A 52,686-nucleotide genomic window follows, 5' to 3' on the forward strand; every position below is an offset into this window, starting at 1 on the left:
ACCCGGCCGGCGGCGGCCGCGTATCAGGGTCTGACCCTTGGGTCTGACCCTGGTTTACCGGGTTCAAGGCGCCACCACCACCGGCGCCCCACCCTGCTCCGTCACAATCTCCGACAGCGCCGCGAACAGTTCCGTACCGCGGCGCGTATCGACCCACTTGCCCTCCACCTGGCGGTAATGGAAGCCGCCCGAACGCGCCGCCACCCACAGTTCCTGCATCGGCGCCTGCGAATTGATGATGACTTTCGAGCCGTTGTGCACGAATTCCACCTCCAGCACGTTACCACTACGGCTGCACTCCACATCCACCATATCCTGCTCGCACAGACGGTCCAGCGCGGCCTCGATCGCGTCCAGGGTGGCGTCAGCCAGGTCCAAAAATTCCGATTCGGTCATGCTACACTCCAAGATTCTTATCAAGCCCCTATTTTAATCGTGAAGTCCCCAATCGCACTTGCTGCCATTGCAACGGCAGCCCTGCTGGCTGGCTGCGGCCAAACCGGCCCGCTGTACCTGCCCAAGCCCCCCGCCAAGCCTGTTACCGCAGGCAAGCCCGGGGTGGCGCCACCGGCGGCTCCGGTTCCGTCCACTCCACCTGCATCCCAACAGTAAGCTCCCATGTCCCACTTCGACTACCAGAATGGCGTGCTGCACGCCGAAGGCGTTGCGCTCGACTCCATCGCAGAACAGTATGGCACCCCGGCCTATGTCTATTCCAAAGCGCAGCTGACCGATAACTTCGACTCATACGCCAACGCCTGCGCCGGCCGCGACGCACTGGTGTGCTACGCGATGAAAGCCAACTCCAACCTGGCCATCCTGGACCTGCTGGCGCGCCGCGGCGCCGGCTTCGACATCGTCTCGGGCGGCGAGCTGCTGCGCGTGATCGCCGCCGGCGGCGACCCGAAGAAAGTAATCTTCTCCGGCGTCGGCAAGAGCGTGGAAGAAATGCGCCTGGCGCTGTCGCACGACATCCTGTGCTTCAACGTGGAATCGATCCCCGAACTGCACCGCCTGAACGAAGTGGCAGGCAGCATGGGCATGAAAGCGCGCATCTCGCTGCGCGTGAACCCGAACGTGGACGCCAAGACCCATCCCTACATCGCCACCGGCCTGAAAGCCAACAAGTTCGGCGTGGCCTTCGACGACGCGCTGGACACCTACCGCACCGCCGCCAAGCTGCCGCACCTGGAAGTCTGCGGCATCGACTGCCATATCGGTTCGCAGCTGCTGGACGACGCGCCGCTGCTGGAAGCGCTGGACAAGCTGATTGAACTGATCGACGCGCTGGGCGCGGAAGGCATCCACCTGCACCACCTGGACATCGGCGGCGGCCTCGGCATCGACTACGGCGACGGCGCGCCGGTGCCGGTGGGCGACTACCTGGGCCGCCTGTTCAAGCGCATCGACGCCTGGCGCGCCGAGAAACACGGCGGCGCCCCGATCAAGGTGATCTTCGAGCCGGGCCGCTCCATCGTCGGCAATGCCGGCGTGCTGCTGACCCGCGTGGAATTCATCAAGCACGGCGAGGAAAAGAATTTCTGCATCGTCGACGCGGCCATGAACGATATGGCGCGTCCGGCCATGTACCAGGCCTGGATGGATATGCAGCCGGTGCGCCGCACCGACGCCGCCAAGGCCATGTTCGACGTGGTGGGCCCGATCTGCGAATCCGGCGACTGGCTGGCGCGCGACCGCGAGCTGAACGTCGCGCCGGGCGACCTGCTGGTGATGAAGACTGCCGGCGCCTACGGCATGACCATGGCCTCCAACTACAACACCCGCGGCCGCGCGGTGGAGCTGATGGTCGATGGCGGCGCGGTACACGTGGTGCGCCAGCGTGAAAAACCGGCCGACCTGTTCGCGCTGGAATCGGTGATCAAGTAAATCGCACCGGGGCGGCGCGGATCGCCGCCCCTATTCGTCTTCGGCCGGGTCCGGCTCAAACACTTCGACGATGGTTTTCGCATCCAGGATGCGGTCGGCGTAGACCTTGAAGTCCTTGTCGATAGCGATGCTCAGGCGGCTTGCATACTCGTCCGGAATGGCGCCGAACTTCTTGCGCAATTGCTGGGCCAGCACGTCCTCCATCCCGTTCATCGTGGTGTTATAGCGCCGCACCTCGTCCATCGTATCGAAGTCTGGCGTACGCAAGCGCATGATCAGCATTTGACGCTCCTCCTCCGTCCCCAGGTTCACAATACTTCCCATCTCCTCGCCTGGCAAGCTGTACTGCACCCAAGCGAGTATGGTGCGCCGTAACTCCTCGCACTCCACACTGCGCAGCCAATCGCCGATCAAGCCAAGCGCTCCCTGGCCGCTGCGCCGCCCATCCATGAAACGCAGGCTGAGCAATGCCGCCAGGGGCTGTGAAAGAAGCTGCGGCTGCTCGCTGAACAGTTTCGGGAAATCCAGCAGCAAATATTCGTCTTCACTTGAAGGCGGCGCCACGCCATTCACGCCGGCCATGACCAGGCCACTCATGTTGCGGCTCGCCCGCCACGGCCGCAACCCGCTGTACATCACAACGGGCAACACCGGGGGCAAGCGCCCGCTTGCCGGCAACTCATGCCGCTTGACCAAATCCTGCTGCAACAAGCCGACTTACACCCGCATCCGCAATGCCATGTAAGGATCCGGCGTCGACTGGAATTCCATCAGCACATACAGGTATAGCCAGCGCCCGGCTACCTGGACGCGCCACACCATATCGCCATGCCGCTGGCTGCCGCCGTCGCTGGCGTAGCTGCCATTGACGCGTTCAAGCGTAGCGAGGTCCAGCTGCGCCGCCACCTCCGCAGGGAAGAATGTAGTCAGCAATTCGCACATGCATTGCCGGTGCGCGAAGAGTTGACGAAACGCAGTGTCATGTAGCACGCCCATTCCAGCAGCATATCGCTGCCGCGAACGGGCGTTTTGAGATGGCGCAGGTCAGCGCGTGGTGTCGGGCGCACGCGTGGGCTGGGCGGCGGCTGCCTTGCGCGCCCACCAGACGCGCGCGCCAAGCAATACCAGCACGATCAGCCCGAACAGGATGGGCTTATCGAAGTCGCTCTTGCCCGCCCGCATCCACCAGAAATGCAGGATGCCGAGCGGCGCGATCACATACACCAGCTTATGCAGCAGCTGCCAGCGTTTGCCGCCCAGGCGGCGCACCATGCCGTTGGTGCTGGTCACCGCCAGCGGCACCAGCAGCACAAAGGCGATGAAGCCGACCGTGATGAACGGCCGCTTGACCACGTCCTTCAGCATCTCCTGCACCTCGAAGAAGTGGTCGAACCAGAGGAAGGTGGTGAAATGCAGCAGCGCGTAGAAGAAGGCATACAAGCCCATCATGCGGCGCAGCTTAAGCAGCCAGTTCCAGCCCGAAAGGCGGCGCAGCGGCGTGACTGCCAGCGTGATGCACAGGAAGTACAAAGTCCACGACCCCGTATTACGCGTGATGTACTGCAGCGGCTCAACCAGCTGGTCGGTCGCCACCAGGTAGACCAGCGCAAAGAACGGCAGCAGCGCCAGCACAAAGGCGACACACTTGATCGCGCTGAGCTGGCGCGTAGTCGGAGCGAACGCCATCAGTAGAACTTCTTCAAGTCCATGCCGGAGTACAGCGAGGCCACTTCGTTATACCCGTTGAACATCAAGGTCTTGCGCTTGCGGGTGAAGAAGCCGTCCTCCCCGATGCGGCGCTCGCTGGCCTGCGACCAGCGCGGGTGGTCGACGTTCGGATTCACATTGGAATAGAAGCCGTACTCATTCGGCGCCGACAGGTTCCACGAGGTGCGCGGCATATCGCGCACGAAGCGGATCTTCACGATCGACTTGGCCGACTTGAAGCCGTACTTCCACGGCAGCACCATGCGCACCGGCGCGCCGTTCTGGTTCGGCAGCACTTCGCCATACATGCCGAAGGTGAGCAGCGCCAGCGGATGGTTCGCCTCGTCGATGCGCAAGCCCTCGACATACGGCCAATCCAGCACACGGCTGCCGATGCCCGGCATTTGCTTGCGGTCGGCCAGGGTGACGAACTCCACGAACTTCGCATTGCCGGTGGGCTCGACCTTCTTGATCAATTCGGAGAACGAGTAGCCGATCCACGGGATTACCATCGACCAGCCCTCCACGCAGCGCAGGCGGTAGATACGCTCCTCGAGCGGCGCCAGCTTGAGCAGGCTGTCGATATCGAGCGTCATCGGCTTTTTCACCTCGCCCTCTACCTGCACCGTCCAGGGCCGCGTGCGCAGCGTATGCGCGTGCTCGGCCGGGTCGGACTTGTCGGTCCCGAATTCGTAGAAGTTGTTGTAGCTGGTCGCGTCCTTATACTCCGTCTGCTTCTCCATGACGGCATAGGCCGGGTTGCGTTTGGCCGCCAGTTTGGCGCCAGCGCCGCCCTGCGCCAATGCCAGCTCGGGCCCGAGGATGGCGCCCGCCGCCGCCAGCTTGATGAATTTACGGCGCGACTCGTAGACGTCGCGCGGCGTGATTTCGGAAGGAAGGATCAGCATGGTCAGCTCCAGACTGGTGCAAGGTAATAGCTAAACCTTACACCAGTTTGCTGAAGCTGTTATTAAAGCTTGCCGTAGGAATGCAAGCCGGAGAGGAACATGTTCACGCCGAGGAAGGCGAAGGTGGTGACCAGCAGGCCGACCACGGCCCACCAGGCGGCAGCCTTGCCGCGCAGGCCGGACATCAGGCGCATGTGCAGCCAGGCGGCGTAGTTCAGCCAGACGATCAGGGCCCAGGTCTCTTTCGGGTCCCACGACCAGTAGCCGCCCCAGGCTTCGGCCGCCCACAGGGCGCCAAGGATGGTGGCGATGGTGAAGAAGGCGAAGCCGATCGAAATCGCCTTGTACATCACGTCTTCCAGCACCTCGCCGCCCGGCAGGCGCTCGACGAATTTGCCGCGTGCCAGGTTGGTGAGGGCAAACAGCACCACCAGGCCGCCCACCATCTGCGTGGTTTTCGCCAGCGCGGCGGTAGTGCCTTCCTGCGCGCCGCCGATGAAGGCGATCAGCCAGCACAGGGCGACAATGCCGATCGGCGCCACCACCAGCGACAGCCACAGGGTGCGCGTATCTTCATATTTGAGCAGGTAGGCCCAGGCCACCATCGAGGCCAGGGCAAAAGTGCCGTAGCCGATGAAGTTGGCCGGCACGTGGATCTTCATCCACCAGCTTTGCAAGGCCGGCACCAGCGGCTGGATTTCGGACGCGCCGCGCGCCACGGTGTACCACAGCAGGAAGCCGACCGCCGCCGAAATCACCAGCAGCACGAAGGGGCCCAGCGCGCGCGTGGCGTAGTGTTCTTCGTAGTACAGGTAGAACATGGCCGTGATCAGCGCGAACAGGATGAACACTTCATACAGGTTGGAGATCGGGATGTGGCCGACGTCGGTGCCGATCAGGTAGGACTCGTACCAGCGCACCAGCATGCCGGTCGTGCCCAGCACCACGGCCGCCCAGCACAGCTTGGAGCCCAGCGCGCCGCCCAGCGTGGAGCGGGTGAACAGGCCGCCCCAGTAGAACAGCGTGGAAAGGAAGAACAAGGTGCTCATCCACAGGATGGCCGACTGGCTCGACAGCATGTACTTGAGGAAGAAGCGCGAGTCGGCGGCTGCCAGCTGGCCCTGGTACAGGCTGATGCCGGCCAGCGCCAGCGCGAAGGACAGCGGCATCAGCCAGCGCAGCGGCTTCCAGTACCAGCCCAGGGCGGCGAAGCATGGCGCCGATGCCAGCAGGATCACCTTCTCGTAGATGTCCATATAGGCGCCGAAACGGTTGAAGGCGTACAGTGCGCCCGCGCACAGGACCAGGGCGAACAGCCAGTCGAAGGCCCCCAGTCGCTTGAAGTAGCCCGGCTGCTGGGCGTAGATTTGTGTTGCTTCCATTTGCTTTCTCCAAAAACCTGGCCACAGCTTACGCTTGTTGCGGCAGTTTTTCCTTCAATTCCGTAAATTCCTTCTCGAAGTCCAGCGTCTTGCGCTGGGTGCTCATGGCCATCAGCGCCTCGCTGCCGGTGGCGCCCGGCTTGATCCAGACCCAGACGCGGCGTTCGCGGATATAGAACATGGCGAACACGCCCAGCACCAGCAACAGGCAGCCAATGTACACGATGGTCTTGCCCGGCGAACGCGTCACCTGGAATACCGATGCTTTGATTTGCGTGAACTCATCGAGCTGCAGGTAGACCGGCGCGCCGTAGAAGAAGCTGTCCGACAGCGCATTGGTCGCCAGCTGCAGGAAGCGGCCATGGGTTTCGTCGGCCGCGACCGGGGCCAGGCCGGCCTGCTCGCGCGCGGCCTGCCACAGTTCCCACATGCTGCCATTCAGGATCTTCAGGAAAATCTCGGCGGCCTTGGTCTGCTCGGCTTGCGGCACTTTTTCCAGGAAGCGGCTGATGGCGAAGAAACCGGCGCCGCTGGCGTCGCCGGCGAAGATTTCCAGCCCCTTGAGCGAAGATTGCTCCAGCTGCACGCGCAGCGTATCGCCGGCCTTGGCCTGCGGCATGGCGCGCGCGGCATAGCGCTCGGCCGCCTTCTTGCGCAGGGCCGGGTCCTGCAGGGCGGCGCGCAGGCGCATCCACTCGCGCACACTGTGCTCATCGTCCGCCGGAATGCGCAGGAAGCTGAACGGGTCGGACGGGTTGGCGCGCACGCCGGCCAGGAAGACGGTATCGCCCTCGATGGTCACCGGCTGCATATAGTTCTGGTACTCGCGCGCCTGGCCGTTCTTGTCGCGCAGCTTGTACGAGACGGATGGGCCGACATTCTTCAGATCCTTGTTGTGGGCCGTCTTGGCGGCCGAGCCAAGCTGTTTGTCCAGGCTGCGCGCGAACGATTCATTCAGGTTTTCGCCCTTGGCCACGGCGCGCGCATCCTGGCTGCCGATGTTTTCCACGTTGAAGGGGCGGAAATCGCTCCACTCCACGGTGTAGTCCTCGCCCAGCTTATTGGAGCCGTTGACTTCGCCCTCCATGGCGAAGGTGGTGGTGGAGCTGCCCTTCATCGGGTGGCCCACCAGTTTCAGCTTGCTGCCGCCATCCTCAAAGCTGGACTGGTAGATGGCCACGCCCTCGAAGATCAGCGGCTTGTTGACCTCAATCACCGCATCAACTGTCTTGCCGCTGTCGTTGGAACGCACCGTCACATGGCTGGCGAACAGCTTGGGCATGCCGGTGCTGTAGAAGTCGATATCGAACTTCTTCAGCTGGATGGTGAACGGCAAGTCCTGCAGCAGGAAGCCATCCGGGCGCGGCAGCAGCGCGGTATTGCCGGCCGTGCCTTCCGGCAGCGCAATGCTGCCGCGGTAGGTCGGGTTGTGGATGCTCAGGCGGTGCTGGGCCGGGATATCGGCAATCACGCCCGTGCCGCCGAACGCGGTCTTGCCGAACAGCCACTGCTGGAAGCGCACCGGCAGGTCGGAGTCGAGCATGCCGCCCACCAGGATGATGACGATCGCGCTGTGCGCGAAAATATAGCCGAACTTGTTGCCCGCGCCGCGCTTGGCCGACACCAGGATGGCGCCATCCTTGGCAATGATCCTGGTGGCATAGCCGGCATGGCCCAGGCGCTGCGCGGTCTGGCTGGCCAGCGCCTCGCCCGTCTGCGGCGACTGCCAGTGGGTCTTATGGTGGAAGTTGTTGAGCGAAGCCTCGCGCACCTTCTCACGCCAGCTGCGCATATCCTTCAGCATCTTCGGCGTATTGTGCACAATGCACAGCGTGGTCGAAATCACCAGCAAGGCGCACATGGCGACGAACCACCACGAGGAGTAAATCGCATACAGGCCGAGCTTATTGAACACTTCGAACCAGAACGGGCCAAACTGGTTGATGTAGTTCGGCATTGGCTGGCTTTGCTGCACGATGGTGCCGATGATCGAGGCGAAGATGATCACGACAAACAGCGCGATCGCGAAGCGCATCGAGGACAGCAGCTCGACGGTCTCAGCCAGGGGGCCGCGCCGGTTGCGCAGCTGGATTCCGGAAGTGCTGGGGGCGTTGCTCATTGCTCAGGGATAAAATCAGGAGGATAACAACAAAAAGGGCAGCCAACTTGCGCGGCCGCCCTTTTCATGTCCAGAACCGCCCGTCACGGGGCGATGCATTGCAATTACTTCAAGCCGGCCATGTAGTCGGCGACCGCTTCGATTTCCTTATCGGACATGCGGTAAGCGATGGCGTGCATTTCAGCGCTGGTCTTGCGGGTGTCAGCCTTGAAGGCCTTCAGGGTGGCCACGGTGTAGTCCTGGTGCTGGCCAGCCACGCGCGGATAAGCCGCTGGCATGCCGGCGCCGGCCGGGCCGTGGCAGGACGCACAGGCTGGCACGCGGTTTTCAGCGATGCCGCCGCGGTAGATTTTCTTGCCCAGCTCGATGGTGTCTTTGTTCTTGGCAGCGCCGGCCTTGGTTGGCTCGGTAGCCAGGTAGGCCGCGATGTTTTTCTTTTCTTCGTCAGTCAGGGCCTTGGCGAAGGCGGTCATCACGGTGCCGGCACGTGCTGGCTCGGTGAACGCCACCAGCTGTTTGTAGATGTAGGCTTCGCCCTGGCCGCCCAGTTTCGGGTTCACGGTGATGGTGGATGCGCCCTTGGCGCCGTGGCAGGAGACGCAAGCCGCGATGCCGCGCGCATTGTCGCCTTCAGCGTACAGGGTCGCGCCTTTGGCTGGGTCAGCCTTGGCAGCAGGAGCCGGGGCGGATGCCGACGCGGCACCCGAAACAGCCAGCATGGCAACGAACAAGGATTTTACAAATGGCGAAAACGCTCGATTCATTCAGACACCCTGAGACTAGTTATTAATTAGTGTGAATCGCTTTCTTGCGGTGCCTCATAAACAGGCAACATGGCGCATGACAACAATTCGTAACCCCTTATTGTACAATAGCTTTCCTGCCTTATTACCTTCTTTTTGTTGCTCTTCCATGTCCAAACTCTGGCAAGCCCGCTTTTTTACCACTGTTAACCACCTGCGCGACCTGCCGCGCACGACGGTGCCAGAGATCGCCTTCGCTGGCCGCTCGAATGCCGGCAAATCGACCGCGATTAACATTCTTTGCAACCAGAAGGGCCTGGCTTTCGCGTCCAAAACCCCGGGCCGCACCCAGCATATCAACTTCTTCTCGGTGGGCGGCGCCCACGTGGCCATGCACCGCCACGACCCGGTGAAGATGGATGAAATCCAGTGCCTGATCGCCGACTTGCCGGGCTACGGCTACGCCGAAGTGTCGGGCGACGCCAAGAACCACTGGCAGCGCCTGCTGGGCGATTACGTGCAGCAGCGCGACCAGCTGGCCGCCCTGGTGCTGATGATGGACTCGCGCCGACCGTTCACCGACCTGGACCAGCAGATGATCGAATGGTTCGCCCCGACCGGCAAGCCGATCCACTGCATCCTGACCAAGGCAGACAAGCTGAACCGCAATGAATCGATCAACGTGCTGCGCCAGGCGAAAGCCAAGCTGGACAGCTACGTCGATGAAGACGGCGAAGGCTTCCCCTTCACCGTGCAATTGTTCTCCGCGCTGAAGCGCATCGGCATCGAGGAAGCGACCGCCAAGATTGAAGAGCTGGCCGGCCTCACCGGTGGCGCCGAAGCGTCCACTCCTGATGAAAGCGAAGCATGATCACTCCTGATTTCCCAGCCATCCGCATGCGCCGCATGCGCCGCGACCCGTTCTCGCGCGCGCTGATGCGCGAGAACACCGTCACCGTCGATGACCTGATCTACCCGGTCTTCGTGGTGGAAGGCACGAACCGGCGCGACCCGGTGGCCACCATGCCGGGCGTGGACCGCATCTCGATCGACAACCTGCTGAAGGTGGCGGAAGAGTGCGTCAAGCTGGGCATCCCGGTGCTGTCGCTGTTCCCGAATATCGACCCGTCGCTGAAGACCAACGACGGCGTGGAAGCCACCAACCCGGAAGGCCTGATCCCGCGCGCGGTGCGCGCGCTGAAGCAGAACTTCCCCGGGCTCGGCATCATGACCGACGTCGCGCTCGACCCGTACACCAGCCACGGCCAGGACGGCACGGTCGATGACAAAGGCTCGATCCTGAACGATGAGACCACCGAAATGCTGGTGCGCCAGGCGCTGTGCCAGGCCGAAGCCGGCGTCGACATCGTCGGCCCCTCCGACATGATGGATGGCCGCATCGGCGTGATGCGCAAGGCACTGGAAGAGAAAGGCCTGATCCACACCCGCATCATGGCCTACTCCGCCAAGTACGCCTCGGCCTTCTACGGCCCGTTCCGCGACGCGGTTGGCTCGGCCGCCGCGCTGGGCAAAGCCGACAAGTTCACCTACCAGATGGACCCTGCCAATACCGACGAGGCATTGCGCGAAGTGGCGCTGGACATCGCCGAGGGTGCCGACATGGTGATGGTGAAACCAGGCATGCCCTACCTCGACATCGTGCGCCGCGTGAAGGATGAGTTCAAAGTGCCGACCTATGCCTACCAGGTGTCCGGCGAATACGCCATGCTGAAAGCCGCCGCGCAGAACGGCTGGCTGGACCATGACAAGGTGATGATGGAATCGATGATGGCCTTCAAGCGCGCCGGCGCCGACGGCGTGCTGACCTACTTCGCCCTCGACATCGCTCGCAAGCTGAAAGCGTAAAAAAAAATGGGGACGTACCCCATTTAATGCAAAAAGGGGCCGATGGCCCCTTTTTCATTAAATGGGGTACGTCCCCATTTTTTACTCCTTGCGGTCGCGCAACACCTGGGGTGCCAGGGAGCCGATGAACATGCCGAGGAATGCTGCCAGCAGGCCGGCCAGCTGGCCCGGGAACGCTTCGCCCCATGACGACAGCTGCGGGAAGAATGCTACCCAGGTGGCGATGCCAAACGCGGCCGACAGGATCGCGCCTTGCGTCGTGGCGCGCTTCCAGTACAAGCCCATCAGCAGGGGCACGAAAGCCGCCACCAGGGTCACCTGGTAGGCGCTGGACACCAGTTCATAAATCGATGTGCCTTTCATGGCAATCGCGTACGCCAGCACGGTCGCTGCGAACACCACGATGGTGGCGCGCATGGCGAACAGCTGCTGCTTGTCGGTCATGCCCGGGCGCAGGTTCTTCAGGATGTTCTCAGTGAAGCTGGTGGACGGCGCCAGCAGGGTGGCCGAGGAGGTCGACTTGATCGCCGACAGCAGCGCGCCGAAGAACAGGATCTGCATAATCAGCGGCATCTTGGTCAGCACGAAGGTGGGCAGCAGGCGCTGGTAATCGTTCTTGGCCATTTCCAGGCCGCTCTGGCCCATCACGATCACCGCGCAGGCCACGATGAACATCGGCACCGCGGCGAAGACGATATAGCTGGCGCCGCCGATCACCGCGCCGGTACGGGCGGTCGGCGCATCCTTGGCCGACATCACGCGCTGGAATACGTCCTGCTGCGGAATCGAACCCAGCATCATGGTCACCGCGGCGCCGACAAAGAAGGCGATATCGGTAAAGTTGGCGGCCGGCAGGAAGGTCCACAGTTTCTCTTCGCTGATCATGGTCAGCACCTTGTCGGAACCGCCGGCCAGGTCGGCCGAGAACATGGCGATGATGGACAGGCCCACCACCAGCACGATCATCTGGATAAAGTCGGTCCAGGCCACGGCCAGGAAGCCGCCGATCACCACATACACCAGCACCGCCAGGGTGCCAACGATCATGCCGGTAGTCTCGGACATGGCGCCGTTGGTCAGCACGGTGAACACCAGGCCCAGCGCGGTGATCTGCGCCGCCACCCAGCCCAGGTAGGAAATGATGATGGCGATCGAGCAGAACACTTCGATGCCCTTGCCGTAGCGCTGGCGGTAGAAGTCGCCGATGGTCAGCAGATTAAGCTTGTACAGGCGGGCTGCGAAGAACATGCCGACCAGGATCAGGCAGGTGCCGGCGCCGAACGGGTCTTCCACGATGGCGTTCATGCCGCCCTGGACGAACTTGGCCGGGATACCCATCACGGTTTCCGCGCCGAACCAGGTCGCAAAAGTTGTGGTTACCACCATGATCAGCGGCAGGCTGCGGCCAGCCACTGCGAAGTCGGTCGTATTCTTGATGCGGGTGCCAGCCCAGGCACCAAGGGCCAGGGTGCCCAGCAGGTACAGGACGACAAAGGAAATCAGGGTGATGTTCATCGCAACTTAAACTCCGGCTCCAATCGGCAAATTTCGCGATTATAGCGGCAAGATGCCAGCCGGTTTTAAGAAATTTTTTGCTATTGCTGCGAAACCAACAAAACCGGGAAACCAGGGTCTGACCCTGAGGGTCAGACCCTGGTTTCGCGGTTTCTGCGGTTTTAACGGACTTTCCCGTAGTTCGGGAAGAACTCCAGCAGCAGGAAGGCTTCCAGCTCCTTCTCATGCTCCTTGCGCGCGCTCATGGGGACGTTGCGGCCCAGGCGGTGCGATTCCCAGATGAAGTCGCCCGGCTTTTCCTTGCGGATCATCTCGATCATGCGCTTGACGATTGCCGTTTCGATATCTTTTTCCGTGCCCTGCTCCACCCGGACCTGCTGCAGCCACTGGCGCTTGAAGTTGGTGCTGAAGCCGCGGAACTTGATTTCCGCGCTATTGAAGGTCTGGTTGACGATCTGGAACACCCCGCCCGTGTCGTTGCGCTCGCCATTCGCACTGCGCCCCTGGGCACCCATGATATTGGCGATGGCGCGCGCCTTGGCCACTGCCGCCGGGTCCTGTTCCTGCTCCGGTTGCGGCGCCACGCCGCGTGCGCGGCGGCGCATTTCGATCAGGGTGGCCATGTCCGGCGCATCGGGCGGCGGCGGGGTCAGCTTGGCCTCTTCCGGCGGCACGATACGCTCCTGCGGTTTGACGACCTCGGTAATCGCTGTCTTGCTCGGCGGCAGGTAGGCGCGCGAGGACAGCTGCGGCGCCTTGCTGGCCTTGGTCTCGGCCTTGGGCAGCGGCTTGGGTTTGGGGGTCGGCTTGGCAGGCGGCGTCAGATAGACCATCTCACCTTCCTTGGCCGGGGGCGTCAGGACGATCTTGTCGGCAGGCTTGAACAGGTAAATCGCCACCACCAGCAAGTGCAGGCCGACGGTAAACGCAATGCCCCAGCGGCTCGGCTTGTTGTTGCCATACTCGAGCACCTTTTGCTCCGGCCACGGCTGGCCGCAGGTCGGGCAATGCCCGTCATGGGCCGCAAGTTCGGCGTGGGAATGCGTGTACTGATGCAAGATAATGGCTTTTTACTGGAGATACTGGGGAGGCAGCTTACCGACTTTCGTCCTTGACGAATGTTACAACTTGTAAGCGCCGCCCCGCATCTTATCAGTGTTTGGCGGCCTTGAACGCCCGGAGTTCGACCGGCTGCGCTGCATCTGTTGCAGATTCGTCAACCAGCTCCTCGTCCTTCATCGGCCCGCTACCCGAGTATTTATCCAGGAACAGGTAAATCACCGGCGTGATGTACAGGGTGATCACCTGCGAGAAGATCAGGCCGCCGATCACGGCCAGGCCCAGCGGCTGGCGCAGCTCGGCGCCGGCGCCCAGGCCGAGCGCGATCGGCAATGCCCCCATCAGCGCCGCCAGCGTGGTCATCATGATCGGGCGGAAGCGCAGGATACAGGCCTCGCGGATCGCCTCCATCGGCGCCTTGCCCTCCTCGCGCTGCGCCACCAGGGCGAAGTCGATCATCATGATGGCGTTCTTCTTCACGATACCGATCAGCATCAGGATGCCGATGATGGCGATCATGGTCAGGTCCATCTTGAAGATCCACAGGGTCAGCAGCGCACCGACGGCGGCGGACGGCAGGCCGGCCAGGATGGTCAGCGGGTGGATATAGCTCTCATACAGTACGCCCAGCAGCACATAGATCACGCCCAGCGCGGCCACGATCAGGATCAGCTGGCTGCTCTGGGAGTCCTGGAACACCGCCGCATCGCCGCCATAGCTGGTGATGATCGAAGCCGGCAGGCCCATCTGCTGGCCCATCTTCTCGATCTTGGCGGTGGCATTGCCGAGCGGGACATCCGGCGCCAGGTTGAAGGAAATCGTGATCGCCTGCAGCTGGCCCTGGTGGTTGACCGAGGTCGGGCCGACAGTGCGCTCGACGCTGGCAAAGCTGGACAGCTGCACCAGCTGGCCGGCGCTGTTGCGCACCGACAGCTTGGTCAGCGAATCGTCAAACTGGCGGTCTTCGGTGGCCGCTTCCAGGATCACGTAATAGCTGGCCGCCGAGGAGTAGATGGTCGACACCTGGCGCTCGCCGAACGCCAGGTACAGCGCGGTGCGCACGTCGGACAGCTTCACGCCCAGCATATTCGCCTTGTCGCGGTCGATTTTGAGCGAGGCCTGCAAGCCCTTGTTCTGCGAATCGCTGGTCACGTCGCGGAAGTCCTGGTCGGCGCGCATCGCCTCCTGGAACTTGGTGGCCCAGTCGTTCAGCGCATCCGGGCTGACCGACTGCAAGGTGTACTGGTAACGGCTCTTCGAGGGACGGCCGCCCAGCTGCAGGTTTTGCACCGGGCTCAGGTAGACCTGGATGCCGGCGATCTTCTTGGTTTCCTTGCGCAGGCTGTCCAGCACCTGCGGCATCTTCTGGCGCTCGCCGCGCGGCTTCAGCACCAGGAACATGCGGCCGGTATTGCCGCCGCCAGTGAATGAGGTCACATCCTTCACGTTCGGGTTGGCCTGGATCACGGCGGCCACCTTTTCCTGCAGCTCCAGCATGGCGGAGGTGGAAATGTCTTCCGAGGCTTCCGTATTGACGCGGATCTGGCCCAGGTCCTCCTCCGGGAAGAAGCCTTTCGGGATGGCGATATACAGCCAGGCCGTCAGCGCGAACGTACCGAAGGCGATCGCCAGCACCACGTAACGGTGGTGCAGCGCCAGGTCCAGCGTGCGCGCATAGCCGTTGCGCACGGCATTGAAGCCGCGCTCGAAGTGGCGGCCGATGAAGCTGTCGTCGCCCGAAGTCTCGTGCGAGTCGGCCGGCATGAAGCGCGCCGCCAGCATCGGCACCAGCGTCAGCGAGACGATGGCCGACACCAGCACCGACAAGCCCACCACCACGGCGAATTCATGGAACATCAGGCCCATCACGCCGGGCATGAAGAAGATCGGAATGAACACGGCCACCAGCGAAACCGAAATCGAGACGATGGTGAAGCCCATTTCCTTCGAGCCGACCAGGGCCGCCTGCAAAGGCTTCTTGCCCAGCTCGATATGCCGCACGATGTTCTCCAGCACCACGATGGCATCGTCCACCACCAGCCCCACCGCCAGCGTGATGCCGAGCAGGGACACGTTGTCCAGGCTGTAGCCCAGGGCATACAGCAGCGACAGCGCACCAAGCAGCGAGATCGGCATGGTGACCGCCGGGATGAAGGTGGCGGCCAGGCGGCGCAGGAACAGGAAGATCACCAGCACCACCAGCACCACAGTCAGCGCCAGGGTCAGGTTCACGTCGTGGATCGCTTCGCGGATCGACACCGAGCGGTCGTTCACCAGGTTGATCGAGACCGACTCCGGCAGCTGGGCGCGGAAGCGCGGCAGCAGCTTGCGCACACCGTCCACCACCTGCACCGTGTTGGCGTCCGGCTGGCGTTGCACCAGCAGCACGATGGAGCGCTCGCCGTTATAGCTGCCGGCCGCCTTGATCGACTGGAAGCTGTCTTCCACCGTCGCCACTTCCTTCAGGCGCACCGGCTGGCCATTGCGGGTGGCGATGATCAGGTCGGCGAAGTCGGCGGCGCGCATCAGCTGCGCGTTGCCCTGGATGGTCAGGGTCTGGCTCGGGCCGTCGATGGTACCGAGCGGGGTATTCGCATTGGCGGCGCGGATCGCCTGCTGCAGCTCGTCCAGCGTCATGTTGCGCGAGTTCAGCAGGTCCGGTTTGGCGCGCACGCGCACGGCGAAACGCTTCTGGCCGTTGACCGACACTTGCGCAACGCCTGGCAAGGTGGAGAGCGAAGGCGCCACCAGGTTTTCCGCGTAATCGTTGAGCTCGGACAGGCTCAACGAAGGCGAGGTCATGGCCATGAACAGCACCGGCGCGTCGGCCGGGTTGACCTTGCGGTAGGACGGCAGGTCCGTCATTTCCTGCGGCAGCGAACGCTGGGCGCGCAACAGCGCAGCTTGCACGTCGACCGCCGCTTCATTGACGTTGATGGACGGGTCGAATTCCAGCGTCAGCGAGGTGTTGCCCAGCGTGCTGGTGGAGGTGATCATCGACAGGCCGCCGATGGTCGAGAACTGCTTTTCCAGCGGCAGCGCCACGGAGGACGCCATGGTTTCCGGCGAGGCGCCCGGCAAATCGGCGCTGACGTTGATGACCGGGGTGTTATAGCTCGGCAGTGCTGCCACCGGGATATGGGCGTAGGCCAGGATACCGGCCAGGATCAGGCTCAGCGAGAGCAGCACCACCATCACGGGGCGCCGGATACTCAGCTCGGAAAGGTTCATTCTTGTTTACCCTTCTTCTGGCCTTTGCCGCTCTGCGCGACAGCCGGTTCGGCGATGCGCACCTTGCCGCCCGGACGCAGGTTCTGCTTGCCCTCGACGATGATTTTTTCATCGCCATTCAGGCCGGTGACCACCGCCAGGGCGCCAAAGCCATGCACGCGCTTGACGTTGTTCATCTTGGCGGTCTGGTCGGGCGCCACGGTGTAGACGAACGTACCCTTGGTATTGGTAATAATAGCGTTCTGCGGCACAACGAGCGCATCTTTCAGCGTGTTGACCGTCAGCTTGGTGTTGACGTACTGGCCCGGCCACAGGCGGGTGTCGGCATTGTCGAACTGGGCCTTGACGCGGATCACGCCGGCCACCGGGTCGACCGTGTTGTCGACAAAGCTGAGCTGGCCATGGATGGGCTTGTCCGAATTATTCTGGAACGCCTGCACCGGCACCTTGCCGGCGCGCTGCGCGTCCAGCAGGGCCGCCAGGCTCGACTCCGGCACGGTGAAGGCGACGTTGATCGGGTTGAGCTGGGTCACGGTGGTGAGCGAAGTGCTCAGCTGCACCAGGCTGCCCGGGTAGACATTGATGGCGCCCACGCGGCCGGTGAGCGGCGCGCGGATCTGGGTATAGCTCTGGTCCACCTTGCTGGCGCGCGCGGCCGCGATATCGGCTTCCAGCACGGCGCGCGCCGATTCCACCTGGCTCTTCAGGGTATCGACTGCGCTCTGCGCCAGGAAATTCTGGGCGCGCAATTCCTGCGCGCGCTTGTACTGGCGCTCCAGGTCGGCCAGGGTGGCGCGGTCCTTCGCCACTTGCGCATCGGCCTTCTCGACATTGGCGGCCTCGGTGCGCGCATCGAGCGAGAACATCAGCTCGCCCTGCTTCACGAACTGGCCTTCCTTCACATGCACTTTGACGATGGTGCTGGTGGTTTGCGGGTGCAGGTCGACAGTGGAAATCGGGCTCACCGTGCCGTTGGCCGACAGCTCAACCGGCACGTCCTGGCGCAGCGGCGCCACCACATTGACCGTGGTCGGGCCCTGCTCGCCTTTGCCCTTGCCGCCGCCCTGGCCCGGCGCACCTTGCGCCTGGCCAGCACCCTGCTCGGCCGGACCCTTGCTTGCATACCAGGCGCCGGCGCCGATGAGGACGGCCAGGCCCACCACTACTGCCACAGTTTTCTTCTTCATTTGGGATGACTACTTTCCTGCATAAAATTCAGGGAACACGAGGGTGGCTTCCAGGCCGCCGCTCGCGTGGTTCGCCAGGCTCAGGCTGGCGCCGTGCTGTTCTGCGATATTGCGCGCAATCGTCAGGCCGAGGCCGGTGCCACCGGAGGCGCGGTTGCGCGACGTCTCCAGGCGGTAAAACGGTTCGAACACTTGCGCAAGCTGGCCGGGCGGGATGCCCGGGCCCTCGTCGCGGATGCGGATGCGCGAGGCCCCGGCCAGGCGCTCGACGCTCACATGGGCGCGCTGGCCGTATTTGACGGCATTGTCGATCAGGTTGACCAGGCAGCGCCGGATGTCCAGCGGGCGGCCCATCATGTCCATGGCGGCGCGCCCTTTCAGGTCGACTTCCTGGCCGGCATCGGCGGCATCGGCGCACACGCTGTCGAGCAAGGCATCGAGGTCGACGCGCTGCATCGCTTCCGTGGTATCCATGCTGCGTGCCAGGTCCAGCCCTTCCTTCACCATCTGCTGCATGGCCGACAAGTCTTCCAGCAGCTTGCCCTGCAGCTCGGCGTCCTGCACTTTTTCCAGGCGCAGGCGCATGCGGGTCAGCGGGGTCTGCAAGTCATGGGTGATGGCCGCCAGCATTTCCGTGCGCTGCGCGATGTGCTGGCGGATGCGCGCCTGCATCGCATTGAAGGCGGCCGAGGCGGTACGGATTTCGGTGGCGCCGCGCAGCTTGATCGGCGCGTGGTTGATGTCGTTGCCCAGGTTCTTGGCCGCGACGGCCAGCTTTTTCAGCGGGCCCATGGTCATGCGTGCCACCAGGTAAGCCAGAACGGCAATGCTGAGCAGGAAGGGAACGAAGGTTGCATACTCGTTATGGCCGGTCGGCGCCGGCTGGCGCGGCGGCAGGATCGACAGTTTCAGCTGCTGGCCGTCGGGCATGGTAACCGCCAGCGACTCGCAGGTGCCGCGCCAGGTGCCGGTGCCGGCGCCAAACACCGAAAAGGCCGAATACACCGAGGTTGGGCGCTCGCAGGCGGCGGGACGCTCGAGCAGCGACTGCAGCTTGTATTCATTGCCCAGGCGGTTGGCCAGGGTGGCGCCGAACTCGCTCAGCTGCGGGGTCACGCTTGGCAGGCGGTTCAGCACTTCCAGCTTGATGGCGCCCATGCTGGCCACCTTCAGGTATTGCATGCGCGACTCCGGCAGCACCACGTCGGCGGTGGAAATGATCTGCTCGGAACGCTCAAGCGCGTGGAAGTCGCGGTAGCGCTGCAGGGTGCGCTGGCGTTCATTGATCGCCAGGTACTGCGTCAGGGCGGCCGAAGCGATGATGCCCAGCATCAGGACCAGGAAAATCCGGCCCGTCATGCCCTGGAAGAAAGATTTCATCAGTCCGGCTCCACGGCGACCGTGCCGGCCAGCACATAGCCGCCATTGCGCACGGTCTTGATGATTTGCGGCAGGCGCGCATCTTCGCCCAGCTTCTGGCGCAGGCGGCTGATCTGGATATCAATCGAACGGTCGAACGGATCGGCGTCGCGGCCCTGGGTCAGGTTCAGCAACTGGTCGCGGTTCAGCACGCGGTTCGGGTGCTCGAGGAAAACCTTGAGCAGGCGGAACTCGGCGCCCGACAGCATGATGACCGTGCCTTCCGGATTGACCAGGTGGCGCGCGGTCAGGTCCAGCACCCAGTTCGAGAAACGGATACGGCTTGCCTTTTCGACATTGTTGGCGGCGCTGTTCGTGCTGCGGCGCAGCACGCTGCGGATGCGCGCCAGCAGCTCGCGCGGTTCGAAGGGCTTGGGCAGGTAATCGTCCGCGCCCATCTCCAGGCCCAGGATGCGGTCCAGCGGCTCGCTGCGGGCGGTCAGCATGATCACCGGCAGGGTCGAATGGGCACGCAGCTTGCGGCACAGGGTCAGGCCATCCTCACCCGGCAGGTTGAGGTCGAGGACGATCAGGTCGGGTTTCGCATTGTCGAGCAGCTTCCACATGGCGGCGCCATCGGCCGCGCCATGGGTGCGGTAACCGTTAGTCTCCAGGTAATCCTGCAGCAGGGTGCGGATATCGCGGTCGTCGTCGACGATAAGGATAGTGGCGGCATTTTCCATACCTACAATTATCCCTTGCTACGCCGACGACGGGTAGACAGTTTGTATCGCCATGTTTAGAAAAAGCTTGTCGAAACATGGCGTTACAAAACTATGGCGTGAGGGTCAATGACGGCTCAGGGCCAGCGTGCCGCCGCTGGCGCCAGGCATGGTATAGCTGCCACTGCCGCCGAGCGGGGTCTCGAGCTTGCCCGTGAACGTCAAGCCCGGTTTGCCGGCCGCCGGTTTGAACGAAATGGCACCGTCAACGGCCACATTGCCGCTGACCGCGCCGCCGCAATTGCCCTCCACCGCACCGTCCTTCGCCACGCTGATGGTGCACGTTTCAGCCGCACCGCCGGCCGCCGTATAGGGCGCAGTCCAGCGGCCCTCGAAGCGATACAAGCTGTCGACACGGCGCTTGGCGCCAGCCTTGGCATAGCCGACCAACTCGTATTCTATGGTCACCTTGAAATTCAGCTTGCCAGCGTAGGACTCGCTTTCGATAACCTGGCATTTCACATTGATCCGCATCGCAGTGTCCATCCAGCAAGTCCGCTCAGTGGCACGCAGGTACTGGCCCACCTCCTGGGTATATTTGGCCTGGAACTTGAGCGCATTAAAGCTGCCAATGCCAACGGTGACCGGTTCGGTTGCATAAGAAACAATACTGCCACTGTATTTCTCGCCGCCGCCGCCGCAGTAGAATGCCTGGGCCGGATCGATCAGGGTGGTCGTCGAACTGATGTTCCAGTTCATGCCGGCCTGACCCGAGCGCGGCAAATCGGTAAAGAGTGCGGGCGCATGGGTGTACTGGCAGCGGCCGACACCCGATTGGAACAAGCCACCGTTCGCATCAAAATGCTTATCGCTGCGGTTGGTCCGCTGCTCTACCTCGGCCGCCACAAAGGCGCCGCCGGCCAGAACCTTATCGACCGCTTCCGTTTCATAAAACACAACGCCGGTAGCGATCCCGGTTGGTCCCTCGACATTGGTGATGATGCGCTTGTATGTCGTGTAGTCACCAGCAACCGGGGCTGCCGGGTTACCAGCACCAGTTTCCCCCGACGTGTGCGAGCCGCTGCCATTGCCACTCGCGCCCCCGCCCCCGCCGCACCCCGCCAGGGCCGCCGCGACCGCAATGAGGGTCATGCCAATCTTTAACATTATTTTCCCTTGTGAAAATTGCTATTTTAGCACGATCACAGCATCACATCTCGATACAAATTGCTGGCCCCAAGACATTTAAGAGAAACAGTTGGCTGGGAAGATGCCTCCATGTGCAGTGCGAGTGCACATTTTCATAAATTGTTTCTGAAGGGATTAATGATGAAAGCCTTGCATAAAGCATTTATTATCGGCGCAACCATTATTGGTTTTGGCTCGGCAGCGTTGCCCGCCTTAGCGGAAGAATCGCCGCACCATCAATATGCCGCCACCAAATTCGATCCTGCCAAAATGCAGGAGCATATGGATCAGCGTGCGAAACGCATGCATGATTTACTGAAAATCACGCCAGCCCAGGAAGGTGCATGGCAGGCTTATTTATCGGCACTGAAATCGAATATGCCGCAGCGCGGCCAATTCGACCGCGCCGCATTTAAACAAATGCCCGCGCCGGAACGTATGGAGAAAAGGATTGAAATGTCCCGCAACCATATTTCGCGCATGGAAGCCAACCTGGCCGCCACAAAAACCTTTTATGCCCAGCTGACGCCGGAACAGCAAAAACTGTTTGATGAGAAAGCTGGTCGTTTCGGTCATCACCGCCACCATCGCCACGGCCACATGAAGGCGCAGCAGCAATAGCGCCAGACCGCTTCAAGCAGCCGAGATGGGCCAGCCCATCTCGGCTTTTTTTCGCCCGCAAATTGCCAAATCAAGCCAGACCTTAGCATGATCTAGCCAGAACTGAGTTTGTTGCACCGCGCCAGCCCGCATTCCTGCGTCGCGCCCACGAAACACTGGCGGTGACGGTCCGCCGGGACGAATGCACTGCGGCGGGCGGGTGCGGACGACGGCGCCTGGCTTGGAGAGGGGAAACGGTGGGGATGGTGGGAGCGCTACGGTTGCCGAGGACGCAAAAAGAAAGGGCGCCGTCTGGCGCCCTTGGAGGTTTATTTCAGTTTTTCCAGCGACCGGAGGAATTTTTCGGCATTCTGGAATCCGATAACCCGCGAATCCGGAATTTCCTGGCCGGCTGCATTAAACATGATAATGCCCGGGGGACCAAATAAACCAAATCGCTGCAGCATGGCTTTATCCGCCTCGTCATTTGCGGTGACGTCCACCTGCAGCAAAATGGTATTTGCCAGTTTTTGCTGGACAGCAGGATTAACGAATGTCAGCTTTTCCATTTCCTTGCACGACACGCACCAATCGGCATAAAAATCGAGCATGACGGTTTTACCGCCGGTTTGCGCCAATACCGCATCCAGATCGGTCACTGTTTTAATGCGCTTGAATTCCAGGTGGCGATCGGCACGGCCCAGCAGTTTCTCGACCGGATGCAATGGATCAGCGCTGCCCGTCGCCAGGCCGGCGATTTGCAGCAAGCCGAATACCGCAAATACCGCAGCAATGACTTTTGGCATCCATTTACCGCTTTCATGGGTCAGCAGGAAAAATGCATAAGCAACACCCAGGATTGCCCAGCCAATCATCTGCACCTTACCCGGCAATACCGGCGACACCAGCCACCACGCCATCACCAGCATCAGGACGCCAAAGAAACGTTTCACCGCCTGCATCCAGATGCCCGCGCGCGGCAACAGCGCACCGGCCGACACGCCCACCAGCAGCAGCGGAATGCTCATGCCGACCGCCATCGAAAACAGGGCGCTGCCACCCACCACCACGTCGCGCGTCTGGCTGATATAGACCAGGGCGCCGGCCAGCGGCGCGGCCACGCAGGGGCCGACGATCAGGGCCGAAATCGCGCCCATGGCAAACACGCCGGCCAGTTTGCCGCCCGATTGGCGGTTGGAGGCGCTGGCCAGGCGCGATTGCAGCGCGGCTGGAACTTGCAATTCATATACGCCAAACATGGACAGGGACATGCCCGCCATGAGCAATGCCACCACGCCGAGGACCCAGGGATTTTGCAGTGCAGCAGAGAGGCCCTGACCAATCAGGCCAGCGGCGATACCGAGCGCGGTGTACACAATGGCCATGCCGAGCGAATAGCTGAGCGACAGCACGAAGCCACGCGAGCGGTTGCCGGCCGCGCCATCGCCAACGATGATCGAGGACAGGATCGGCACCATCGGCAGCACGCAGGGCGTAAAGGACAGGCCCAGGCCGAGCAGGATGAAGAGCGGCGCAATGACCAGGATGCTGCCACCCTTCAGGGCCGATTCGATGCGGCCCATTTCGCTCTCCGCGCCAGCAGGCGCCGCCCCGGCAGCCACCGGCGCCGCGCCGCTATCGGCGCCCGCCAGCGCAGGAACACCCGCCGGGTCCGCGTTCACGCCGGCAGCACCCGCGGGCGCCGGCATATCGACCTGCCCAGCCGCGCCGGGAATGCTTTGCGCGCCGCCCGCCGCGCCCTGCCCTGCGCCCAGGGCCAGCAAGCCGCCGGCCGGTGCACTGGCGGCGCCGCCGACCACCATCAGCCGTGCCGACGACTCCATTGGCGAATAGCACAGGCCTTTGTCGGAACACCCCTGGCTGGTCACTTTCAGCGTGAAGGGGCCGGGCGCTTCCACCGGGATCGTGACAACCACCTGACGGCGATAGGTCTCCACCTCCTTGGCAAAGGTCTCATCGTATTTCACCTTGCCGGCGGGGAGCTGCGGCGTCCCCAACGTGGCGCCTTCTGCCGCGAACTTGAAGCGTTCGCGGTACATATAGTAGCCATCTGCGATATCAAAGGTGACCGCCACCGCTTTGCCGTCCACCACCTTCGCGGAAAATTTGAACGCGACCAGCGGATCGAGGAACTCCTCGTCGGCCCGCGCGGCGCCGGCAAACAGGAAAGCAAAGAGCGAAAGCGCGGCCAGCAGCCACGCGCGGAAAGGAGACGCGATGCGGAACATAGGGAACTTTTTGGTGTAACTTGCAGACGGCCAAATAGTACACCGGGCGATGCTTTTCTACCGGGAATATGCGAGACTTTGGCGGTCAATTTCTTGGAGTCAATGATGTCAAATAAGATCCTGGCTTGCGTGCTGGCTGGCGCATGTGCCCTGCCTGTATTGGCCGCCGAGCGCGCGCCGCAGGCCATTAGCGAGAAGGGCCTGCTGGCCAGCATCAAAATCCTGGCATCGGACGAATTTGAAGGGCGCGCGCCCGGCTCGCCCGGTGAGGAAAAGACGGTAGCCTGGCTCACCGCCCAGTTCAAAGCACTCGGCCTGAAGCCCGGCAATCCGGACGGCAGCTGTGTGCAGAAAGTGCCTATGCGCAGCCAGACGCCGACCCCGCGCCTGAGCTGGAGCGTGGGCGGCAAAACCGCCACGCTCAACTTCCCGGACGACTTCGTCGCCTCCTCCACTGGCCCCGATACCACAGTGCGCATCAAGGATTCCGAAATCGTCTTCGTCGGCTACGGCGCCGTCGCGCCTGAGTACGGCTGGGACGACTTCAAGGGCGTGGACGTGCGCGGCAAGACCATCGTCATGCTGATCAACGACCCCGCCATTCCCGACCCGCGCGATCCGTCGCGCCTGGACCCGTCCATGTTCAAGGGCGCCGAGATGACTTACTACGGGCGCTGGACGTACAAGTATGAAATCGCCGCCAAAATGGGTGCGGCAGCGGCCCTGATCGTGCATGAAACCAAGCCCGCCGCTTACCCCTACGCGGTGGTGCGCCAGGGTGGCGTCGGCGAGCAGTTCTCGCTTGCGAACGGCGGCAAGGATGCTCCGGAAATCCCGGGCTGGATCCATGAGGACAAGGCACGCGAACTGTTTGCCGCCGCCGGCCTCGACTTTGCGCAACTGAAGCAGGCGGCGCTGCGGAAAGACTTCCAGCCGGTCAGCCTGAAAGGCGTGGCCAACTGGGAGATCGACAATGAGCGCCGCTTCCTCGATTCGCACAATGTGGTGGCGATGCTGCCTGGCGCCGATCCCAAGCTGAAGAACGAGTTCGTGATCTACTCGGCGCACTGGGACCACCTGGGCAAGCACGGCGACAAAATCTTCTACGGCGCGCTCGACAACGCGTCCGGCACCGCCGCCCTGCTGGAGCTGGCCAAGGCCTACAAGGCCCTGCCCAAGGCCCCCAAGCGCTCCATCCTGTTCATCGCCACCACGGCGGAAGAACGCGGCCTGCTCGGCGCCAAATACTACGCGCAGCAACCGCTGTATCCGATTGCGCGCACGCTGGCCAATATCAACATCGACGGCATCAATGCCTGGGGCCGCACCGCGCAGATCGAACACGTGACTTCCGGCCATTCATCGCTGGACGGACTGCTGGCCAAATACGCCGCCGCGCAAGGGCGCAAGGTCGTGCCGAACTCGCGCCCCGAGACCGGCACCTTCTACCGCGCCGACCAGCTCGAGTTCGCACGTGTCGGCGTGCCGGTGCTGTACACCAAGGCGCGCTCGAACTATGTGGGCAAGCCAGAATCGTACGCGCGCGAAGTGGTGGACCACTACACGGCGCACGACTACCACCAGCCGACCGATTCCGTGCGCGCCGATTGGGATTTCAGTGGCGGTGTGCAGGATATCCAGCTGCTGTTCCAGGTCGGCCTCGATGTCGCCAACGGCAAGCAGTGGCCGCAATGGAACGACAGCTCCGAGTTCTCCGCCCTGCGCCGCTGATCCAATGTCCACTTCGGGGTCAGGAAGAAAAGTGGACATTTCTCCAAGAAAATGTCCACTTTTCTTCCTGACCCCGAAGTGGACATGCGAAAAAAAAGCCGGGCAATGCCCGGCTTTTTAATGAACCTGACTGAGATTACTCAGCGGTTGGTGCCTCTTCAGCGGAGGTGACTTCTGGACGGTCCACCAGCTCGATGAAAGCCATTGGAGCGTTGTCGCCATGACGGAAACCCATTTTCAGGATACGCAGGTAGCCGCCGTTGCGGTTGGCGTAGCGTGGGCCGAGTTCAGCGAACAGCTTCAGAACCATCTCGCGGTCGCGCAGACGGGAGAAAGCCAGGCGCTTGTTGGCCAGGGTGTCGGTCTTGCCCAGGGTCAGGATCGGTTCCACAACGCGACGCAGTTCCTTTGCCTTTGGCAGGGTGGTCTTGATCGCTTCGTGACGCAGCAGCGAAACAGTCATGTTGCGCAGCATTGCCAGACGGTGGGACGAGGTACGGTTCAGTTTACGGAGGCCGTGACGGTGACGCATGGTACTTCCTTTCAATAATGTTTAAATCCGAGATCTTCGATCGCCTAAGCCAGGCAAAGGCGCGGTCCGGTTATCAAGTTAAAACGCCCGCGGCAAAACGCCGCGGGCGGTACAGCAAAAATTACTTCTCCAGACCAGCCGGCGGCCAGTTCTCGAGTTTCATGCCCAAGGTCAGGCCGCGCGATGCCAGCACTTCCTTGATTTCGTTCAGCGACTTGCGGCCCAGGTTCGGGGTCTTCAGCAGCTCGTTTTCGGTGCGCTGGATCAGGTCGCCGATGTAGTAGATGTTTTCTGCTTTCAGGCAGTTGGCCGAACGCACGGTCAGCTCCAGGTCGTCCACTGGACGCAGCAGGATCGGATCAACCATTGGAGCACGCGAAGGCGCTTCAGCGGTGGTCTCGGTGCCTTCCAGGGCAGCGAACACGTTCAGCTGGTCGACCAGCACGCGGGCCGATTGACGGATCGCTTCTTCCGGGGTGATCACGCCATTGGTTTCAATGTTGATGATCAGCTTGTCCAGGTCGGTACGCTGTTCCACACGCGCCGATTCGACGGCGTAGGAAACACGGCGCACTGGCGAGAACGATGCGTCCAGGATGATGCGGCCGATGGTCTTGTTGGCGTCTTCCGACAGGCGACGCACGTTGCCAGGCACATAGCCGCGGCCTTTTTCGACCTTGATCTGCATGTCCAGCTTGCCGCCAGCGGTCAGGTTGGCGATCACGTGTTCCGGGTTGATCAGCTCGACGTCGTGCGGCAGGTCGATGTCCGACGCCAGCACTGGGCCTTCGCCTTCCTTCTTCAGGGTCAGGGTCACGGAGTCACGGTTGTGCACCTTGAACACGACACCTTTCAGGTTCAGCAGCAGGTCGACCACGTCTTCCTGCACGCCGTCCAGCGAGGAGTACTCGTGAACGACACCGGCAATGGTGACTTCGGTCGGCGCAAAGCCGGTCATCGAAGACAGCAGCACGCGGCGCAGCGCGTTGCCCAGAGTGTGGCCGTAGCCGCGCTCGAATGGCTCCATCACGACTTTGGCGTGACCGTGGCCCAGGGCTTCAACATCGATAATACGTGGTTTCAACAAGCTATTTTGCATGTAAATGTCCTTTTCATTACCCTCGGCTCGTTACACCGATAAGGCTGATGGCATTAAATGGAAAAGGCGGGACCGAGTCCCGCCTTGGTACAGCACCCGCGATTAACGGGAATACAGTTCGACGATCAGCGATTCGTTGACGTCAGCAGCGATTTCGTTGCGCTCTGGCAGGGACTTGAAGGTACCTTCCATTTTCTTGGCGTCAACCGACACCCAAGCTGGCATGCCAACTTGTTCAGCCAGCGACAGCGCTTCGATGATACGGGTCTGCTTCTTCGACTTTTCGCGCACAGCGATCACGTCGCCGGTCTTCACGTTGTACGAAGGGATGTTCACCACGTTGCCGTTCACGGTGAAGGCTTTGTGGGACACCAGCTGACGCGCTTCAGCGCGGGTCGAGCCGAAGCCCATGCGGTAAGCAACGTTGTCCAGGCGGGATTCCAGCAGGGACAGCAGGGTTTCGCCGGTTGGGCCCTTGCGGCGCTCAGCTTCAGCGAAGTAGCGGCGGAACTGGCGTTCCAGCACGCCGTACATACGCTTGACCTTCTGCTTTTCGCGCAGCTGGTTGCCGTAGTCGGAGGTGCGGGCGCCGGATTTCACGCCGTGCTGGCCTGGCTTGACGTCCAGTTTGCACTTGGAATCCAGGGAGCGGCGGGCGCTCTTCAGGAACAGGTCGGTGCCTTCACGGCGGGACAGTTTTGCTTTTGGTCCGATATAACGTGCCACGGTAATTTCCTTTGAATGATAAATGACGCCCCAGCCGCATCGGAATGCGGTTAGGCGCTAGCCTGGCTCACTTTCAGCGCAGGCGGTGGCTCAACATTGCCAGCCCGGCCACAAAAGCGGCGCGAGAAGGCAAAAATAGCCGGACAGTATAACCGTTTCCGGTTCACTGTTCCAGCAATTTTGAATTCAGAAGACGGTGGCCGGCACACACCATGCCGGCCAATGTCGGACTGACTATTAGATACGACGACGCTTTGGAGGACGGCAGCCGTTGTGCGGCACTGGGGTCACGTCCTGGATCTCGGTGATCTTGATGCCCAGGTTGTTCAGTGCGCGAACAGCGGATTCGCGGCCAGGACCAGGGCCCTTGATGCGAACTTCCAGGTTCTTCACGCCGCATTCCTGTGCAACTTTACCAGCGGCTTCAGCAGCAACCTGCGCTGCGAACGGGGTCGATTTACGCGAACCCTTGAAGCCAGCACCACCGGAGGTCGCCCACGACAGAGCGTTGCCCTGGCGGTCGGTGATGGTGATGATGGTGTTGTTGAAGGAAGCGTGAACGTGTGCGATACCTTCGGCGACGTTCTTCTTGACTTTCTTGCGTACGCGAGCGGCTGCCGCGGAGCTTTGTTGCTTAGCCATAATAGTTCCCTAGATTATTTCTTCAGCGATTGAGCGGCTTTGCGCGGGCCCTTACGGGTACGTGCATTGGTGCGGGTGCGCTGACCGCGGACCGGCAGGCCCTTACGGTGACGCAGACCACGGTAGCAGCCCAGGTCCATCAGACGCTTGATGTTCATCGACAGTTCGCGGCGCAGGTCACCCTCTACCACGAATTTGCCGATTTCTTCACGCAGCTTCTCGAGTTCGCTGTCGTCCAGGTCCTTGACCTTCTTGTTGGTTGCAACGCCGGCTTGTGCGCAGATGAACTGCGAACGTGGACGGCCGATACCGTAGATCTCGGTCAGGCCGATAACGGTGTGCTTGTGATTTGGGATGTTAACCCCTGCAATACGTGCCATTCGTTATTCCCTCGATTAACCTTGACGCTGCTTGTGACGAGCTTCCACGCAGATTACGCGGACCACGCCCTTGCGCTTGATGATCTTGCAGTTGCGGCAGATGCGCTTAACTGAAGCGTTAACTTTCATGATTGCACTCTCTTATGTTCGAAATTGCTTAATTAATTACTTTGTCCGGAACACAATACGGGCCCGGCTCAGGTCGTACGGCGTCAATTCAACCGTGACCTTGTCGCCAGGGAGAATGCGGATGTAGTTCATGCGCATTTTACCCGAAATGTGGCCAAGTACCACGTGTCCGTTTTCCAGCTTTACTCTAAAAGTTGCATTGGGCAAGTTCTCCAGGATCTCGCCCTGCATCTGAATTACGTCGTCTTTTGCCATTTATCGTGTCGGAATCCCGCCCTTGAAGTTAGCTTTGCGCAGCAGCGATTCATATTGCTGCGACATCACATAGTTTTGTACTTGAGCCATGAAGTCCATGGTCACAACCACAATAATCAACAGCGAAGTACCGCCAAAATAGAACGACACCTTCCATTGCGCCTGCATGAATTCCGGCAGCAAGCACACGGCGGTGATGTACACGGCGCCCGCCAGGGTCAAACGCATCAGGATCTTGTCGATGTAACGGGCTGTCTGCTCACCGGGACGAATCCCTGGCACAAAGGCCCCGCTCTTCTTCAAGTTCTCTGCAGTCTCCTTGCTGTTGAACACCAGTGCGGTGTAGAAGAAGCAGAAGAATACGATTGCCACAGCGTACAGCAGTGCATGGATTGGCTCACCAGGAGCCATCGACGCAGCCAGATCTTTCAGGAAGCGGACCACCGGATTGGTAGTGTCCGCACCTTTCGAAAACCAGTCCACGATGGTAGCTGGGAACAAGATAATCGACGAAGCGAAGATCGGCGGAATGACGCCTGCCATGTTGAGCTTGAGCGGCAGGTGGCTGGTCTGCCCACCGTAGATCTTGTTACCGACCTGACGTTTGGCGTAGTTGACCAGGATCTTGCGCTGACCACGTTCCACGAACACCACAGCGTAGGTGACAGCCGCCACCAGAGCCACGATGAGCAGGGCCGACAGTGCATTGATCTGGTTGCTCGACACCTGGGAGAACAAGCCACCCAGAGCGCTCGGCAGACCAGCTGCAATACCGGCGAAGATGATGATCGAGATGCCGTTACCAAGACCACGCTCGGTAATCTGCTCGCCCAACCACATCACGAACATGGTGCCGGTCAGCAGCGTCACCACGGTGACGAAGCGGAAGCCCATGCCAGGGTCGATCACCAGGCCAGGCTGGGATTCCAGCGCGACCGCGATGCCGAACGCCTGGAACAGTGCCAGACCGACAGTTGCATAACGGGTGTATTGGGTAATCTTGCGACGACCCGCCTCACCTTCTTTCTTCAGCGCCTCCATCGTCGGGGACACGATCGACACCAGCTGCATGATGATCGAGGCCGAGATGTATGGAGTAATGCCCAGGGCAAAGATGGTGAAACGCGACAGCGCGCCACCCGAGAACATGTTGAACATGCCCAGGATGCCGTTCTGCTGCGATTCAAACAACCGTGCCAGCTCTACCGGGTTAACACCCGGAACAGGGATGTGTGCACCGATACGGTACACCACCAGAGCGCCCAGCAAAAACCACAGCCGGTTCCACGGGAAGCCGGCGGCGGCGGATTTAGCAAGCTGTTGGTTCGTTGCCAATTTTCGCTCCGATTAAGCTAGCTAGCTCAGGCTACCGAGCCGCCAGCTGCTTCGATGGCTGCTTTCGCGCCAGCGGTCACCTTCAGGCCTTTTACGGTCACTGCTTTGGTGATTTCGCCGGAAGCGATCACACGTACGTCGCGTGCCAGAACATTCAGCACGCCGGCCTGTTTCAGCACCAGGATGTCGACTTCGCCGACAGCCAGGGCGTTCAGGTCGGACAGACGCACTTCAGCCTTGAAAGTAGCATTCAGCGATTTGAAGCCACGCTTAGGCAGACGACGCTGCAGAGGCATTTGACCGCCTTCGAAGCCGACTTTGTGGAAGCCGCCCGAACGCGATTTCTGACCCTTGTGGCCACGGCCTGCGGTTTTACCCAGGCCAGAGCCGATACCGCGGCCAACGCGGCGCTTAGCGTGCTTCGCGCCTTCTGCTGGTTGAATGGTATTCAGTTGCATTGTTTTCTCCAGATCCTAAGCGTTACTTAGGAAACGACTTTAACGAGGTAGGCGACCTTGTTGATCATGCCGCGCACAGCAGGGGTGTCCTGCAGTTCGCTGACAGAGTTCACACGACGCAGGCCCAGGCCACGCACGGTGGCGCGGTGGTCTTGACGGGTGCCGATCAGGCCCTTCACCAGTTTGACTTTGATAGTGCTCATTGAAGGCTCCTATTAACCCAGGATCTCTTCAACCGACTTACCGCGCTTGGCGGCGATGTCAGCTGGAGTGCTCATTTTTGCCAGACCGTCCAGGGTGGCGCGCACCAGGTTGTATGGGTTGTTCGAACCGGTGGACTTTGCCACCACGTCGGTCACGCCCATCACCTCGAAGATTGCGCGCATTGCGCCACCTGCGATCACGCCGGTACCTGGCTTAGCTGGCGACATCATCACTTTCGACGCGCCGTGGCGGCCGGTGACGGTGTGCTGCAGGGTGCCGTTCTTCAGAGGTACCTTGATCAGGTTGCGGCGGGCTTCTTCCATTGCCTTCTGCACACCGACCGGAACTTCTTTCGACTTGCCCTTGCCCATGCCGATGCGGCCATCGCCGTCACCAACCACGGTCAGCGCTGCGAAGCCCATGATGCGACCACCCTTGACCACTTTGGTCACGCGGTTGATCGCGATCATTTTTTCGCGCATGCCATCATCCGGCTTATCGGATGCCATCTTTGCTTGCATTTTTGCCATGTTCGTTATCCTTAGAACTTCAGACCGGCTTCACGCGCGGCTTCAGCCAGCGCCTTGACACGGCCGTGGTAACGGAAACCGGAGCGGTCGAAGGCAACTTCGGTAATGCCCGCTTTCAGTGCTTTTTCTGCGACACGCTTGCCAACCAGAGCGGCGGCGGCAGTGTTGCCACCCAGACCGGTCTTGCCAGCCAGTTCGGCGCGCACTTCCGCTTCCACGGTCGAGGCCGAAACCAGTACTTTGGCATCCGGGCTGATCAGGTTCGCGTAAATGTGCTGGTTGGTACGGTGCACCGACAGGCGGTTCACTTTCAGCTGCGCGATCTTGATGCGAGTTTGACGTCCGCGGCGCAGACGAGATTCTTTTTTGTCCATCGTCAGCCCCTAATTACTTCTTCTTGGTTTCTTTGAGCTTAACCACTTCGTCCACATAGCGGACACCCTTGCCCTTGTAAGGCTCAGGGGAGCGGTAAGCACGCACTTCGGCAGCCACCTGGCCAACCTTTTGGCGGTCAACGCCAGAGATGATGATCTCGGTTGGGGTCGGGGTGGCGCACTTCACGCCAGCTGGCATGTCGTGCACGACAGGGTGCGAGAAACCCAGGGACAGGTTCAGCTTGTCGCCTTGGGCCTGGGCTTTGTAACCCACGCCAACCAGGGACAGCTTCTTCTCGAAGCCCTTGGTTACGCCCACTACCATGTTGTTGACCAGGGCACGCAGGGTGCCGGACATGGCGTTGGATTCACGGCTGTCGTTCACCACGTCGAAGGACAGGGTGCCGGCATTGTTTTCTACTTTAACCAGGCCGTTCAGGCTCTGGGTCAGGGTGCCCAGTGGGCCCTTGACGGTGATCGCTTGTGCGGAGATGGCAACTTCGGCGCCAGCAGGCACAACGATCGGCATTTTAGCTACACGAGACATTGTGTTACTCCTTAAGCCACGAAGCAGATGACTTCGCCACCGACGCCGGTAGCGCGCGCTTTGCGATCGGTCATGACGCCTTTCGGGGTCGACACGATGGCCACGCCCAGGCCGTTCATCACGGTTGGGATCTCATCTTTGCCTTTGTAGATACGCAGGCCTGGACGCGAAACACGTTCCAGACGCTCGATCACAGGACGGCCTACATAATATTTCAAACCGATTTTCAGTTCCGACTTGCCCTCGTTGGTGGACACGGCGAAATCTTCAATGTAACCCTCGTCCTTCAGGACGTTGGCAATCGCAACTTTCACCTTCGACGATGGCATAGCCACGGAGGTCTTCTGCACGGTTTGTGCGTTGCGGATGCGGGTCAGCATATCGGCGATAGGATCGCTCATACTCATTGCTTATTCTCCTATTACCAGCTGGCTTTGGTCATACCCGGGATCTCGCCACGCATAGCGAATTCACGGAGCTTGATACGGCCCAGGCCGAATTTACGGAAGGTGCCACGTGGGCGACCGGTTACCTGGCAGCGGTTGCGCTGGCGGGTCGGTGCGGAGTTACGTGGCAGGGCCTGCAGTTTCAGGCGCGCTTCGTAACGCTCTTCTTCCGACTTGGTCTGGTCATCAATGATGGCCTTCAGAGCGGCGCGCTTGGCGGCGAATTTCGCTACCAGGTCAGCACGCTTCTGTTCACGGTTAATCAGTGCGAGTTTTGCCATGATCGTTTAGTTCCTGAACGGGAATTTAAAGGCGGCGAGCAGCGCTTTGGCTTCTTCGTCGGTCTTCGCGGTGGTGGTGATCGAGATGTTCATACCACGCAGTGCGTCGATCTTGTCGTACTCGATTTCCGGGAAGATGATCTGTTCTTTCACGCCGATGTTGTAGTTGCCACGGCCATCGAAAGATTTACCATTCACACCACGGAAGTCACGCACGCGCGGCAGGGCCACGGTGATCAGACGGTCCAGGAATTCGTACATGCGGGCGCCGCGCAGGGTCACCATGGTACCGATCGGGTAGCCTTCGCGGATCTTGAAACCTGCGATTGCCTTACGGGCCTTGGTCACGACTGGCTTCTGGCCGGCGATCTTGGTCAGGTCGCCAACAGCGTGCTCGATGATTTTCTTGTCAGCCACGGCTTCCGAGAGACCCATGTTCAGGGTGATCTTGGTCAGGCGAGGCACTTCCATCACCGACTTGTAACCAAACTTGGTGGTCAGCTCAGCGGCGATCTTGTCTTTGTACAGTTGTTGCAGACGGGCCATTTCTGATTACCCTTTCACTACTTCGCCGTTCGACTTGAAGACGCGGACTTTTTTGCCGTCCACTTCTTTAAAGCCTACGCGATCTGCCTTACCGGTCGCAGCGTTGAACAGGGCAACGTTGGACACGTGAATCGGCATGGTCTTGTCAACGATGCCACCTTGAACACCAGTCATTGGGTTTGGCTTAACGGCTTTCTTAGCAACGTTAACGCCTTCAACCACGACGTGCTCAGCGTCTACACGCTGGGTCACTACGCCGCGCTTGCCCTTGTCCTTACCAGTCAGGACGATGACTTCGTCGTTTTTGCGAATCTTATCCATTGTCTGACTCCTTACAGGACTTCCGGTGCCAGGGACACGATCTTCATGAACTTCTCAGTACGCAGTTCGCGCGTTACTGGGCCAAAGATACGGGTACCGATTGGTTCCAGTTTGTTGTTCAGCAGGACGGCGGCATTGCCATCGAACTTGACCAGGGAACCATCCTGGCGGCGAACACCCTTAGCGGTGCGCACAACCACGGCGTTATAAATTTCACCTTTTTTGACACGACCACGTGGCTGGGCCACCTTAACGGTGACTTTGATCACGTCGCCAATGCCAGCATAACGGCGCTTGGAACCGCCCAACACCTTGATGCACATTACTTCTTTCGCACCGGTGTTGTCGGCTACTTCGAGCCGGCTCTCAGTTTGAATCATAGTTGTCTCTTTCCCAACTTAAGCCGAATGCCCCACACGGAGCTCGGTCAGTCTTGGTCCCGCCAGTACGCACAATGCGCACTGATTGGGTGCTTGATCTTCATACAAGTACTGACCGCGACCGCGCCCGAGGGGACGACTAGCGGCGATACATGAACGAAGCCCGCAAGTATTACATAAAACCTGCGGGCCTGCAAGAACTAATTAAATTGTGGCCGGGAGCTGACGCCCCCGGCTGCAACTTACTTAGACGATTTGTGCAGCTTGCACTACTCGGGTCACCGTCCACGCCTTGGTCTTGGAGATCGGACGACCTTCCTGGATTTCCACCGTGTCACCGGCTTTCACCTGGTTGGTCTCGTCGTGCGCGTGGTACTTGGCGCTACGGACGATGATCTTGCCATACAGAGGGTGCTTCACGTGACGCTCGATCAGAACGGTAACGGTCTTGTCCATCTTGTCGGACACAACTTTACCGATCAGAGTGCGCTTCAGCTTAACTTGCTCGGTCATTTTGCTTCCTTCGAGTTCATTACCGTTTTAACGCGGGCGATGTCGCGGCGGACCTTCTTCAGCTGCGAGGTGTTGCCCAGCTGCTGGGTAGCAGCTTGCATACGCAGACCGAACTGTGCCTTCAGCAGGTCGTTCAGTTCTTTCTGCAGGGCAGCCTGGTCTTTGCCACGGAGTTCAGATGCTTTCATATTTCACTCCAATTATTGGCCAACCTGGCGCACCACGAAGGTGGTTGCCAGAGGCAGTTTAGCAGCGGCCAGACGGAACGCTTCGCGTGCCAGTTCTTCAGCAACGCCGTCCATTTCGTACAGGACTTTGCCTGGACGAATTTCGGCAACGTAGTACTCCGGATTACCTTTACCGTTACCCATACGGACTTCGGCAGGCTTGTTGGAGATTGGCTTGTCTGGGAACACACGGATCCAGATACGGCCACCACGCTTGATGTGACGGGTCATCGCACGACGTGCGGACTCGATCTGGCGCGCGGTGATACGGCCGCGTGCCACGGCCTTCAGGCCGAACTCGCCGAACGACACCGAAGTGCCGGTGGTGTGCGAAATGCCGGTGTTACGGCCTTTCTGCTCTTTACGATATTTCCTGCGGCTAGGTTGCAGCATGCTTATTCTCCTGCTTTGTCAGCTGCAGCCGGCTTGGCAGCGCGGCGACCGGCTGGGGCTTTGGCGCCTGGAGCTGGACGGCGGCCAGCTGGCTTACCGTCGTCGCGGCGCGGGCCACGTGGCTTCTTCTCTTCCGCTGGGGTGTCGATGACTGGTGCTTCGCCGGTGGCGGAGCGGTCACCCTTGTACACCCACACCTTGACACCGATGATGCCGTAGGTGGTCGAGGCTTCGGAAGTACCGTAATCGATGTCGGCCTTCAGGGTATGCAGAGGCACGCGGCCTTCGCGATACCATTCGGTACGAGCGATCTCGATGCCGTTCAGACGGCCGGAGGACATGATCTTGATGCCCTGGGCGCCCAGGCGCATTGCGTTCTGCATGGCGCGCTTCATGGCGCGGCGGAACATAATACGCTTTTCCAGCTGCTGGGAGATCGAGTCAGCGATCAGCTGCGCGTCGATTTCCGGCTTACGGATTTCTTCGATGTTCACGTGCACTGGCACGCCCATGATCTTGGTCAGGGCGGACTTCAGGACTTCGATGTCCTCGCCCTTCTTGCCGATCACGACGCCAGGACGCGAGCTGTACACGGTGAAGCGTGCGTTCTTGGCAGGACGCTCGATGACGATGCGGCCTACGGAAGCGTTTTTCAGCTTCTTCTTCAGGAAAGCACGTGCCTTCAGGTCTTCGTTCAGCATGGAAGCGAAGTTACCGTTGGTTGCGTACCAGCGAGATGCCCAGTTACGGGTGACCGCCAGACGGAAACCGGTTGGATGAATTTTCTGACCCATCGCAGCTCCTTAGTTACCGACAGTCACGTAAATGTGACAGGATTGTTTCGAGATACGGTCGCCACGACCTTTAGCGCGTGCAGTGAAGCGCTTCAGGATTGGGCCCTTTTCGACGTAAATGGTCTTTACGAACAGTTCGTCGATGTCGGCACCGTCGTTGTGCTCGGCGTTCGCAATAGCGGACTCCAGAACCTTCTTGACGATGAACGCGCCTTTCTTAGGGCTGAACGTCAGGATGTTCAGCGCAGCGTCAACCTTCTTACCGCGGATCAGGTCAGCGATCAGGCGACCTTTTTGATCCGACAGGCGCACGCCTTTGAGGATAGCTTTAGTTTCCATTATTTCTTAGCCTTTTTGTCAGCAGCGTGGCCCTTGAAGGTACGGGTCAGCGCGAATTCGCCGAGCTTGTGACCAACCATGTTCTCGGAAACGTACACAGGCACGTGCACCTTGCCGTTGTGCACGGCAATGGTCAGACCGATGAAGTCAGGCATGATCGTCGAACGACGGGACCAGGTTTTGATTGGCTTTTTGTCTTTCGACGCTTGCGCGGCTTCGACTTTCTTCACCAGGTGGGCGTCGCAGAACGGCCCTTTTTTCAATGAACGAGTCATGGTTTATCCTTATTTCTTGCCGCGGCGAGAGACGATCATCGAAGAAGTACGCTTGTTGGAGCGAGTCTTCTTACCCTTGGTCTGCTGGCCCCATGGCGATACTGGGTGACGACCAGCTGCGGTACGGCCTTCACCACCACCGTGCGGGTGGTCGATCGGGTTCATCACCACACCGCGGACGGTTGGGCGAACACCGCGCCAGCGCATCGCACCAGCTTTACCGATCTTACGCAGGCTGTGCTCAGCATTGCCGACTTCGCCGATGGTGGCGCGGCACTCGATGTGCACGCGGCGCACTTCGCCGGAGCGCAGGCGAACCTGGGCGTAGGTACCTTCGCGGGCCATCAGGACCACAACGGCGCCAGCGGTACGGGCCATCTGGGCACCTTTACCTGGCAGCATTTCCACGCAGTGGATGTTGGTGCCGACTGGGATGTTGCGGATTGGCAGGCAGTTACCGGCCTTGATCGGCGCTTCCGAACCGTTCAGCAGGGTGTCGCCGACAGCAACGCCTTTCGGGGCGATGATGTACTTGCGCTCGCCGTCGGCGTAGCACAGCAGGGCGATGTGTGCGGTACGGTTTGGATCGTATTCGATACGTTCCACTTTCGCAGGGATGCCATCCTTGGTGCGCTTGAAGTCCACCACGCGGTAGTGGTGCTTGTGGCCACCGCCGATGTGGCGGGTGGTGATGTGACCGTTGTTGTTACGGCCAGCAGTCTTCGACTTCTTCTCAACCAGGGCGGCGAACGGACGGCCTTTGAACAGGTCGCTGTTCACAACCTTCACCATGCCGCGACGGCCTGGGGAGGTTGGCTTCATCTTAACGAGTGCCATTATTTAGCCTCCTCGGTGAAATTGATTTCCTGGCCTGGCTTCAGGCACACGAAAGCACGCTTGGTGTGGTTGCGGCGACCGATGAAACGGCCGGAACGCTTGACCTTACCTTCGCGGTTCACGGTCTGCACCGATTCCACTTCAACCTTGAACAGCAGTTCAACGGCGGCCTTGATTTCTGGCTTGGTCGCATCCTTGGTAACCAGGAACACGATCTGCTCGTTCTTTTCCGCGACCATGGTGGCCTTTTCGGAAATGACCGGCGCCAGCAGCACCTTCATCAGGCGCTCTTCGCTGTGTTTGATAACTGCGCTCATGCCAGCATCTCCTCAATCTGTGCCAGGGCTGCCTTGGTCACCAGAACCTTCTTGTAGAAGACCAGGGACATTGGGTCAGCGTGACGTGGCTCGACAACCAGCACGTTCGGCAGGTTGCGGGAAGCCAGTTCCAGGTTTTCCTGGATGGTGTCGGTAACGATCAGGACCGAGTCCAGGCCCATGCCGGTCAGCTTTTGCGACAGCAGCTTGGTCTTAGGAGCTTCGATCGACAGGTCTTCGATCACGACCAGGCGCTCTTCGCGAGCCAGCTGGGACAGGATCGAGCAGATACCTGCGCGATACATCTTCTTGTTAACCTTGTGCGAGAAGTTCTCGTCAGGGGTGTTCGGGAAGATGCGACCACCACCGCGCCACAGCGGGGAGGAGGACATACCAGCACGAGCACGGCCGGTGCCTTTTTGGCGCCATGGCTTCTTGGTCGTGTGGTGGACTTCTTCACGGTCTTTTTGCTTGCGGTTGCCCGAGCGTGCGTTAGCAGCGTAAGCAACGACGACTTGGTGGATCAGCGCTTCGTTGTAGTCACGGCCGAAGACGGTGTCAGCGGCGGCTACGTTCGACGCAACTTGACCTTGCGCGTTCAAGAGCTTCAGTTCCATCGATTAAGCTCCCTTCTTTGCTTTGACTTTAACAGCTGGCGATACAACAACCTGGCCGTTTTTCGCGCCTGGTACTGCACCTTTAACCAGCAGCAGCTGGCGGTCAGCGTCGATACGAGCGATTTCCAGGTTCTGGGTGGTGACGGTAACGTCGCCCATGTGACCGGTCATGCGCTTGCCTGGGAAGACTCGGCCTGGATCCTGCGCCATACCGATGGAACCTGGTACGTTGTGCGAACGGGAGTTACCGTGGGTAGCACGGCCAGACGAGAAGTTGTAACGCTTGATGGTACCGGCGTAGCCCTTACCAATCGAAACGCCTTGTACGTCGATCTTTTGACCGACTTCGAACAGGGAAGCGGCGATAACTTCGCCAGCTTTCAGTTCTGCGGCTTTAGCAGCATCAACGCGGAATTCCTTCAGGAAGGAACCAGCTTCAACACCAGCTTTAGCGAAGTGACCGGCAGCAGCTTTAGTCACGCGGGATGCGCGACGCTGACCGAAGACAACCTGAACAGCGGAATAACCATCCACTTCAGGAGTTTTGATTTGCGCAACACGGTTGTTCGACACGTCCAACACGGTGACTGGGATCGAATCCCCGTCATCGGTGAAGATGCGCATCATGCCAACCTTGCGACCGAGGAGGCCAAGGCTCATTTTTTCTCCATTCCCACCTACGATTGGGCGGGGCTTTGTTTAACTACAAAAAAAGATACGGGCCATAAAAAAGACGAACCCATACCGAAGCCGGCTAGTGTACCGACATTTGCCTCTTGACGCAACAGGTTTGTACGAGGTATGTCATATGTTTACGCGGCGCTACGGGGCGCGGTAGGTCAGGGTCGGCTGGCGGCTGCGCAAATCGAGGTGCCACAGGGCCTGCACGGCCCCTTCTTGCATGTAATACAACACCACATCGTCGCCCAGGCCGAGTACCTGCAGGCCCGGCGGGCGGCCATTGCCGGCGTCGTACAGGCGCTGCAGGCCGGGCAGGCGCTTGGCCAGCGCCAGCTGCAGCAGCACCTCTCCCTCGCCGCTGAAGACCAGCAGGGAGCCGTCGTCGGTCCAGCCCAGGTAGCGGTCGGCGCGCGCGTCGTAGCTCAAGGTACGCAGGTCGATATTGGAAAGCGAGCGCACATCGTGCCAGGCCTGGCGCGCCACGCTGAAGCGGTACATGAATCCCTCGCCGCCCAGGGTCACCAGGCTGACCAGGCGGCGCTTGCTGTCGTAGGCCAAGGCCGTGGGCCAGGAGATATCGGGGAAGTTGGCCGGCAGCGCGGCCACTGCGGCCATCCCGGCGGCGCCGCCCTGCCCGTCCGCCTGGCCGGCCTGCAGGTGGCCGTTGGCAATGCGATAACGGCGCTGGCCGTCGCTGGTTTCCGGCGCGGCATAGAACTGCAAGCCCTCCTCCACCGGCCCGGCCAGGGTCCAACGCACGCTCTTGCCGCCGGCGGCCGGCAGCTGGAAGGACAGTTGGCGCGGCGCCGGCTGCACAGCCGGCCCGGCCAGGCTCAGGCCCGGCGCCGGGGCATCGGGCGCGCTGATGCGCACCTCGGCCGGCAGGCTGTAGCTGCCGCGGTAGGCGTCGAAGCGGTCGCGCCCAAAGCTGGCGCGCATTTGCCGCAAGATGTCGACGAATTTGATGTTGTCGCTGCTGTACGCATAGGGCAGCTTCATGCGGTAGCCGGGCGCGGCGCCGCGCCCGGCCACCGTGCTGGGCTTGTAGCCGCCCACGATGACGCCGGCCAGCGTGGTGCCGGGGCGCACGTCCAGCTGCCAGGCGATCTTTTCATAGCTGCTCAATACCAGCAGGACACGCACGCCGGGACGGTCGAGCACCACGCGCACGCCGCCATGCGCCGGCTCGTAGCCGGAAACCAGCACCAGTTCGGCCCCTTGCGCCAGCGCCGCCGGCGGCGCGGCTTCAGTCAGCGGGGTCGCATCGACGGGGACGGCGTTGGCGGCGCGCACTGGCGGACCGAATTGCACGGCGGGTACGCCTGCCCGCACGTCGGACTGGCCATATGCCGCCGGCGCTACTGCCGCCGCCATCGCCGCTGCCGCCGCCAGCGTGCGCGCCAGCCCGGGCCAGGGCCGCGCGCCCCATAGTTCAAAGCCCATTATTGCCTCTGCGAAATTATCAAAATGCAATGTTAGCACTGCGGCCAGCGCCGAGGGGTACACTCGCTTATCCCCATTCCCGGAGACGCCATGCTGTTCCGACTGGGCGCCGATGCCGTACTGCTGCTGCACGCCGCCTTCATCCTGTTCGTGCTGGGCGGCGCCCTGCTGGTGCTGCGCTGGCCGCGTCTGGTGTGGCTGCACCTGCCAGCAGCCGCCTGGGGCGTTGGCATCGAACTGGCGGGCGCCGTCTGCCCCCTCACTTACCTGGAGCTGGCCTTGCGCGAGCGCGCCGGACAGCAAGGCTACGCCGGCGGTTTTGTGGAACACTACCTGCTGCCGCTGGTCTACCCCGCCGGCCTGACGCCCGCCGTGCAGTACGTGCTGGCAGGCGTGGTGCTGGGCGTGAACCTGCTGCTGTATGGCTGGCTGCTGCGCCGGCGCCGCGCCCGGCCTGCTACGCCGCGCGGCTAAGCGCCAGCCGCCCGGCCACCGCCACCTGCTCCGGCAGGCGGGCGTAGGCGCGGAAGATATCGATTTCGCTCCGGCCGAGGCGCGCCTCCAGCACGCGCAGCAGGTCCAGGTAAGGCGCGCTGCCCACCAGGGTGGCGCACGGCAGCGCCAGGCGATACACCGGCGCGCCGCCCTGCCCCGCCACCATCACGTCGCGGTAGGCGCCGACCACCACGCCCGCCAGCCGCGTGCCGGGATGGACGTCGATCTGCCAGTGCACCGCCTCGTAGCTGGCCAGCACCAGCACGATGCTGGCGCCGCAGCGGTCGAGCACCACGCGCACCGGACCGGCCGCGCGCGCGGCCACATAGCCGGACACCACCACCAGCTCGGCGTCCCGCGCCAGCGCCGGCGACAGCAGGCCGCCGGGGATCATGCCGCCTCCGCCGGCAGGTCGCCCAGGCGGTACCAGTCCACCTTGCGCGTCGCCACCATGATGGCCGACAGCACCGCGAACAGCAGGATGGCGCCCATGACCAGCGCATTGCTCTCCGAATTGAGCAGGCCAAACAGCACGCCATACAAACCGCCCAGGGCCACGGCAAAGCCCGCGCCGCGCTTCCAGTCGCGCAGCACGTGCGCCAGGTAGTAGCCGATCAGCGCGATGCAGGCCGCGCTGGCGGCAAGGTAGGCGTACAGGAAGTTGATATGCTCGGACAAGCTGACCAGCAGCAGGAAGAACAGGGCCAGCGCCATTCCCACCAGGGCGTACTGCACCGGGTGGATAGGCAGCCGCTTCAGCACCTCGAACAGGAAGAAGGCGGCAAAGGTCAGCGCCACGAACAGCAAGCCGTACTTGGTGGCGCGGTCGGCCATCGAGTACACGTTCACCGGCTCGATAAAGGTGGTGCGGACGACATCCAGCTGCAGCGCCTGCGCCGCATCGGCGCCGCCGCGCAGCGCCTTGGCCTCGCGCTCGCGCAGCTGCTGCTGGGCGTTGGTGGCCAGCGCCGAAATGCGCCAGCTGGCCTGGAAGCCGGCATCCGTGACGCTGCGCTGCTCGGGCAGGTACTGGCCGCCGAACTGCGGATGCGGCCACGCCGACGTCATGCTGAAGTGGTTGTTCTTGGCCAGCGGCACAAAAGCCTGGCTGCCCAATCCCCCCAGGTTCAGGTTGAAGCTGAAGGCGATCACACCGGGCGCCAGGTCGGCCAGCGGCAGGCGCGCATGCAAGCCTTTCGGCGCCGACGCCAGGCGCGCGCCCTGCTCGAACTCGATGCGTCGCTTGCCCCACGCCAGCTGCGGGAAATCGCGCACGCCGCGCGTGTCTTCCACCGCCAGCGCAATGTACGGCTCGCGCGGCGTGATCTCGGAGCGCTCCACGGTATGCGGCAGGTCGCCCAGCGCCGGCACCACGAAATCGCCGCTGAACTTATGTCCGCCGTTGTAGACCAGGATCTGGTGGATGCCGCGGTAGCGGCGTTCGGTCGCCATGCTGGAGACCACGTCGAGCTGCTGCGGGAAGACCAGGTGCTGCGACAGCTTGCGGTAGCGCTTGGCCGCGCCATCCTCCTGCACCGTGTATTCCTCCTCATACGGCATCACCAGCACCGGCCCGTACACCAGCTGGGTGCCGACCGAATCGGCGGCGATGCTGGCGGCGGCTTCATCGCGGAACTGCATGCGTTCCTGCACGGTGGATTGGATCATGGCCAGCGGCACGCCGAGCAAGAGCATCAGCACGGCGACGGTGAAGGCTTTGATCAGGAGTCTTTTCTGCATTGTTGGCGCTTCCTGTTGTAGTTAAGGTTGCGCCAGTCTAGGCAAGGTTTATGTGCTGCCGATGCGTTCTGTGTGAAGCGGCAGTAGCAGCGCGGCGCGGCAGCCGCCGCCTGGCGCGTTGACGACCTGCGCGCTGCCGCCATGCAGGGCGGCCACTTCGCGCACGAACGGCAGGCCCAGGCCGGTGCTCTTGGCGCCGTCCGGACGCGGCAAGGAATAGAAGCGCTCAAACAGGCGCCCCTCCGCATACTGCGGGATGCCGGGACCGGCATCGGTGACGCTCACTTCCAGCTGCGCGCCCTGGATGCGCGCCGCCAGGCGCAGCGTGCTGCCGCGCGGCGCAAAGCCGATTGCATTGTCGAGCAGGTTGCCCAGGGCCTGGCGCAGCAGCAGCGCATCGCCGCGCACCTGCGGCGTGTCGTCGACTTCAATGTCCAGCTGCAGCGCACGCGCTTCCAGGCGGGCGCGGAAGTCGCCCGCCACGTCCTGCAGCAGGCTGCGCATATCGACCGGCTCGGCTTCGTCGATGCGCTGCTGCTTCTCCACCCGCACCAGGGCCAGCAGCTTGTCGATCAGGTCGCGCTGGCGCGCGTTCTGCGCCTGGATGGTGGCCAGGAATGCGCGCCGCTGCTCGGGCGGCATATCCTCTTCCAGCAATTCGGCCGTGGCCTGGATGGCGGCGATCGGGCTTTTCAGCTCGTGCGTCAGGGTATGCATCAGGGTCTCGACATAGTCCTTGCCTTCCAGCTTGGCGCGCATGGCTTCCAGCGCGTGGCCGAGGGTGCTGATTTCGCTGCTGCCCAGCTTCGGCATGACGGCCTTGCGGCCAGCCTGCACCTCGGCCACGAACACCATCAGCTTGCGCAATGTGCCCATGATGCGCCAGGTCATGGCCACGCCGATCAGCAGCGACAGGCCAAGCAGCAGCGCCGCCCACTCCATCACCTTGCGCTGGCTGCGCTCGATGAAGGCCTTGACGCCCGAGATGGGCTTGGCCACGGTGAGCGCACCGATAATGCGCTCGCCATCGCGCACCGGCGCCGCCACGTACATGACCGTGCTCGATTCGACGTTGGGGACCTCGCGCGTCATGCGCGCGCCGTATTTGCCGCGCAGCGTCAGGTAGACGTCGTTCCAGCGCGAGTAGTCCTGGCCAACCGCCTTGCCGGCACTGTCGAAGCGCACGATGCCGCGCGCGTCGGTGATGTAGATACGGTAGCCGACGCTCTGCTTGGCGACGCCGCCGATCGCGGCATCCAGCGGGCGCTGGGTCGCCGCCTGCAGGCGCGCCAGCATGCCGTCGTCGTAACGGCTATCGCGCACATCGGCGGCCACCACGCCGGCCAGCAGCAGCGCGGTATCGGCCGCCATGTCCTCCATAGTGAAGCGCACGCCGGGGCGCACCTGCTCGACGAAGACGTTCATCAGCAGCCAGGCCGCTACGCCCACGATCAGGAAGTAGCCGAGCAGGATGCGCAGGCCGATTTTCATGCGCTGGGCTGCAGGCTGTAACCCATGCCGCGATGGGTCTGGATCGGGTCGGCGTTTTCGTCGATGGCGCGCAGCTTGGCGCGCAGGGATTTGATGTGGGCGTCCACCGTGCGGTCCAGCGTATCGGGCGCGTCGGTCCAGACGCGGTCCATCAGCTGAGCGCGCGACATCACGTGGCCAGGGTGCTCGACCAGGGTTTTCAGCAGCAGGTATTCATAGCGCGTCAGGTCCAGCGTTTGGCCGGCGAACAGGATGCGCGCCTCCAGTGCACGCAGCTCGAAGCGCGGCACGGCCGACTGGCCTGGCGCCGCGCTTGCCGCGCCCTGACCCGGCCCGAGCCGACGCAGGATCACGCGCACGCGCGCCACCAGCTCGCGCGGCGAGAACGGCTTGGTCACATAGTCGTCAGCGCCGATTTCAAGGCCGACGATACGGTCCACCTCATCGCTGCGCGCAGTCAGGAAGATCACCGGCACCTCGGAGAACTGGCGCAGGCGGCGGCACACGTCAAGGCCGCTGATATCGGGCAGGCCGACGTCCAGGATCACCAGCAGCGGCGCCTGTTCGCGCACCGCAACGAGCGCCTGCTCGCCCAGCGTCACATGCAGCGGCTCGAAGCCCTCCTTGCGCAAGGCAAAGGCGATGCTGTCCGCAATCGCCGCCTCGTCTTCCACGATAAGAATTGTTTTTTCAGCCATGCGCGCGAGTATAGCGCCTGCCGCACGGCGACGGCACCCTATCGGCCCGGCTCCTCGCCATCCGCCGCTTTGGTTGCTGCCTCGGCGGCCTTCTGCTGGCTGGCTTCGAGTTCCTTGACGGCTTCTTGCGCTTTGTCGCGCTGCTCGCCCATGGCCTTGATGTCTTCTGCGGCCTGGTTGGCGGGATTGTCCTTCTTCGAACATGCGCCGAGGGCGGTTGCGATGGCCAACACTGCGATGGTGCTCAGTACTTTCATTCGCTGCTCCTATTTGAGAATGCCGTAAGTGTACTCGCCCGGGGGCAGCATGAACTTCGGCGCCGGCTTGCCCGGCTCCAGCTTTACGATATCTGCGGCTACGGCATCGGCAGGCTGGCCTTTGAGGTGGGCGTAGGCCCAACGGGTCGCACGACCGCGCAAGAGATGTCGCGGTACCACGACTGGCCGCAGGCCAGCCACCGTACTCATCCAGCTTGGGCGGCCGGTGGCGGCATCGACTTCGATTGGCGGATGGACCACCTGCAGGTCGATCGCGCCCGCTCTTTTATAGCCGAATACCTCTGGCTTTCCCTGGGCATCGCGCAGCAAAAATGGCTGGCCGCGCTTCGCTTTCAACAAGGCGTTGGCATAGGCCGGATGCTGCCACGATGGGTCGATCATCGGCATCATTTCGATCTGGTCTATCGTCAAAGGATCCAGGCCTGTGCGGTGCGCCAGTATGCCAGCCATGGAAACGGTCCCTTGCTCGGTTGGCAGCGGACGCTTGCGGATGTGGTCATAGCCCGCATAGATAAAGACTTTGGCATTCGGGTCTTTATCGAAAATGTTTTCGATGATGTTCGTCGCCTGGGCCGTCTCGCGGAAGTTCCATCGTTCGTCCGATGAAGCGTTATCCGGCCCAAAGTCACCATAGTCATATGGCACCAACTGCCAGCCATCGGCTGCCGCCGAGCGTAGGAAATTCGCAAACATGGGATCGTTGGAATAATAACCGGAACTGCGCAGCACCATCCCACGCTCAATGCCCGATGGCGCCAACGTTTCTACCGCCATGTGCGTGAAGCCCAGCTTACGCAACTCCTTTGCCAAGGCCATGCCGAACGCGCGGTGCAAAGATGCGTGGTGCGATTCGTTCAACATGACGATACGGCGCTCACGTGCCGCTGCAAGGATCGCTTGCATGGCATCCTCGGCTTTGGCTGCAGCAGCACGCGCCGCATCATCGGGCTGGCTGATTGGCTTGTTCATCCAAAGCACGCGGAACTGGTCGTGCGCGCTGCGGCCACCTTCGCTATCGCCAAGAAATGTCAAGTAGAGGCCGTACTGCGACCATGCAAATGCAAGTCGGCTCTTCTGCGCTTCGTACTGCTCGCCCTGTGCAGGCAGTCCCTCAAGTTTGGGGCGCGCGTCAGCGATTTTGCCCTCCCATTTGCGCACTTCTGCCGGCACGTCATGTGGCCACCGCAGGGAATTGTCGGCAGACGCGGTGGCGTGCATCGTCACGCCCAGCATCAGGATAGTCATATAGCGCATGTGTTACTCCAGGTAGCTATAAATGTAGTCGCCCGGAGGCAGCATAAAGCGTGGGGCGGGTTTGCCTGCTTCCACTGTTACGACGTCCGCCGGAATGGCATCTTCCGGTTGCCCGGCAGGGCGGGCCGCGACGAGGCGCTTGCCTTCGTTCGGCAACAGGTGGGCCGGCACTTCGCGCGCGGTGAAGCCTGCCAAAGTTTGCAGCCATTGCGGTCGGCCAGTTTGCGGGTCGATGGGGTAGCGCTGGTGTACCACCTGCATATCGACCGCGAAACGGTAGGGGGTGAATACCTGGTACTCGCCGCGTGGGGCGCGCAGCACGAAAGGCCCGCTGCGCTTGGCATGCTCCAGCGCTTTGTCAAAGAGACGGTGTTCAGACTCCGCGCGCGTGTGCGCGATCATGGTGGTCTGGTCGATGGTCAGCGGATCGATGCCGGTCAGGTGCTTGAACTGCGCGCCCATCATGGCGGTACCTGGACCGTGCCCTACGCCGGGCTTCTCGGCAAGGTGCGCGTAGCCTACAAAGATGAACACCTTGGCCTTGGGATCCTTGGCGAAGATGCGTTCCGCCAGCTTGCGCGCTTGCCCGGTTTCGCGGTGCTCGAGACGCCATTCGTGCGGCTGGTCATCGTCCTCTTCGATATGCTCGTACGGCACCAGCTTCCACCCGGTCGCCATGGCATCGCGGATGAAATTGGCGAACACCGGCTCCTGCGTGTAATAGCCAGTATGCGGGCCGACATACTTCTTCTCCAGCGGGTCGTCGGAGAAGGTTTCGCAGGCCAGCCAGGTATAGCCGATCTTGCGCAATTCGCGCGCCAGCTGCATGGCGAAGGCGCGGTGCATGGGCACGTGGTGGGCTTCGTTCAGGATGACCACCTGGCGCTTGCGCGCTTCGGCGACGATGGCCGGGATCGCGTCCTGCGCGCGCGATGCGGCCAGCCGTTCCAGGTCATCCGCGTCGCGCCGCGTGCGCTTGTTATCGTATGCTTCGATTTCATCGAAGGCCGCCATGGCGGCGTCCGAGTCGCCGATGAACGAGGCAAATGTGCCGGCTTGCTGCAGCATGCCGGTGATCGCGGCTTTTGCCTGCTCCGCCTCGTCCGCCTGCCTGGCCAGCGCTTTCAGTTTGCTGCGCTCGGCTGCGATTTTTTCGTCGGTTTCCTGTTTGAAGGAGAGCCATGCCGGCGACGCGGCCATCGCCGTCGCCTGCGTTGCGCCGAACAGGAATGCCACCCCAAGTGCCGCCAACATGCGTTGCGTCATACGCCGCCTATTGCAATTTAGATAATTGTATTATGGCATGCCCAAAATGAAAAAAGCCAGGCATTGCTGCCTGGCTTTTTATCGTGCTACGACTGGAACGACTTAGAAGTCGTAAGCAGCGCTCACGCCCACGGTGCGGAAGCCGGTGGTCGCGAAGGACCAGCCGTCACGCCATTTCACGGCCTGCTCGCGGTCGAATACGTTGTTCACGTACAGGGCCAGGGTCAGGTTCTTCACGCCGGTGTAGCGCAGGTTGTAGTCGGTGATGACTGGTGGCTTCACAACCGAGCACGCTTCCAGGTTCGCTGCGTCAACTTTCTGCGTAGCGCAGTAGTTTGGCGCGTCGAAGCTGTTGTTGGTGTAGTGGCTGCGGTAAGCAACGGTCACGCCGTGATCCCAGGCGCCAACTTTCAGCGATGGACGCAGTTTCACGTTCCAGCGGCCAGCACCGTAGTCCCAGGTACCGAACTGGTTAGGCTGGTAGCCGTTCAGGCCGACGTTCCAGACTTGGTAGTTCAGCTTGTACTCGCCTTCCAGCTTGATGCGCAGGTCGCCGATACCGTTCAGCTTGATGCGGGTGGTGGCGTCGAAGTCGAAGCCATCAACCTTGGTCTTGCCGCTGTTGACGTATGGACGGTATGCCAGGCCCAGGGAACCCACGGAGAACTTCTGGGTGTTGCCCGGAGCGTACTTGCTGACGATGCTCAGGAACTCAGCATCTTGTGCGGAGCTGTCAACGCGCAGCAGGGCGCCGGCTGGCAGGCTGTCTTCGGCAGCCAGGATGTCGGCTGCGGAACGGGCACCGATTTCGTCCTTACGCTTGATGTTGTAGTAGTCGAGCGAGAACGAGGTGTTCTTGATCGGCTCCCACACCACGCCCACGGTGAAGGTCTTCGAGGTTTCCGGCTTCAGGTCCGGGTTGGAGGACACGAAGGTCGGCAGGCTGCCCTTGCAGTCGTAGTCGCTCAGCTGCTTGGCGCGCAGCTTGTCGGCTGCGGTCGCGCCGGCAGCGCTCTGCACGATCTTGTTCAGCGCGGCAGCGGTTGGGCAGCGTTTCGGGTCAACCGTGTTGCTGCTGAAGGAGCCGCGGCCCAGGCCGTTACCGGATTCCACGATGTTCGGGGCGCGGAAGCCGCCGGATGCGGTGGCGCGGAACAGCAGGCTGTCGGTCGGGGTGAACTTCAGGCCCAGCTTCGGCGACAGGTGGGCGTCGAAGTTGTCGGTCTTGTCGGCACGTACGGCGGCGGTCAGTTCCACACGCTTCACGACTGGCACAACCACTTCACCGAACACAGCGTACTGGTTCACGGTGTCGTTCACTTGCAGGCCGCCGACGCCAACCAGTTCACCGCGCAGCACGTTGTCCGAGCTGGCCATTTCGTAGTGCTGGCGACGGATGTCGGCGCCCACTGCGAAGCTCAGCGGACCTGCTGGCAGCTGCATCGCTTCACCGGTGATGGTGCCGTCGATGAAGGTGGTCTTGGAACGGCCCATGGTGCTGCGCACTGGGAACATGGTGTTCAGCAGTGCTGGATCGTTCTGCTGGCCGAACTTGTAGGTGCCGTTGACGATCGCGTCGGTGTAGCCCTTGGCGCTGGCGTTACGGGTTTCCTTGGTCGCTTCCGAGATCATGTGGCCGGCAGCGGCCTTCCAGTCGTACTTGCCCAGGCTGCCGTTCAGGGTCAGCATGAAGCGCGACTGCTCGGAGTTGGTGCGGTTGAAGTTGAAGCCGTTGCCGGTATCCATCAGGCGAGCGCGGAACTCGACTGGGAAGTTGTACGGGTTCATGGCGTGGCCAACTGGCAGGTATGGGTAGTAGAACGGGCCTACGACCTTGCCGTCCACCGCGTTGTACCAGGTGTTTGGCGATGCCGGGCTGGAGACGTTGAACGGTGCCACCGCGTAGTCGGTCTTGGCGCCAGCCGAGGAGATCTCGAAGTTGGCGTCGATGTCGTTACCGATACGGAAGTGGGTGTTGCTCAGCAGGGCCCAGCGTTCGTTGGTGGTGTTCTGGCCGTCGTACGGCAGCACGTCGAATTTGCAGGCGCCAGCTTCGATCATGTTGGCTGGGCAGCCAGGTGCAGCAACCAGTTCCTTCTTGGTGTCGTAGAAGTCCTTGCCGACGTAGTAGTTGCCGGTTGGCGAGTAGGTGCTCTTGGCATCCCATGCCGCGCCGCCAACGGACTTGCCGTGCCAGTCCGGCACGTGGCGACGCAGGTCGCCTTTGGTCCAGCCGTCGGCCTTGTAGCCTTCCACGCTCAGGTAGGTGTTGAAGCCGTCGGTGTCCACGTCGCCGAAGCCGAAGATGGCGTTGACGTTGCGGGTGCGCTGGTCTTTGAATTTAGGGGCTTGGGTGTAGTTGGTCTTGATGCGCGCGCCGGTGTAGTCCTTGCGCAGGATGATGTTGACCACGCCTGCAATCGCGTCGGAACCGTAGATCGCGGAAGCGCCATCTTTCAGGATCTCGATACGCTCGATCGCTTCGGAAGCAATCGCGTCCAGGTTGGTGAAGTTGTCCTGGCCGCCGTCGGACAGGCCGTACGGGGCGATGCGGCGACCGTTCACCAGGATCAGGGTAGCGACCTTGCCCAGGTTACGCAGCTGCACTGCGGAGGAACCTGGAGCGAAGCTGCCGCTGCTGGTGGTCGCGGAGTTCAGGCTGGTGTCGATCACCGAGGCGGAACGCAGCACGTCCAGCGCGGTGGTGGCGCCGGTGCGTTCGATGTCGCTGCGGCCCAGGACCTGCAGCGAGCCAGCGCTCTCATTGTTGACGCGTTTGATGCTGGAACCCGTGATCTCCACACGTTGCATCTTTGGTGCTTCCTGCGCGAAAGCCGGGGTGGTAAAAGCGACGGCAACAGCTGCGGCGATCACTTTCTTGTTCAGGCATTGTTTACTTTTCAACTACTCACTCCCTAATATTCAACTTATATAAAAAAGTAAAAGTCGCGCATCATACTTCAAAAAATCCAAGTTCGGTTGCTTTTCCCAAATATTTCTTATCATAGTTAAGGTTTTTGCAAAACAATGGAAAGCTTCAATCCGCAAGTGCTTACGCTTTTTTGATTTCGACAATTAACGCTCAGCGCGTCAATAAGTTTGCAAAAGCTTTAAAAAGTGTTTATAGTAGCGTCAGTTAATAACTTTCGCGACACTTCCGACTGGAGAGCCCATGCTGCCGAAACCCGATCATCCTGATTTCCCCGATGCCCTGCGCGCCGCCCGCGAGGCCAAGAACCTCAGCTTCGCCAAATTTGCCGAAAAACTGGGTATCCACCAGGTAATGCCGCCGCGCTACGAGCGTCGCGATCACGCCGACCACTGCAAACCAAGGCTGGATACGTGGGAGAGGATGAATGAGGTACTGTTTGGCGAAGAGGCTAACGTTTCCAAACGTCCTGCGACCGCACTGGGTGAACTGGTCAGTGCAATCGAAAATCCAACGCTGGTACGCACCCAGCCGGTCACCATTCCGCTGCTAAGCCTGGCGCATGTCGCGGTGCTGCAGCAAATGACGGGCAAAGGCGAGAACTGGCTGCTCACCAACCTGATCAAGGCCGGCCTCGATCAGCTGCTCGACAGCTTCGACGCGCGCAAACGGGGCGAATTCGATCACAAAGTGAATGCCGAGCTGGAAAAGCTGCTGCTTGACAGCGGCGGGACGCCCCGGGAGACTGAGACCGCAGGCGAGGATATGGTGCCGGGCGAGCGCGGATAAAACAAAAGGCCGGCCCGCGCATGCGGAACCGGCCTTTCTTTTGGCGGATGGCGCAAGCGCCATCCACGCAAATTCGATTACTGCAGTTTGATTTCGACGTCCACGCCAGCTGGCAGGTCCAGCTTCATCAGGGCGTCAACGGTCTTGTCGGTTGGATCCACGATGTCCATCAGGCGCTGGTGGGTGCGGATTTCGAACTGGTCACGGGAAGTCTTGTTCACGTGCGGGGAACGCAGCACGTCGTAACGCTGGATACGGGTTGGCAGAGGAACTGGGCCTTTTACCACGGCGCCGGTGCGCTTGGCGGTGTCAACGATTTCCAGGGCGGACTGGTCGATCAGCTTGTAGTCGAAAGCCTTCAGGCGGATGCGGATCTTTTGGTTTGGAGCGGACATGCTTATTCCTTAAAGAACGAACCGGCAACAGTATGTTTCCGGCAATGTAAGTAAATACTACGACGGGCCGACATGATAGCACATGCCGGCCCGTTTATTTCAGATCAGCTGACTAAAAATTAGTCGATGATCTTGGCAACCACGCCCGCGCCAACGGTACGGCCGCCTTCGCGGATTGCGAAGCGCAGACCTTCTTCCATAGCGATCGGGGAGATCAGCTTAACGGTGATGGAGACGTTGTCGCCTGGCATAACCATTTCTTTGTCCGCTGGCAGCT

Annotated in this window: 62 protein-coding genes and 1 pseudogene; 8 read left to right on the forward strand and 55 right to left on the reverse strand. The window is 61.4% G+C overall.

Translation table 11 applies throughout. From position 1 onward, the window contains the following. Nucleotides 1-63: 63 nt before the first annotated feature. Entirely contained in the window at nt 64-396 is a 333-nt protein-coding gene (cyaY, locus tag ACE3TQ_RS06635; protein ID WP_374581208.1) for an iron donor protein CyaY, read from the reverse strand. Nucleotides 397-435: 39 nt separating this feature from the next. Here cyaY and ACE3TQ_RS06640 point away from each other — a divergent pair, with 39 nt between their 5' ends. Further along, the gene (locus ACE3TQ_RS06640) at nt 436-612 is read left to right on the forward strand and encodes a lipoprotein (protein ID WP_374581209.1); all 177 of its coding nucleotides are present in this window, start codon (nt 436-438) and stop codon (nt 610-612) included. A gap of 6 nt (nt 613-618) precedes the next feature. Continuing rightward, the gene (gene lysA / locus ACE3TQ_RS06645; RefSeq protein ID WP_374581210.1) at nt 619-1,887 is read left to right on the forward strand and encodes a diaminopimelate decarboxylase; all 1,269 of its coding nucleotides are present in this window, start codon (nt 619-621) and stop codon (nt 1,885-1,887) included. A gap of 30 nt (nt 1,888-1,917) precedes the next feature. On the opposite strand, the gene ACE3TQ_RS06650 is transcribed toward lysA, so the two are convergent. From ACE3TQ_RS06650 to ACE3TQ_RS06680, 7 genes are all read right to left on the reverse strand, one after another. Then, the gene (locus tag ACE3TQ_RS06650; protein ID WP_374581211.1) at nt 1,918-2,484 is read right to left on the reverse strand and encodes a hypothetical protein; all 567 of its coding nucleotides are present in this window, start codon (nt 2,482-2,484) and stop codon (nt 1,918-1,920) included. Between the two features lie 120 nt (nt 2,485-2,604). Next, nucleotides 2,605-2,883, reverse strand: coding sequence for an Rpn family recombination-promoting nuclease/putative transposase (locus tag ACE3TQ_RS06655; RefSeq protein WP_374581212.1), 279 nt, complete (start codon nt 2,881-2,883; stop codon nt 2,605-2,607). A gap of 48 nt (nt 2,884-2,931) precedes the next feature. Beyond that, nucleotides 2,932-3,573, reverse strand: coding sequence for a sulfite oxidase heme-binding subunit YedZ (locus tag ACE3TQ_RS06660; RefSeq protein WP_374581214.1), 642 nt, complete (start codon nt 3,571-3,573; stop codon nt 2,932-2,934). Continuing rightward, on the reverse strand, nt 3,573-4,502 hold the full coding sequence (gene msrP / locus ACE3TQ_RS06665) for a protein-methionine-sulfoxide reductase catalytic subunit MsrP (protein ID WP_374581215.1): 930 nt from the start codon (nt 4,500-4,502) through the stop codon (nt 3,573-3,575). The genes ACE3TQ_RS06660 and msrP overlap by 1 nt, the downstream gene beginning before the upstream one ends. Before the next feature lie 62 nt (nt 4,503-4,564). Beyond that, the gene (gene ccsB, locus ACE3TQ_RS06670) at nt 4,565-5,884 is read right to left on the reverse strand and encodes a c-type cytochrome biogenesis protein CcsB (RefSeq protein ID WP_374581216.1); all 1,320 of its coding nucleotides are present in this window, start codon (nt 5,882-5,884) and stop codon (nt 4,565-4,567) included. A gap of 28 nt (nt 5,885-5,912) precedes the next feature. After that, entirely contained in the window at nt 5,913-8,003 is a 2,091-nt protein-coding gene (locus ACE3TQ_RS06675) for a cytochrome c biogenesis protein ResB (RefSeq protein WP_374581217.1), read from the reverse strand. Nucleotides 8,004-8,107: 104 nt separating this feature from the next. Next, nucleotides 8,108-8,767: a cytochrome c gene (locus tag ACE3TQ_RS06680; protein ID WP_374581218.1), complete on the reverse strand. Its 660-nt coding sequence runs from the start codon at nt 8,765-8,767 to the stop codon at nt 8,108-8,110. 148 nt (nt 8,768-8,915) lie between these two features. Here ACE3TQ_RS06680 and yihA point away from each other — a divergent pair, with 148 nt between their 5' ends. Together yihA and hemB are read left to right on the forward strand one after the other, a co-directional pair. Continuing rightward, nucleotides 8,916-9,617 carry a ribosome biogenesis GTP-binding protein YihA/YsxC gene (gene yihA, locus ACE3TQ_RS06685; protein ID WP_374581219.1) on the forward strand — a complete coding sequence of 234 codons (702 nt, stop codon included), beginning with the start codon at nt 8,916-8,918 and terminating at the stop codon, nt 9,615-9,617. After that, nucleotides 9,614-10,612, forward strand: a complete 999-nt coding sequence (hemB, locus tag ACE3TQ_RS06690; RefSeq protein ID WP_374581220.1) for a porphobilinogen synthase — start codon at nt 9,614-9,616, stop codon at nt 10,610-10,612. Before yihA ends, hemB begins: the two co-directional genes overlap by 4 nt. Before the next feature lie 81 nt (nt 10,613-10,693). Here the strand turns inward: hemB and ACE3TQ_RS06695 are convergent, their stop codons facing one another. The 7 genes from ACE3TQ_RS06695 to ACE3TQ_RS06725 all read right to left on the reverse strand — a co-directional run bounded on the left by ACE3TQ_RS06695 (nt 10,694) and on the right by ACE3TQ_RS06725 (nt 20,837). Continuing rightward, nucleotides 10,694-12,127: a sodium:solute symporter family protein gene (locus tag ACE3TQ_RS06695; protein ID WP_374581222.1), complete on the reverse strand. Its 1,434-nt coding sequence runs from the start codon at nt 12,125-12,127 to the stop codon at nt 10,694-10,696. 161 nt (nt 12,128-12,288) lie between these two features. Then, nucleotides 12,289-13,185: a hypothetical protein gene (locus tag ACE3TQ_RS06700; RefSeq protein ID WP_374581223.1), complete on the reverse strand. Its 897-nt coding sequence runs from the start codon at nt 13,183-13,185 to the stop codon at nt 12,289-12,291. A gap of 94 nt (nt 13,186-13,279) precedes the next feature. Beyond that, on the reverse strand, nt 13,280-16,417 hold the full coding sequence (locus ACE3TQ_RS06705) for an efflux RND transporter permease subunit (protein WP_374581224.1): 3,138 nt from the start codon (nt 16,415-16,417) through the stop codon (nt 13,280-13,282). Then, nucleotides 16,414-17,604, reverse strand: coding sequence for an efflux RND transporter periplasmic adaptor subunit (locus tag ACE3TQ_RS06710; RefSeq protein WP_374581225.1), 1,191 nt, complete (start codon nt 17,602-17,604; stop codon nt 16,414-16,416). The genes ACE3TQ_RS06705 and ACE3TQ_RS06710 overlap by 4 nt, the downstream gene beginning before the upstream one ends. Nucleotides 17,605-17,613: 9 nt before the next feature. Then, nucleotides 17,614-18,984: an ATP-binding protein gene (locus ACE3TQ_RS06715; RefSeq protein ID WP_374581226.1), complete on the reverse strand. Its 1,371-nt coding sequence runs from the start codon at nt 18,982-18,984 to the stop codon at nt 17,614-17,616. Next, nucleotides 18,984-19,706: a response regulator gene (locus ACE3TQ_RS06720; RefSeq protein WP_374581228.1), complete on the reverse strand. Its 723-nt coding sequence runs from the start codon at nt 19,704-19,706 to the stop codon at nt 18,984-18,986. Before ACE3TQ_RS06720 ends, ACE3TQ_RS06715 begins: the two co-directional genes overlap by 1 nt. A 105-nt stretch (nt 19,707-19,811) precedes the next feature. Next, the gene (locus tag ACE3TQ_RS06725) at nt 19,812-20,837 is read right to left on the reverse strand and encodes a hypothetical protein (protein WP_374581229.1); all 1,026 of its coding nucleotides are present in this window, start codon (nt 20,835-20,837) and stop codon (nt 19,812-19,814) included. A gap of 174 nt (nt 20,838-21,011) precedes the next feature. Between ACE3TQ_RS06725 and ACE3TQ_RS06730 the strand changes: the two genes are divergently transcribed. Further along, complete coding sequence (locus ACE3TQ_RS06730) at nt 21,012-21,494, forward strand: Spy/CpxP family protein refolding chaperone (protein ID WP_374581231.1); 483 nt, start codon at nt 21,012-21,014, stop codon at nt 21,492-21,494. A 308-nt stretch (nt 21,495-21,802) separates the two neighbouring features. Here ACE3TQ_RS06730 and dsbD read toward each other — a convergent pair whose 3' ends face one another. After that, entirely contained in the window at nt 21,803-23,722 is a 1,920-nt protein-coding gene (gene dsbD, locus ACE3TQ_RS06735) for a protein-disulfide reductase DsbD (protein ID WP_374581233.1), read from the reverse strand. A 102-nt stretch (nt 23,723-23,824) separates the two neighbouring features. Here dsbD and ACE3TQ_RS06740 point away from each other — a divergent pair, with 102 nt between their 5' ends. Beyond that, nucleotides 23,825-25,453 (forward strand): M20/M25/M40 family metallo-hydrolase, encoded by a 1,629-nt coding sequence (locus ACE3TQ_RS06740; RefSeq protein WP_374581234.1) that lies wholly within the window; start codon nt 23,825-23,827, stop codon nt 25,451-25,453. A 136-nt stretch (nt 25,454-25,589) separates the two neighbouring features. Here ACE3TQ_RS06740 and rplQ read toward each other — a convergent pair whose 3' ends face one another. The 29 genes from rplQ to ACE3TQ_RS06885 all read right to left on the reverse strand — a co-directional run bounded on the left by rplQ (nt 25,590) and on the right by ACE3TQ_RS06885 (nt 41,074). Continuing rightward, complete coding sequence (rplQ, locus tag ACE3TQ_RS06745) at nt 25,590-25,985, reverse strand: 50S ribosomal protein L17 (RefSeq protein WP_342118630.1); 396 nt, start codon at nt 25,983-25,985, stop codon at nt 25,590-25,592. 121 nt (nt 25,986-26,106) lie between these two features. Next, the gene (locus tag ACE3TQ_RS06750; protein ID WP_374581236.1) at nt 26,107-27,084 is read right to left on the reverse strand and encodes a DNA-directed RNA polymerase subunit alpha; all 978 of its coding nucleotides are present in this window, start codon (nt 27,082-27,084) and stop codon (nt 26,107-26,109) included. A 102-nt stretch (nt 27,085-27,186) separates the two neighbouring features. Beyond that, a complete protein-coding gene (gene rpsD / locus ACE3TQ_RS06755; protein ID WP_374581238.1) occupies nt 27,187-27,810 on the reverse strand; it encodes a 30S ribosomal protein S4 in 624 nt (207 codons plus the stop codon). 237 nt (nt 27,811-28,047) lie between these two features. Beyond that, nucleotides 28,048-28,452 (reverse strand): 30S ribosomal protein S11, encoded by a 405-nt coding sequence (gene rpsK, locus ACE3TQ_RS06760; RefSeq protein WP_028101645.1) that lies wholly within the window; start codon nt 28,450-28,452, stop codon nt 28,048-28,050. A 14-nt stretch (nt 28,453-28,466) separates the two neighbouring features. Continuing rightward, on the reverse strand, nt 28,467-28,832 hold the full coding sequence (gene rpsM / locus ACE3TQ_RS06765; RefSeq protein WP_161025828.1) for a 30S ribosomal protein S13: 366 nt from the start codon (nt 28,830-28,832) through the stop codon (nt 28,467-28,469). Nucleotides 28,833-28,847: 15 nt separating this feature from the next. After that, nucleotides 28,848-28,961: a 50S ribosomal protein L36 gene (rpmJ, locus tag ACE3TQ_RS06770; RefSeq protein WP_082507582.1), complete on the reverse strand. Its 114-nt coding sequence runs from the start codon at nt 28,959-28,961 to the stop codon at nt 28,848-28,850. Between the two features lie 36 nt (nt 28,962-28,997). Beyond that, on the reverse strand, nt 28,998-29,216 hold the full coding sequence (infA, locus tag ACE3TQ_RS06775) for a translation initiation factor IF-1 (RefSeq protein WP_005663428.1): 219 nt from the start codon (nt 29,214-29,216) through the stop codon (nt 28,998-29,000). Continuing rightward, complete coding sequence (secY, locus tag ACE3TQ_RS06780; protein WP_374581243.1) at nt 29,217-30,551, reverse strand: preprotein translocase subunit SecY; 1,335 nt, start codon at nt 30,549-30,551, stop codon at nt 29,217-29,219. A 26-nt stretch (nt 30,552-30,577) separates the two neighbouring features. Then, nucleotides 30,578-31,009, reverse strand: coding sequence for a 50S ribosomal protein L15 (rplO, locus tag ACE3TQ_RS06785; protein ID WP_028101648.1), 432 nt, complete (start codon nt 31,007-31,009; stop codon nt 30,578-30,580). 26 nt (nt 31,010-31,035) lie between these two features. Then, a complete protein-coding gene (rpmD, locus tag ACE3TQ_RS06790; RefSeq protein WP_035373423.1) occupies nt 31,036-31,212 on the reverse strand; it encodes a 50S ribosomal protein L30 in 177 nt (58 codons plus the stop codon). 12 nt (nt 31,213-31,224) lie between these two features. Beyond that, nucleotides 31,225-31,743, reverse strand: coding sequence for a 30S ribosomal protein S5 (rpsE, locus tag ACE3TQ_RS06795; protein ID WP_057264732.1), 519 nt, complete (start codon nt 31,741-31,743; stop codon nt 31,225-31,227). Nucleotides 31,744-31,754: 11 nt separating this feature from the next. Next, complete coding sequence (gene rplR / locus ACE3TQ_RS06800; RefSeq protein WP_374581245.1) at nt 31,755-32,117, reverse strand: 50S ribosomal protein L18; 363 nt, start codon at nt 32,115-32,117, stop codon at nt 31,755-31,757. Nucleotides 32,118-32,130: 13 nt separating this feature from the next. Further along, nucleotides 32,131-32,664 carry a 50S ribosomal protein L6 gene (rplF, locus tag ACE3TQ_RS06805; RefSeq protein ID WP_130315944.1) on the reverse strand — a complete coding sequence of 178 codons (534 nt, stop codon included), beginning with the start codon at nt 32,662-32,664 and terminating at the stop codon, nt 32,131-32,133. Between the two features lie 11 nt (nt 32,665-32,675). Then, nucleotides 32,676-33,071, reverse strand: a complete 396-nt coding sequence (rpsH, locus tag ACE3TQ_RS06810) for a 30S ribosomal protein S8 (protein WP_130315945.1) — start codon at nt 33,069-33,071, stop codon at nt 32,676-32,678. Between the two features lie 14 nt (nt 33,072-33,085). Beyond that, complete coding sequence (gene rpsN, locus ACE3TQ_RS06815) at nt 33,086-33,391, reverse strand: 30S ribosomal protein S14 (protein WP_055937643.1); 306 nt, start codon at nt 33,389-33,391, stop codon at nt 33,086-33,088. A 6-nt stretch (nt 33,392-33,397) separates the two neighbouring features. Next, nucleotides 33,398-33,937 (reverse strand): 50S ribosomal protein L5, encoded by a 540-nt coding sequence (rplE, locus tag ACE3TQ_RS06820; RefSeq protein ID WP_342118637.1) that lies wholly within the window; start codon nt 33,935-33,937, stop codon nt 33,398-33,400. A 6-nt stretch (nt 33,938-33,943) separates the two neighbouring features. Further along, entirely contained in the window at nt 33,944-34,258 is a 315-nt protein-coding gene (rplX, locus tag ACE3TQ_RS06825) for a 50S ribosomal protein L24 (protein ID WP_130315946.1), read from the reverse strand. An 11-nt stretch (nt 34,259-34,269) separates the two neighbouring features. Then, nucleotides 34,270-34,638 carry a 50S ribosomal protein L14 gene (gene rplN / locus ACE3TQ_RS06830; RefSeq protein ID WP_028101657.1) on the reverse strand — a complete coding sequence of 123 codons (369 nt, stop codon included), beginning with the start codon at nt 34,636-34,638 and terminating at the stop codon, nt 34,270-34,272. Nucleotides 34,639-34,884: 246 nt separating this feature from the next. Next, the gene (gene rpsQ / locus ACE3TQ_RS06835; RefSeq protein WP_028101658.1) at nt 34,885-35,151 is read right to left on the reverse strand and encodes a 30S ribosomal protein S17; all 267 of its coding nucleotides are present in this window, start codon (nt 35,149-35,151) and stop codon (nt 34,885-34,887) included. After that, a complete protein-coding gene (rpmC, locus tag ACE3TQ_RS06840) occupies nt 35,148-35,339 on the reverse strand; it encodes a 50S ribosomal protein L29 (RefSeq protein ID WP_342118639.1) in 192 nt (63 codons plus the stop codon). Before rpmC ends, rpsQ begins: the two co-directional genes overlap by 4 nt. Nucleotides 35,340-35,351: 12 nt before the next feature. After that, nucleotides 35,352-35,771 carry a 50S ribosomal protein L16 gene (rplP, locus tag ACE3TQ_RS06845; protein ID WP_231767621.1) on the reverse strand — a complete coding sequence of 140 codons (420 nt, stop codon included), beginning with the start codon at nt 35,769-35,771 and terminating at the stop codon, nt 35,352-35,354. Between the two features lie 2 nt (nt 35,772-35,773). Beyond that, nucleotides 35,774-36,565: a 30S ribosomal protein S3 gene (gene rpsC, locus ACE3TQ_RS06850; protein ID WP_028101661.1), complete on the reverse strand. Its 792-nt coding sequence runs from the start codon at nt 36,563-36,565 to the stop codon at nt 35,774-35,776. Nucleotides 36,566-36,574: 9 nt separating this feature from the next. Then, the gene (gene rplV, locus ACE3TQ_RS06855; protein ID WP_374581272.1) at nt 36,575-36,907 is read right to left on the reverse strand and encodes a 50S ribosomal protein L22; all 333 of its coding nucleotides are present in this window, start codon (nt 36,905-36,907) and stop codon (nt 36,575-36,577) included. Beyond that, on the reverse strand, nt 36,904-37,179 hold the full coding sequence (gene rpsS, locus ACE3TQ_RS06860; RefSeq protein WP_130315950.1) for a 30S ribosomal protein S19: 276 nt from the start codon (nt 37,177-37,179) through the stop codon (nt 36,904-36,906). The genes rplV and rpsS overlap by 4 nt, the downstream gene beginning before the upstream one ends. A 9-nt stretch (nt 37,180-37,188) precedes the next feature. Further along, the gene (rplB, locus tag ACE3TQ_RS06865) at nt 37,189-38,016 is read right to left on the reverse strand and encodes a 50S ribosomal protein L2 (RefSeq protein WP_374581247.1); all 828 of its coding nucleotides are present in this window, start codon (nt 38,014-38,016) and stop codon (nt 37,189-37,191) included. Further along, nucleotides 38,016-38,333 (reverse strand): 50S ribosomal protein L23, encoded by a 318-nt coding sequence (rplW, locus tag ACE3TQ_RS06870; RefSeq protein WP_130315952.1) that lies wholly within the window; start codon nt 38,331-38,333, stop codon nt 38,016-38,018. Before rplW ends, rplB begins: the two co-directional genes overlap by 1 nt. Then, nucleotides 38,330-38,950: a 50S ribosomal protein L4 gene (rplD, locus tag ACE3TQ_RS06875; RefSeq protein ID WP_374581249.1), complete on the reverse strand. Its 621-nt coding sequence runs from the start codon at nt 38,948-38,950 to the stop codon at nt 38,330-38,332. The genes rplW and rplD overlap by 4 nt, the downstream gene beginning before the upstream one ends. 3 nt (nt 38,951-38,953) lie before the next feature. Then, nucleotides 38,954-39,610, reverse strand: coding sequence for a 50S ribosomal protein L3 (gene rplC / locus ACE3TQ_RS06880; protein ID WP_374581250.1), 657 nt, complete (start codon nt 39,608-39,610; stop codon nt 38,954-38,956). A gap of 162 nt (nt 39,611-39,772) precedes the next feature. Beyond that, the gene (locus tag ACE3TQ_RS06885; protein ID WP_374581253.1) at nt 39,773-41,074 is read right to left on the reverse strand and encodes a hypothetical protein; all 1,302 of its coding nucleotides are present in this window, start codon (nt 41,072-41,074) and stop codon (nt 39,773-39,775) included. A 90-nt stretch (nt 41,075-41,164) separates the two neighbouring features. On the opposite strand from ACE3TQ_RS06885, the gene ACE3TQ_RS06890 reads away from it, so the two are divergent. Then, complete coding sequence (locus ACE3TQ_RS06890; RefSeq protein WP_374581255.1) at nt 41,165-41,548, forward strand: DUF2784 domain-containing protein; 384 nt, start codon at nt 41,165-41,167, stop codon at nt 41,546-41,548. Here ACE3TQ_RS06890 and ACE3TQ_RS06895 read toward each other — a convergent pair. The 8 genes from ACE3TQ_RS06895 to ACE3TQ_RS06930 all read right to left on the reverse strand — a co-directional run bounded on the left by ACE3TQ_RS06895 (nt 41,532) and on the right by ACE3TQ_RS06930 (nt 51,200). Beyond that, on the reverse strand, nt 41,532-41,963 hold the full coding sequence (locus ACE3TQ_RS06895; protein WP_374581257.1) for a hypothetical protein: 432 nt from the start codon (nt 41,961-41,963) through the stop codon (nt 41,532-41,534). The two genes, ACE3TQ_RS06890 and ACE3TQ_RS06895, sit on opposite strands and share 17 nt — an antisense overlap. Beyond that, complete coding sequence (gene creD, locus ACE3TQ_RS06900; protein ID WP_374581258.1) at nt 41,960-43,309, reverse strand: cell envelope integrity protein CreD; 1,350 nt, start codon at nt 43,307-43,309, stop codon at nt 41,960-41,962. The genes ACE3TQ_RS06895 and creD overlap by 4 nt, the downstream gene beginning before the upstream one ends. Before the next feature lie 48 nt (nt 43,310-43,357). Beyond that, nucleotides 43,358-44,800, reverse strand: coding sequence for a two-component system sensor histidine kinase CreC (gene creC / locus ACE3TQ_RS06905; protein WP_374581259.1), 1,443 nt, complete (start codon nt 44,798-44,800; stop codon nt 43,358-43,360). Continuing rightward, complete coding sequence (gene creB, locus ACE3TQ_RS06910) at nt 44,797-45,498, reverse strand: two-component system response regulator CreB (RefSeq protein WP_374581260.1); 702 nt, start codon at nt 45,496-45,498, stop codon at nt 44,797-44,799. Before creB ends, creC begins: the two co-directional genes overlap by 4 nt. Nucleotides 45,499-45,536: 38 nt before the next feature. Then, nucleotides 45,537-45,755, reverse strand: a complete 219-nt coding sequence (locus ACE3TQ_RS06915) for a hypothetical protein (protein ID WP_374581261.1) — start codon at nt 45,753-45,755, stop codon at nt 45,537-45,539. A 9-nt stretch (nt 45,756-45,764) separates the two neighbouring features. Further along, nucleotides 45,765-47,030 carry a hypothetical protein gene (locus tag ACE3TQ_RS06920; protein ID WP_374581264.1) on the reverse strand — a complete coding sequence of 422 codons (1,266 nt, stop codon included), beginning with the start codon at nt 47,028-47,030 and terminating at the stop codon, nt 45,765-45,767. 3 nt (nt 47,031-47,033) lie between these two features. Beyond that, on the reverse strand, nt 47,034-48,296 hold the full coding sequence (locus ACE3TQ_RS06925; protein WP_374581265.1) for a hypothetical protein: 1,263 nt from the start codon (nt 48,294-48,296) through the stop codon (nt 47,034-47,036). A gap of 102 nt (nt 48,297-48,398) precedes the next feature. Further along, entirely contained in the window at nt 48,399-51,200 is a 2,802-nt protein-coding gene (locus ACE3TQ_RS06930; protein WP_374581266.1) for a TonB-dependent receptor plug domain-containing protein, read from the reverse strand. A gap of 268 nt (nt 51,201-51,468) precedes the next feature. Here ACE3TQ_RS06930 and ACE3TQ_RS06935 point away from each other — a divergent pair, with 268 nt between their 5' ends. After that, nucleotides 51,469-52,014 carry a multiprotein-bridging factor 1 family protein gene (locus ACE3TQ_RS06935; protein WP_374581268.1) on the forward strand — a complete coding sequence of 182 codons (546 nt, stop codon included), beginning with the start codon at nt 51,469-51,471 and terminating at the stop codon, nt 52,012-52,014. Nucleotides 52,015-52,091: 77 nt separating this feature from the next. On the opposite strand, the gene rpsJ is transcribed toward ACE3TQ_RS06935, so the two are convergent. Then, nucleotides 52,092-52,409 (reverse strand): 30S ribosomal protein S10, encoded by a 318-nt coding sequence (gene rpsJ / locus ACE3TQ_RS06940; protein WP_028101676.1) that lies wholly within the window; start codon nt 52,407-52,409, stop codon nt 52,092-52,094. 119 nt (nt 52,410-52,528) lie between these two features. After that, nucleotides 52,529-52,686, reverse strand: a pseudogene (gene tuf / locus ACE3TQ_RS06945) (elongation factor Tu); the annotation flags it as partial.

Source organism: Pseudoduganella sp., from assembly GCF_041914865.1.
Classification (GTDB): domain Bacteria; phylum Pseudomonadota; class Gammaproteobacteria; order Burkholderiales; family Burkholderiaceae_D; genus Rugamonas.

Coding starts and splice junctions, on each gene's coding strand:
- rplB (WP_374581247.1), bottom strand. CDS start 38,016: ATGGCACTCGTTAAGATGAAGCCAACCTCCCCAGGCCGTCGCGGCATG.
- ACE3TQ_RS06730 (WP_374581231.1), top strand. CDS start 21,012: ATGATGAAAGCCTTGCATAAAGCATTTATTATCGGCGCAACCATTATT.
- rpmD (WP_035373423.1), bottom strand. CDS start 31,212: ATGAGCACTATCAAAGTCAAACTGGTGAAGGGCCTGATCGGCACCCGT.
- rpsK (WP_028101645.1), bottom strand. CDS start 28,452: ATGGCTAAGCAACAAAGCTCCGCGGCAGCCGCTCGCGTACGCAAGAAA.
- ACE3TQ_RS06720 (WP_374581228.1), bottom strand. CDS start 19,706: ATGGAAAATGCCGCCACTATCCTTATCGTCGACGACGACCGCGATATC.
- rpsC (WP_028101661.1), bottom strand. CDS start 36,565: ATGGGTCAGAAAATTCATCCAACCGGTTTCCGTCTGGCGGTCACCCGT.
- ACE3TQ_RS06695 (WP_374581222.1), bottom strand. CDS start 12,127: ATGAACATCACCCTGATTTCCTTTGTCGTCCTGTACCTGCTGGGCACC.
- ccsB (WP_374581216.1), bottom strand. CDS start 5,884: ATGGAAGCAACACAAATCTACGCCCAGCAGCCGGGCTACTTCAAGCGA.
- creB (WP_374581260.1), bottom strand. CDS start 45,498: ATGGCTGAAAAAACAATTCTTATCGTGGAAGACGAGGCGGCGATTGCG.
- rplO (WP_028101648.1), bottom strand. CDS start 31,009: ATGCAACTGAATACCATTCAACCAGCAGAAGGCGCGAAGCACGCTAAG.
- rpsQ (WP_028101658.1), bottom strand. CDS start 35,151: ATGACCGAGCAAGTTAAGCTGAAGCGCACTCTGATCGGTAAAGTTGTG.
- rplD (WP_374581249.1), bottom strand. CDS start 38,950: ATGGAACTGAAGCTCTTGAACGCGCAAGGTCAAGTTGCGTCGAACGTA.
- ACE3TQ_RS06655 (WP_374581212.1), bottom strand. CDS start 2,883: ATGGGCGTGCTACATGACACTGCGTTTCGTCAACTCTTCGCGCACCGG.
- rplX (WP_130315946.1), bottom strand. CDS start 34,258: ATGGATAAGATTCGCAAAAACGACGAAGTCATCGTCCTGACTGGTAAG.
- ACE3TQ_RS06710 (WP_374581225.1), bottom strand. CDS start 17,604: ATGAAGAAGAAAACTGTGGCAGTAGTGGTGGGCCTGGCCGTCCTCATC.
- ACE3TQ_RS06750 (WP_374581236.1), bottom strand. CDS start 27,084: ATGCAAAATAGCTTGTTGAAACCACGTATTATCGATGTTGAAGCCCTG.
- rplQ (WP_342118630.1), bottom strand. CDS start 25,985: ATGCGTCACCGTCACGGCCTCCGTAAACTGAACCGTACCTCGTCCCAC.
- ACE3TQ_RS06660 (WP_374581214.1), bottom strand. CDS start 3,573: ATGGCGTTCGCTCCGACTACGCGCCAGCTCAGCGCGATCAAGTGTGTC.
- ACE3TQ_RS06925 (WP_374581265.1), bottom strand. CDS start 48,296: ATGACGCAACGCATGTTGGCGGCACTTGGGGTGGCATTCCTGTTCGGC.
- rpsJ (WP_028101676.1), bottom strand. CDS start 52,409: ATGTCCGCTCCAAACCAAAAGATCCGCATCCGCCTGAAGGCTTTCGAC.
- infA (WP_005663428.1), bottom strand. CDS start 29,216: ATGGCAAAAGACGACGTAATTCAGATGCAGGGCGAGATCCTGGAGAAC.
- dsbD (WP_374581233.1), bottom strand. CDS start 23,722: ATGTTCCGCATCGCGTCTCCTTTCCGCGCGTGGCTGCTGGCCGCGCTT.
- rplC (WP_374581250.1), bottom strand. CDS start 39,610: ATGAGCCTTGGCCTCCTCGGTCGCAAGGTTGGCATGATGCGCATCTTC.
- rplP (WP_231767621.1), bottom strand. CDS start 35,771: ATGCTGCAACCTAGCCGCAGGAAATATCGTAAAGAGCAGAAAGGCCGT.
- ACE3TQ_RS06725 (WP_374581229.1), bottom strand. CDS start 20,837: ATGACCCTCATTGCGGTCGCGGCGGCCCTGGCGGGGTGCGGCGGGGGC.
- rpsH (WP_130315945.1), bottom strand. CDS start 33,071: ATGAGTATGAGCGATCCTATCGCCGATATGCTGACCCGCATCCGCAAC.
- hemB (WP_374581220.1), top strand. CDS start 9,614: ATGATCACTCCTGATTTCCCAGCCATCCGCATGCGCCGCATGCGCCGC.
- rplF (WP_130315944.1), bottom strand. CDS start 32,664: ATGTCTCGTGTAGCTAAAATGCCGATCGTTGTGCCTGCTGGCGCCGAA.
- ACE3TQ_RS06935 (WP_374581268.1), top strand. CDS start 51,469: ATGCTGCCGAAACCCGATCATCCTGATTTCCCCGATGCCCTGCGCGCC.
- rplN (WP_028101657.1), bottom strand. CDS start 34,638: ATGATTCAAACTGAGAGCCGGCTCGAAGTAGCCGACAACACCGGTGCG.
- rpsE (WP_057264732.1), bottom strand. CDS start 31,743: ATGGCAAAAATGCAAGCAAAGATGGCATCCGATAAGCCGGATGATGGC.
- rpsS (WP_130315950.1), bottom strand. CDS start 37,179: ATGACTCGTTCATTGAAAAAAGGGCCGTTCTGCGACGCCCACCTGGTG.
- rpsM (WP_161025828.1), bottom strand. CDS start 28,832: ATGGCACGTATTGCAGGGGTTAACATCCCAAATCACAAGCACACCGTT.
- rplE (WP_342118637.1), bottom strand. CDS start 33,937: ATGGCCCGTCTGCAACAACTGTACAAAGACAAGATCGCCGCTGAGCTG.
- ACE3TQ_RS06915 (WP_374581261.1), bottom strand. CDS start 45,755: ATGAAAGTACTGAGCACCATCGCAGTGTTGGCCATCGCAACCGCCCTC.
- cyaY (WP_374581208.1), bottom strand. CDS start 396: ATGACCGAATCGGAATTTTTGGACCTGGCTGACGCCACCCTGGACGCG.
- rpsN (WP_055937643.1), bottom strand. CDS start 33,391: ATGGCAAAACTCGCACTGATTAACCGTGAACAGAAGCGTGCTGACCTG.
- lysA (WP_374581210.1), top strand. CDS start 619: ATGTCCCACTTCGACTACCAGAATGGCGTGCTGCACGCCGAAGGCGTT.
- ACE3TQ_RS06740 (WP_374581234.1), top strand. CDS start 23,825: ATGATGTCAAATAAGATCCTGGCTTGCGTGCTGGCTGGCGCATGTGCC.
- rplR (WP_374581245.1), bottom strand. CDS start 32,117: ATGGACAAAAAAGAATCTCGTCTGCGCCGCGGACGTCAAACTCGCATC.
- ACE3TQ_RS06680 (WP_374581218.1), bottom strand. CDS start 8,767: ATGAATCGAGCGTTTTCGCCATTTGTAAAATCCTTGTTCGTTGCCATG.
- rpmC (WP_342118639.1), bottom strand. CDS start 35,339: ATGAAAGCATCTGAACTCCGTGGCAAAGACCAGGCTGCCCTGCAGAAA.
- ACE3TQ_RS06715 (WP_374581226.1), bottom strand. CDS start 18,984: ATGAAATCTTTCTTCCAGGGCATGACGGGCCGGATTTTCCTGGTCCTG.
- msrP (WP_374581215.1), bottom strand. CDS start 4,502: ATGCTGATCCTTCCTTCCGAAATCACGCCGCGCGACGTCTACGAGTCG.
- rpmJ (WP_082507582.1), bottom strand. CDS start 28,961: ATGAAAGTTAACGCTTCAGTTAAGCGCATCTGCCGCAACTGCAAGATC.
- rplW (WP_130315952.1), bottom strand. CDS start 38,333: ATGAGCGCAGTTATCAAACACAGCGAAGAGCGCCTGATGAAGGTGCTG.
- yihA (WP_374581219.1), top strand. CDS start 8,916: ATGTCCAAACTCTGGCAAGCCCGCTTTTTTACCACTGTTAACCACCTG.
- ACE3TQ_RS06920 (WP_374581264.1), bottom strand. CDS start 47,030: ATGCGCTATATGACTATCCTGATGCTGGGCGTGACGATGCACGCCACC.
- ACE3TQ_RS06885 (WP_374581253.1), bottom strand. CDS start 41,074: ATGGGCTTTGAACTATGGGGCGCGCGGCCCTGGCCCGGGCTGGCGCGC.
- creD (WP_374581258.1), bottom strand. CDS start 43,309: ATGCAGAAAAGACTCCTGATCAAAGCCTTCACCGTCGCCGTGCTGATG.
- ACE3TQ_RS06895 (WP_374581257.1), bottom strand. CDS start 41,963: ATGATCCCCGGCGGCCTGCTGTCGCCGGCGCTGGCGCGGGACGCCGAG.
- ACE3TQ_RS06705 (WP_374581224.1), bottom strand. CDS start 16,417: ATGAACCTTTCCGAGCTGAGTATCCGGCGCCCCGTGATGGTGGTGCTG.
- ACE3TQ_RS06890 (WP_374581255.1), top strand. CDS start 41,165: ATGCTGTTCCGACTGGGCGCCGATGCCGTACTGCTGCTGCACGCCGCC.
- ACE3TQ_RS06675 (WP_374581217.1), bottom strand. CDS start 8,003: ATGAGCAACGCCCCCAGCACTTCCGGAATCCAGCTGCGCAACCGGCGC.
- ACE3TQ_RS06650 (WP_374581211.1), bottom strand. CDS start 2,484: ATGAGTGGCCTGGTCATGGCCGGCGTGAATGGCGTGGCGCCGCCTTCA.
- creC (WP_374581259.1), bottom strand. CDS start 44,800: ATGAAAATCGGCCTGCGCATCCTGCTCGGCTACTTCCTGATCGTGGGC.